Below are 57,671 nucleotides of genomic sequence, written 5' to 3' on the forward strand. Positions count from 1 at the left end.
ATAAGGGGAGCATATCACTTCACTTATGGCTTCTTTAAGTTTTCTTTCTTTGCCCTTCATTTCTTGAATTTCATTGGCATGATCCTTTAATGAATCATATCGTGTACCACTTAATTCAGTCCTGTGAAACATATTTTCAGCTGCTAAACGCCAATGATTAGCCTCTGACTCAGCAATTTTCATGCGTCTTCTCATGTCAGCCAATCCAATATCCAAACAATTGAAATTAAATTCATTATATTTATTAATCCAATAATCTAATTTTTTATTTTCAAGTATCAAATTATTCTCTACGTCCCTAAGTTCCTCAAGCATTCTTTCTACCTCTATTTGCACCTTGACCTTAAATTCGTGCATCTCTTTTAATACCGTTACATCCGAATTGAACTCTCTTACGTTAGTGGCCCAGGATTTTTTCACAAGCGCCGACTCACTCTCCATGTTTATTCGACTACCTCTCTATACTATGATTGAATACTTACACGCTTGTTCACCCTTAAAAAAAGAATTATGTATTGTAATTACCCAGTCTCCACCCGCAATTTATCAGGGACGGGCGCTTTATTCTTCTTTGCTATTTTCAAATATAAAGATAATTCACGGCAAAGCTGTAATATCGAAGACCTAATCTCAAATTCCTCTCTTGTCGTTGGAAGATCCATTTCTTTGAAATCTTGTTCCAACGCTTCCAGTAGAACCTCGGTACGACCTGTGTACATTTCTTCTGTTACATCATGGCTAAGCTGTTCGAATAGTTCCGCTACCAAGTCCGCTTGGGGTAGCTTCTGAAATACATCAGCAATCCGCTGCATCATGACTAGAATGAAATCCAATTGTTCCTTACGCATATAGAAATAAATATTCCACGCCTGATCCGGATGAACCATTTGGTTCTCCATCGCTCGGTTTGCCGCAAGGGACCCTTCTTTAATCGCTTTACCAGCTTCAATGATTTCGCTCCCGTCCCATACATAACTTGGATCTCGAAGCGTCAGAGCAACGCGATTAAATATCACAGCGAATAGCCCGTCCACTTTGTGGCGAATCTCAATCATCTGTTCTCCACCTTTAGGCATATAGATCATATTAACTACCATTGCTGATCCTAGTCCAATAACAAGCAATTCAACTTGAGTTAATATCGTATGTAGGGATATAACCCCGCCTCCAAAGACACGGAAGACAACAACTGAACTGGTGACAATCCCCTCTTTGAAGCTTGTCTTAACGATTAAAGGAAAGCCGAATAGGACGAATAAAGCGAGTACCCAATAATGAAAGCCAAATAGAGCGAATAATCCACATGCAAAAAGAAGCCCCACAATGGAGGCAAAGAAGCGCGCTGAAATCGTTCTAAGACTCCTTTTACGTGTAACTTCCACGCCTAGAATAGCCAATAGACCCGCAGACTGAGGACTGGGTAGACCTACTATATAAGCAATCTGAATGGAAATGAGTGTAGCAATCGCTGTTTTTACAACTCGAAACCCCATGAGAACGCCTCTCTTTTCTATCAATATCATAATAATCTCATGGTACTTTATTTCACAACTCTACACAATACGACATTTACCGCATAACCACATTCACGCGATCCATTGTAGATAGGTTGGTTTCTTTGTATTATTTATGGGTTAACAGCTTACGCTCCATATACAATACGAGTTGATACATGACCGTTGCGACCACTGCAATGATAAACAAACTGGACATCACTAGTGTAAAATTAAATACTTGAAAACCATAAATAATTAAATAACCTAGACCCATTTGTGCCACGAGAAACTCTCCAACAATAACACCTACCCAAGCTAGACCAACATTGACTTTCAATGTTGAAATAATCGCAGGAAATGTTGCAGGAAAGATCACTTTACGAAAAATTTGTGATCGTGATCCCCCAAAGGTTCGCACGACTTTAACTAGATTGGAATCCACTTCAGAGAAACTATTGTAAACCACGAGTGTGGTAATAATAACAATAACGGATAATGTAGTGACTACAATAGCTGTAAACCCCGCCCCAAAGACAACGATGAATAAAGGACCAAGCGCCACCTTTGGCATACTATTAAATACAACCATGTATGGATCTAAGACTTTCGATAAGAAAGGTGACCACCAGATCAAGATGGCAAGACTCGTTCCAAGCACCGTTCCTAGAACAAATCCAACGATGGTCTCACCAACGGTTATACCTAAGTGACCCCATATTTCTCCACTTATGATTTCTTGTATAATATAATTTAATATCTTACTGGGATAGCTAAACAACAGTACATCAATCCATTTCAATCTTCCAGCCAGCTCCCAAAAGGTTAACAATAACAGGAGTATTCCAAGCTGAACGGATAATACATGCCATGCTTGTTTTCTTTGATGCGCTAGGTGCTCTTGATATAGTTCAGTCAGCTCACTTTGTCTCGTATCAGAAGATTCATTTCCAGTTAGATTTCGCTTTATCATGCTGTAGTCTCACCTCCTCACTCCTGATCACTACGTATTTCCATAGCACTCCAAATCTCGTGAAAGAGATCTTGAAATCCCTTCTGATCACGAGCATGAAAAGGCAACACGTCTCGGATATTAAGCGGTACATCGAACGTTCGGCGGATTCTTCCCGGATTGCTACCCAGCAATATGATCCGGTCACTCATCGCTATCGCTTCAGAGAGATCATGGGTAACTAACACTGCTGTCTTGTTACGTTCACGCAAGGTCCGGGATATTAAATCTTCCAGTTGTAACTTTGTTTGATAATCGAGTGCTGAGAAAGGTTCATCCAACAACAGTAGTCCTGGATCTGTCGCCAACGTCCGCACGAGTGCAACCCGTTGGCGCATCCCACCTGAAAGCTGTTGAGGGTATATATTCTCTTTACCATGTAGTCCCATCTCTTCAAGTAGCCTCGAGGTGATTGCTATACTCTCAGGCGTAATTCTTCCCGTCAGTTCCAAACCTAGTAGTGCATTATTCAGAATCGTCCGCCAAGGAAACAAATAATCTTGCTGCAACATATATCCTACTTCTGGTGTTGGTCCTTCAAGCTTATGACCATTGACAAGTACCTCGCCATGGCTTGGTGTAAGAAGACCCGCGATGATCGACAAGATGGTTGTCTTGCCACATCCACTGGGGCCTACAAGACTTACAAATTCCCCAGCGGATACTGTCAATTGAAGACGATCCACAGCCAGAGAGGCTTCGCGATCGGTGATATAGACATGTGCGACATCGTTCAACTCAACAACAGGTACCATGTGCACTCTCCTTTTGGCAGGAATATAAGTTCTTTATTTCACCGTATCCTTCGCTTTCTGAGCAAACGTATTATCCACAATGGCATTATGTGCCACGCGTTCTTTCAATTCCCCTGCGCTGTCCATCACGTCAAGTAGATTGTTCCATTCTGTATCATCTAATATTGGATCCGTTGCATAGGTGCCTTGTTCTTGATAACGTTTCACACTAGATACAATAATGGCACGATCAGCATCTTTAAAATAAGGGAGGATCGTATCCGCTATCTCTTCTGGGGTATGACTTGCTACCCATGCTTGAGCTTTCTGAACGGCATTCGTGAACTTCTGAACGGTTGCAGCATTTTTCTTAATATAGCTTTGTTTACTCATGAACACGGTATATGGAAGGTGTCCACTTTCTACACCAAATGAAGCAACAACATGACCTTTGCCTTCTTTTTCAAAGATGGACGCTTGTGGTTCGAATAGCTGAACATATTGTCCTGTTCCCGAAGCAAAAGCTGCTGCTATATTCGCGAACTCAATATTCTGAATCAATTCCAGATCTGCGTGTGGATCAATACCTTGCTTCTTGAGGGTGAACTCTCCGGCCATTTGTGGCATTCCGCCTTTACGTTGACCTAAGAATGTCTTATCTTTCAACTGATCCCAGCTAAATGTGCCGCTATTATCTCTTGCAACTAGAAATGTTCCGTCCGTCTGAGTTAATTGAGCGAAATTGATCACTGGATCTTCAGAGCCTTGTTGAGCAACGTAAATGGACGTTTCCGATCCAACTAATGCTACATCAACAGCGTTCGATAACAATGCGGTCATCGTCTTGTCTCCACCAAAGGTTGTCGTAAGTTCAACATCCAGCCCTTCATCCTTAAAGAATCCTTTTTCAATGGCGACATATTCTGGTGCGTAAAATACGGAGCGAGTTACTTCCCCAATCTTCACTTTCGTCGGAGTATCTTTTCCTCCACACCCGGCTACAGCCGAAGCACAGAGAAGAAGAATACCTGCTACTGCAGTCAATTTTTTTGTCGCTTTCCACATATGGGTATCCCTCCAATATTTTCGAATAAATCATAATGCATCATATGCATTCACCCAAAAAAGGTTATTCCTTCTTTGCAAAACCCTGTTCCCAAATGTAAAAAAGCCGTGATTCTCTACAAGACGTAGATTCATCACGACCTTATTCCTAACTTACAGAAGATTAATAGAAAGCCATTACCTTGGTCTATAACTTGTAAATCTCTTTATATTTCTCTTCCAAATAATCTGCCAAGTAATCTGGATTCAGTTCTTCTCCTGTCACGTTAACGATGATTTCAGAAGGAGTAAGACGTTTACCATACTTATAAATCTTGTCGGAGAGCCATTCCTTAATTGGAAGTAAGTTCCCAGTAGCAATCCATTCATCATATTGAGGTAGCTCTTTGCGAATGGTATGTAAGAATTGTGCCGCATACATATTTCCTAGTGAATAGGATGCAAAGTAACCAAAATCTCCACCAGACCAATGCACATCTTGAAGGACACCGAGTCCATCATTTGGAGGGGTAATGCCGAGATACTCATTATATTTCGCATTCCATACTTCCGGTAGATCCTTCACAGACAACCCTTCATTAAACAACATCTTCTCAATCTCGTAGCGAATAATAATATGAAGGTTATACGTCAATTCATCTGCTTCTATTCGAATGAGTGAATTCTCAACGCGGTTAATCGCACGGTAGAAGTCTTCAACGGAGACATCCTTAAGTTGTGGTCCGAAATGCTGTTGCAAATCACCGTAATACCTTTCCCAGAAGGGACGGCTACGTCCAATCATATTCTCCCACAAGCGAGACTGTGATTCATGGATTCCCATAGAGGTTCCTTCAGCTAAAGGCGTTCCTACAAGGCTCGCATCAATATTTTGTTCATACAGGGCATGCCCCCCTTCGTGAAGAGAGCTGAATACCGCACTGGTGACATCATCTTGTAAATAATGAGTTGTAATTCGCACATCACCTATGTTAAGACCCGTAGCAAAAGGATGCACACTCTCATCTTGACGTCCAGCTTCAAAGTCATAGCCCATTTGTTCAAGAATGAAGAGGCCAAATTTCTCTTGTTGATCAATTTCAAATATCTGCTTAAGGAAATCATTCTCTGGTTGATTCGATGATTCTCGAATCGTTTCTACGAGCGGAACTAAACGACTGCGCAGTTTACTGAATATTTGATCTAATTTCTCTACCGTCATATCGGGTTCATACATATCAATAAGTGTATCGTACCTTGTTCCCTTGACTCCCCATATATGGATAAACTCTTTCTTCATTTCAACAATTTTACTTAAATAAGGTTCGAATCCAGCAAAATCACTTGTCTCCTTAGCATCTTCCCATAAGGTCTGAGCATGTGCTGTTAAGACAGAATACTCTTGGAACTTCTCTGCTGGAATTAGCTTGTTCTGGTCATATTCCTTTTTGCATTCCTTTACGATTTGTAGATCCAGGTCATCCAATTGATCTGCAATATTTGATCTTGTAAAATATTCCAGATATTCTCGCATCTCATCTGAGATTATTAATTTAAACCCTTCTGTACTTAAGATACCAATGGTCTCTGATCGATATTCAGCACCTTTGCGGGGAGCACCCGTGCGCAAATCCCAATGCATTAAACCTACAGCCTCATAATAACCTCTTATTTTACGCACTAATTCTCGAAATTGTCCTAATTTTATTTTTACTTGATTTTCCATTTAAAGGCTCACCTCACATTAGAAATTTATAGTTTCCTCTTGATGATACTTTTTGTAAAAAGTATAATCAACTTCTAGAACAGAAATGATCTAAATTAAAGGAGGAAGAGGTCCCCCATGAATCATATTACTGAAGTGCTAGAATATAACCGTCAATTTGTTGAGAACAAAGAGTACGAAGCATTTCGTACCAGTAAATTTCCTGAGAAAAGAATCGTAGTAATCTCTTGTATGGATACTCGCCTTACAGAATTACTTCCAAAAGCCATGAATTTCAAAAACGGGGACGTCAAACTCATTAAAAATGCTGGCGCAATTATCTCCCAACCTTTCGGGAGTGTTATGCGGAGCGTATTGGTAGCTATCTATGAACTTAAAGCAGACGAAGTATTCGTAGTGGGTCACTTGGATTGTGGTATGGCTGCACTGAATGCAGATCATATGATTGGATTAATTAAGGAACGCGGCGTCTCAGATGTTGTATTAAGTACCTTAGAGAATTCAGGCATTAAACTATCGAAATGGTTGCGAGGATTTGATAATGTCCATGATGGCGTGATCCATACTGTCGATGTCATCAAGAAACATCCGTTGCTTCCTCCAAATATACCTGTACACGGCATGATTATCGATCCTAATAATGGTGCATTAGAGCTTATTGCTGACGGGTATAATTGAACGGAATAATTAAACACGATTTGCTATAAATGAAGTGCGGATGATAATCATCCGTATCTTTTTTTTGTTTACAATGACTGTTTGGTTGCCAAACCATACAGTTTAAGTGTACACTTTTCTCATTGTAAAATTCATGATTAGGAGATGTACACTTATGAATACACTTTCCTATGCACTCCTTGCCTTTCTAGCAAGGGAACAGTCTTCCGGTTATAATCTGATGCTCAGACTCCAACCTTTTTGGCCTGCAAAGCATAGTCAAATTTACCCACTACTCTCACATATGGAATCCGAAGAATTGTTAACTTCATGCTGGGTTGTCCAATGTGAGAAACCAGACAAAAAACTATACTCCATCACCGAGAAAGGAATACGTAAGCTAAAAGAATGGTTGTATGTACCATTAGCGGATCCGATCACACGCGATGAGTTATCTATGAAAACATTTTGCATGTGGCTAACCGATTTAGATAATGCCATTGATATTATAGAAAGTCGAAGAGTACATTTGGTCAAGAAGCTAGAGCACCTCCATCTTAAGATCAGCGATAAAGTCCGAGAGGATCTTGAGTTCGGTACACCTGAATTCTTTGATTATATGTTATACCAAAAAGCAATCTACACTACTACATCAGGGTTAGATTGGACAAATATGATGTTGGATATACTAAAAGAGCAAAGAACGAAGCAAAATCTAAAATAATTAATTTGATTAATTATGAAACTTTTAATTTTTTACTACGTAAACTAGTAGATATATAGTTTGAACTAAGGTCGAAACCCCATGTGGTGAGCGCAAACTTTAGTTCTATACTAGAACAAAATATACTAATACTTTTAGGGGGATTTATTTCAGATGAAAAAATGGCTTATGGTTGTTATGATGTTCACTCTAATATTTGCTACAGTTGCTCCGGCGACTAGTGTTGATGCAAAACGTGGTGGCGGTGGATTTAAATCCGGTACGAAGTCTTTCACGAACACGCCTAAGAAATCTACAACGAATAGTAATGTTTCTAAAACAACAACGAATAACAAAACAAATGCTGCGGGAACACCGGCAAAACGTGGATTCTTCAGCGGTGGCGGATTGATGAAAGGTCTTATGATCGGTGGATTGGCTGGTATGTTATTCGGAGGCATGTTCGGTGGTATGGGCATGTTGGGTAATATTCTTGGATTAATGATTAACGTGTTAGCTGTTGTCGTTCTAATCTCTCTTGCTATGGCAGGATACAGAGCTTACAAGAACCGTCGTAAACCAGATCAACGTGACGGAAGGTACTAATTGATATGGTACTTACAATGGACGAAATTATAAATGCGATTTGCCTACACATGGCTGAACGCAAAGCTGTACGTCCAACAGATGTACAGGTCGAACTAAGTTGGGACGAAGAAGATGGTTATTCTGCAGAAGTATGGGTTCAGGGTCGCAGCCAGTTCTTGGTTGAGTCCAACATGATTGAAGCGATTCTTCGCTACTTACAAAGCGAATACGATATTCGTGCCTATCGTGAACAGATCACACTAGATGTGGATGAAGAAATTACAGCACATGTAAACACAAATTAAGACTCAGGATACAGGGGTTGTCCCAGAAGCCATTTACGGCTTGGGACAACCCCTTTATGTTTAAGTTAAAATACAACATTTAATTTGCGTAATCAAAGCTTGAATCATTTATTCACATACACCTAATAACATCGGGAACAAGACATTCATTTCAGCTGCGTCTGGTCTCCTGCTATAATCAGCAATTTCGAACGGCTCTGCATAGCGAACTTTAGCCGCATGATCTTGACCGAATTGCTTATTGAGTGTTGGAAGCATTTCATTGGATACACTTAGGAACGGATCCCAATACCTCAGAATAAATTCCCGCTTATGTCCCCATGAATCACAATTACATTTAGAATTCTTGACATTTTGTATATTCCTCCAGTTCATTATCTATCGTTCTGATTTAGATTAATGAGTTACTTCAGCCTTAAAAATGTATGTAACTCCCAATTAATTGTTAAACTCATGTTCATATAATATCTTGCTAATATTCTTCATTTAAATCTTCTAGATGACTCTCCTTGTTTAGCATATCAACGTTTAATTTTACCATATATAGCAAATGAATCAATTAGAATTCTTATTGATTAATTTGCTATAAATAGATAGCGTTTTTTCTTAGAATCTATCTGGAAGTTCCCATCAGAAAGTTATCACTAGTACTTAGTCCTATTATCAAAAAAAGACTGCCATATTTAAAAGGCAGTTACGTTCGTCACTTAAGCTATGACCAGCTCCGACCATCCAATAAACCCCAATTGATCTGTCCAAATACATCTGCTAATCTCTTAGACCACGTATGCTGATTCAGGCAACGAAGCCTTGCTGCTGCAGCGATGTGATCTGCTTCTTCTGGATGGCTCAAATAATATCGTAATTTAGTGATTAAATCATCTTCATCTAAATAACCAATAATTTCTCGATCATATTCAAAGTAACGCTTCATTTCTTCAAAATATTCCGTAAACAATAATCGGCCCGTAGCTGCCGCTTCAAATACGCCCACTTTCACGTTCGTGTGCCCAGCGCCTGTTCTAGGGAAATTAATTAAGCACTTTGTAGAATAAGCAGCATGAAACCAATCCTCTCCTCGCACGACTCCATTCGAATGTGAAGGCCAGTTGTTTCCGTGGAGCATAACATCAAACTCTGAGATCAACTTATTAGCTAAAGACAATCGATCAGGTCGCATATGACCAATGACAGCAACATCACATGCAAACTTAGGGTGAGATTCTTTAGGTTCAAAATATTGTAAATCAGCGGCAAATGGCATAAACAGTGTATTGTGTATCCCCTTTTCTTCATACTTCTGTAGTGCAAGTAAGGAATTAGTCGTATGGTAATCAAAGTCTGCCGCATATTTCGCAACCGTTGGTAATACATCAGGGTCACTTAGTGTCATGCCAATAACGAGACAATGTTTCTTGAGTCGTTCCATCTCTTGCGGTAGTAACATTAGCCCACCACCACAGAAAATAACCACATGAGGTTGAAACGCTTCTATCTCATGAAATAAACGTTCCACTCTTACATAAACAGGTCCATTTCCCCCTAGATGACGCTGGGGATTGAACAGGAGATGAATTTTACCTGTGAGGTTAAGCTCCTGCACAGTAGCTCCGAGTTCTTCAAGCCCATTGCAAATACTTTTGAGTATCTCACTTACACCCGGAACATATCTACAAATATACGTAATACGTAGTTGCTCTAAATTGTTCATCCATTTGTATCCTTTCGCATAATCCGTACTAGTTGATCTCTTAATATTCCATCATGAAGATCATCTCGCTGTTGTAAGGAAACCAAATTCTCTTTAATACGGCTACGCCAGTCACTTCTACTTAATAGAACCAGTTCCGCTGTAGCGAGTAGACTCTCAGGCGTTACTTGCTCAATGGTATGGCAAAGTTCTGGTAGTCCTATCTCTTCGAAAAATTGAATAACCTTCGGGTCATACGATAATCCGATCGCAGGTGTTCCTGCAGACATCGCTAGAATCGAAGCGTGTAATCGTTCTGCTATCACGAGATCCATTTCTCCGAGGAAAAACTTCACATCAACAGGTGAACTCCCCTCATAAGGAATAATCTCGACAGAACCTTGAGGAAGAAGACTAACAAATTCTTCTGCTTGCGACACTTCTACTTTACTTCTGTTAAAAGGGAGAATATATAGCAATGCATCATACTTTGAGATAAGTTGCTTCGCTACGAATACCATAGCCTCATAAGCTCTGACACTCTCCACTTTCCCATATACCCATTTTCGTAAGTTAAATGCTATTTTTAGATGGGAATGATTCGTCGTGTGAGATATTAATTCTTTGGGTTCTACAACGCTAGTATGCAAAGATCCTAGTCTTACCGCTGGATCAGCAGCAAGAACCGTACGATGGACGCCTAATCGTTGAAGAATCGTAAGTGAGGCTTGATCACGCACAGTAATCGCATCTGCGAGTCCAGCTATCCATCCAGCCGCTCGCTTCGCTTCCTCACTTTGAAATGGTCCGATACCCAGTGCATATAAGAAAACGGGCTTCCCTAAAGTTTTGGCAAGGAAGATGGGTGCGCTATAGTAATTGATTGCCCCTTGCTGACGTAGTGCGGATGGTGCACCTTGAAATAATTGTAGTGCACTAAACCCTGCATAATCTTGAAATAATCCCCCTCCACCGACGATCACCATATCACTTTTTAACACCGCATGATGGAGTAGATTCAGATCGAAACCACTTACCTTCGTTATATCATACGGACCATAATATGGAATGATTATCTGACTCCTGACCGTAACTGTTACCTTAAACTCTGGACATATGGAAGCAATACGATCAATGATGGCATGTAAGATTGCATCATCACCTGTATTTCCAGCACCATAGAAACCGTGTATTAAGAATCTCATTAATTTCAACCTCTCCTTTCAAACCTAAATCTCTTAACCATAGTATGAGAGAATGACTTCGAACGGACTGCATCACTAACCTATATTCAAACAAACTTAGTCAACTGTACCTGACCATATGTGAGTAATTAGAGTAGGATAACATGAATGAAATAATGGGAGGTGTCTTTCCTTTGGCAAAAATAAGTGCTTTTACAACAAACAAGAATGAGAGATTAGAATTAGAGATATCCGAATCTTCTTCTAGTATTGCAACATGTTCAGATTCAAAGCCAGATATTGTCGTATTACGGGCTAAGAATCACTATTTCCGAAGAAAGACTACAGTATTTATCATTAGCCAAGCCGGAGAAGCTCCTGCTATTCCAACAGGAATGGAGCTAGCCGCCGCACTACAAATTTTAATTAATGCAGGTTTCATTATTAAGAATGCAGATGCTGATTCTTGTGGATTCTACTACACACTAATCAGAGTTAGCTCATCGTCTGGTCCTATCGATTTCTTTAAAGATCGTCTTGGGCAAACCTTAACCATCGAGAGTCCTGCAGGAGCTGTTTCAGGGGTGTTGATCTATGTTGGAACAGACTTCATTCAATTGGAGGAATCCACGGGGGATCTTGTTCTCATTCCTCTAGCAAGTATTATTTCGGTTTCTTAATTAAATGAGGGGAGGTTTTCCTTTGAATTTCGAGGAGATGTTATTAGATTATGTCGGGCGTTCTGTTGAAGTATTTTTTGCAAATTCATTCAATACGGGGATACTGATTTCGGTTGGATCGGGTATATTTACGATTCTAACAACAGACTCAACTTATCAATCCCCAGATGAGGAATTAACTATTTTCACACAGCAAGTAAGCTTTATCCGAATATTAGTCTAAACCTGAATGGGGTTCATCGATGCTATACGTATCCATGGCCCATTCAATCCACTTCATATACTCCTTATTGTGGGTCCGAGTGATACTCGATAACCGAATACGTCTGTGATAAAGACTTTCTGGGAGATAAGTATACTTATACTTACGCATTAATCGAATAATCAAGTGCATATCTTCATATAATCTCCCTTCGGTAAGATCTGTTATCGGCCAGCCACCTAGCGTAACAAGAGCTTCTTTACGATAAAATCTAGGAGCTAAAGGTAGTCCTTCTATCAGAATCTGCTTGATGCCTCTATGTTCTGGAAATTGACGTATGCCTTTATAAATCAATTGTTTATTGGTTCTCTCTTGCCATTCATAATAGCTACTACACCAAAGAGCATTCTCAAGTTCTCCAGATTCAGCAGACGCCATTAACAATTCCATACAACGAGGTGCCAACCAATCATCGCCATCGAGTTCCATGACCCATGTTCCTTTTGCCCAAGTTAATGCTTTGTTAAGACTCGCAGCCTTTCCTCGATTATTATCATTTACAATGATTCGAATACGTTCTGTTATTAGAAGTCGATCTAGCTTATTGCGCGTATCATCGTGTGAACCATCATCGACTAGGATAAGCTCCCAATCTTTGAATGTCTGATTCAGAACACTTCGAACAGCCCATAGGAAACGGTCCGATTCATTATAAAGAGACATAATCACAGAAACTTTAGGATTATCATCGAATGGCTTTATCACCTGATCATTCAATAATGGAGCAATCACGTTCCATTCTTCTTCTCTTCTCATCCATTGGGGAGTAACTCTCCTTGGAGCAATCCAATCCTCTATCATTAATTTCATTCCTAGACCCTTGGATGCCAATTCTTTCATTTTTACAATTTCCATATAGTGGTCAAACGGTAGCTCATCTCGTTCAGGAAAAAAGGAGAATTCATCAGATAGATTCTTCCAAAGTGTAGGTCCACTTCCTTTGAATTCTTCGATGGATGTGAAATCCAAACCTGAGTGTGAGTCTGGGCGTGGTATTTCTGAGACTAATTGAGAGGAAAACCCTTGTGGTTTAGCTGTACTAAACTCAATAAATCCGATTGGTTCTATCATCATTCGCTGTACCCATATCGATACATGATCCTGAAACGATTCTAAAACTATCGTACCTGCGCGAATTGTCATACAGATTGAAGTCTGCGACTCTCTCAGCATACGATTCATAAGCCTGACTTGAGAAATGCCTATCGGAAATACAGGTACATTTGGGAATACGTTTCTAACCGACCTTACAGTCAAACGTTCGTCCCTCCCCCCATCACATGCGGTAATAAATATAATCATATGGCAGCCCCCCGAATATCTATATCATATGGGAATGACGTATACCTGGTTACCTTCGTAACAGTAGAACATGATGTGAAATACAAAGACAAAGAAATGAAGGCAATGGCTATTATTGTATTTCCGCCTTTCATGGACTGGTCATGGATGAAGCAACGTCCTCAACATTTAATGACTCAATTCGCCCGCGCTGGTCATTCCGTATATTACTGTAACAAAACTTCAATTAAACAAGCGCCGGAGCCACTTGAACCTAATTTGGTTCTTGTACATCATCATGAACGCTGGCTATATGAGGAGTTTCCTAAGATTCGACAATGTCGCAAGGATAAGGAACCCATCATCCTTTGGTGTATGTTACCTACCATATACCCGTTTGTTCATCATTACAGTCCCGATCTAATTATATATGATTGTGTTGATGATATGCCTGAATGGACTCCTTTTGAGAGTCAAATGGTTGCAACAAGTCACGCAGTCATCTGTACCTCTGAACGACTGAAGCAACGATTATGCAAGCAATATCCTCACAAACGAGTTCAACTTGTTCGAAATGGATATAATCCCGACATGCAGCTGCATCATTCGACCAAAGGTGTATCCCATCGTCCAAGTGACTTACCTTCAGGACAACTTATCGGTTTTGTGGGGGCTTGGGCCACATGGATAGATACCCTTCTCATCCAGAGGGTTGCCAAGGCGCTCGCGAATGAAGCATCCGTGGTCCTCATTGGTCCAGAATTTGGTCGCAGAAACATGGGGAGATCTGAATCTAATCTACATCTGCTGGGACACAAGCCCCACCATCTACTTCCTAGTTACATTAGACAATTCTCCGTATGCTTGATTCCTTTCCGCAGAATACCCATTGCTCTCGCCGCTAATCCTGTTAAAGCCTATGAGTATCTAGCCTCCGGTGCTCCCGTCATCTCAACTTCATTGCCTGAGTGCATTCTCATGCATCCCCACGTAGTGATTGCTCATACACCCGAACAATTTATCAACAAAGTGAGACAGTATTTGTATGATCGCGGGGACCCTGAACCTAGAATTCAGTATGCTTTAAGTAATACTTGGGAGCAGCGTTATCAAGATATTCATAAATTAATTGTGGAATTACTTGATCCGTTTAATGACTAATAGGAAGCAGACGCTTTTTCATTTGAAGTTATAATACAATGAGATAGCCAAAATTATTGCAATCACATCGTGTAATATTTTTGGTTTAAGATTTCCATAGCGGATATGAAATTGCCTCTCTGAGCAGAAATTATTCCACCCATTGTCTTTTCAGATGGGTCATGTAACCTGTAGCCAAATGCAGCCATAACAGAAACACCAAAATGTTCGGGGTCTATAATCCCCTCCGCTACTAATAATTCGTTGATTTGCTCTCTGTTAAAACCTTCAATTGGGCAAGAATCAATTCCAATCTGAGCCGCAGCAGTCATCATGTTACCCAATGCAATATATGTTTGCCTGCATGCCCATTCGAACATCACTCTGGGATCATCTTCAATTGCAAAACCTGTTTTCAAAAAATGATCATATGTATTACGCTTCCCCTGTGTAACTTCGGTTGACAGCTTCTGTACATTCTCCATCATTCCATTAATATAATCAGAACTTGCAACCATATCTTTAGGTAATCTCGCCAGAATAATCATAAAATGACTCGCTGTCGGTAACTGCTTTCTTGCACCCGATGCATATTCGGCAAGTTTGGTACGGATATGCTGATTTTGAACAATCACAAATTTCCATGGTTCAAAGCCATACGAACTTGGTGATAACCGACCTGTTTCTAGTATGTAATGAAAGTCATCATCACTTATTTTCTTATTAGGATCAAATTCTTTCGTTGCATGTCGAAAGCGAAATGACGATAGAATTTCATTTTTCTTAACTTCTAGATCACTCATTTAATAATCTCCTTCATTCTTTGTAGTTATGGCATAACTTCTCTTTACAGAGTTGAACGATAGCTTAGATCTTAAAGTTTACTTACAAATCTTCGCATCATACCAGTATATCATGTCCATAATTTATCAGCATAGGCTATCCCACAATAGAAATCTCACCTCATACACATCACGGACTCAAGATAATCTGAGACAATGGTATTAGGTTGAACTGACAATTCCCATTTATCTTGAAGACTTACATGGATACATAAAAAAAAGCCCTATCTCTAGGGCAAATAGTAGCTCATATCTTTCATCTTTCTTCTTGTATACTTGACAACAAACCAGTAAATTAAAAAACCAATATAATAAGCAACTAGATCTAAAGGATCTGAAGTGGATTTCTTATACCAAGGGGTTACATACTCCCAGAAAACGCCAATCAGCACAATAAGAATGCTGCATAATAAAAAGTGCTCTATTTGTCTTTTAGCAAAAATTACAATCAATAAGCTAGAATAAGATAAAAGAATAATTGAAGCTAATACATCGTTATAGTACCCAACAAAGAACCAATGCAGCTGTACATCTAAACTTTTGAATATATATTCGTTTAAACCATACATAATAAAACATAATACAAATATAAACGCATCTCTTATTATTACCTTCTTCATATGTACTCCCCGGATTATTAACAGATTGACAGAATCACTACTGCTAACACAATGCCCAATGCAATGCTAATGATCAACTTCAATAAATCACCTTCTTCTAAGTAAATATAACCAGTGATATTTAACCGTTCAACTTATATATATCATTACTATTTAACAAAAAGACCTTATTAGTCTTCATCGTAAAATCAATCAACAAATAAAAACAAGCCGGAGCGCAAATCTATATTACGCCTCGGCTTGTTTTTATTTAGTTAAATTCACTCGTCAAACGCTATTTATTATATCCTCAATCTAATCGTATGAGTTACAACGAACCACTTACAAGACGACCTTCATAACTTACAACTTGACACTTCGGTCTTCGCGCTACCGCTTCCGCCGAACAGCTTGCAGGCACTAATACGAAGTTAGCCTTGTCTCCTGCCTTTGGCCACACTTGCTCACCATCATGATTGAGAGGCGTTATTCCGCCAGTAATAAACCCTAGGGACTGAGACAAGGATTGTTCATCATTATACCCATACAATTCTGCGAAACGCCCTGCCTTCTCCAATTGATCACCATTTCCAAAAGGAGACCAGTGATCTGTTAGACTATCTGTTGCTAGCTTCACTTTTACACCCTTTTTATGAAGCATAGGAAGAGGCATCATTGTTCTGCCAATCGGGACAGTTGATGCAATAGACATCCCAAGTGATGCCATACGTTCAGCTAATTCTTCTGACTCTTGTTGCTCTGCATATGCAAACCAGAAAGCATGACTCACGGTCACTTTCCCATGCAGCCCCGCTTCTTCAGTCAGGCTAGCTAGTCTAGTCAGTGTTTGCTTTCCTACATCTCCGCTATCATGTAAGTGAATATCAATGCCAGCTTTATTCATAACCGCCAGTTCTACCATTGTCTGTAGTGACTTTTCTATATCTCCATCCACTGTATAAGGATCAACGCCTCCTACATGGGTTGCACCCTCTGCCAAAGATTGCTTCACGAGTTGGATCGAGTCCGAACGAAGCAGCCCATGCTGTGGAAAAGCAACAATTTCATAAGAAATTTTACCAGAGAATGTATCCAGAGCTAGTTTTGTTGCTTCCAATCGGTGTAACCCACTAACAGGCTCGATATTACAATGGCTACGAACATGTGTAGAGCCGAATGATTGTATAAGCGTTAAGATGCTTTCGGCTTGTTGTCTCGCCATCGGTAAGAGTCTTGGAAGTAATATCTTCTCTTCCTCAATTCGTTCGAAGATGCTGGATATAGGCTTCACAGCTTTCCAAGGTCCATCGAAATATGTTTTATCTAAATGAATATGTGCCTCTTCAAAAGAAGGTAACATCAATAACTCTTTACAGTCGTATTTTGGAAGATGACTCCGTAGTTCACCTAACGTATTAGTTATTTCAGCAATTGAGCCGTCATCGATACGAATATGACAAATCTCTGTTTGAGTGCTAGCAACCTGACCTTCTTCCATAACGTAACTTTTCTCTAAACGTACATTCGTTAGCCAATATGAAGTGTTCAATATTTTCATCCCTTCCTTTTCTATCAATAAACGACATTTACAAAAATTGAACTAAAGGTTGCACTCACAAGTTCAATGATATCTAGATAAGAATCATGAATATGTAGGTTCATCTTTAGTTCAATCTAGTTACTTACCGCCCTTATTCGTTAACATATCTATCATTTCTTGATAACCACTTCTTCTAGCATGTTGTATAGGACTAATCCCTTCAGAATCTGCAAGATTAACATCTGCACCATGTTCAATTAGGAGTTGAACAATGGCCTGATGATCCTTTCCTCCATCACCCAAGATGATAGCTTCAAGTAGTGCTGTCCAGCCAAGATTGTTGACATGATTAACATTGACGTCTGAGGTTGTAAGAAGTTCTTTCACAATGTCCACATGACCACGGTCTGACGCCGGAATCAGAGCAACTCCCCCAAATCTGTTCACGATTGTTGTATCCGCTCCTGCAGCAACAGCCACCTTCACAAAATCAAGTAGCCCTTCTGCTCCAGCATATAAAAGTGGATTGTCCATACGGTTATCGCGAATATTGATGTTGGCACCCTTTTCAATCAATAATTTGAATATATCCAGTTGTTTCGTATGCACAGCGAGCATAGCAGATGTTCTACCTGTGTCGTCTGTAGCATCGACATCTGCACCCTCTACTAGAAGATTTGACACAAGCTCCTGATCTCCTTGTTTAACAGCATCAAAAAGTTCTAGATTTAACTTGTCCATCCCATCATTCACCGCCTGAGTTGATACCTGCTCTTCATTGTTTAATAGCTTACCATAGTCTATCTGACATCCTGAAATAATGAGGATCAATGACAACATGAACAAGCGCATCGTAACACACACCTTTTCAAAAAATAGCCTTATTCAGTCGTTAATGTCACTTGGGAGGCATTCGCCCATGCACCCACAGGCGTTACCGTATACACTGTCCCTGCTGCCAATTTACCGTTATTGGTAATGTCAAAAATACCTATAGCTTCTTTACGACTTGAGAATTTATACGTTGCAACCAACTTGTCTCCGTTCGGAGCTAACAATTCTACACTGCGCCCTGAGAATAACTCATCGCCAGGATCTTGATCCAAAGTTACATTAATCGAGATTTCACTGATAGCTGCTGCACCGGAAAGTTGCAAAGACGCGATTTCTTTGGCAACAAACGTTGGATTCGCTATATTTGCCCAATCAGATGTCACAGTATATTTCACACCCGGTTTCAATACTTGTCCTTCAGGAAGTCGGAATTTCGGCTCTATCTTACCATCTGTCGATTGTGTAAAGGGTACATATTTGGCAACGATTGATTCCCCACCTTCTGGTGTTATCGTTACTTGTCTAGCTTGCATGGAAGAAATGATTTGATACGATGTACCATTTGCTCTATTGTTCTCATCCAATACAAAGGCGTTCGAGCCACGACCACCACTATAAGCAGAAATGACATAACCATAGTCAATGACGCCATTGGCTTTCAGTGCTTCAATCTCAAAAGTGTCGTTCGTAACCTGACTTGTTGTCGTCATATCCAGCAACGTTACGTTCCCTTCAAATGAGCCAGCTTTCTTACCCTTGTATGTTAAGTTATACGTCGTTCCAGCTTGTTGTACTGAAGTAGGGACGATATACGTCGCAATGGAACCCGATTTCAGACGTGGCATATTCGTCAACGTTAGACCATCGTTAAACACGAAATCTTCCTTCGCTTTAGCAAACACTTCATTCTCAGCTGTCAATGGAGCATCCAATGTTACGATTAAGGTCATTGCGTTGATCGATTGTACACTTGTAATTTGGGCTTTGTCAGATGGCATAGCTTTTCGTGCTGTATTCAATAAGCTAGCTACTTCTCCACGTGAAGAGGATTCATTGGCTGAATAGAATTTATTAGCCCAATAGTTGACTGATAACACATCACGCTTCAAAGCTTTCGATACCACTTGAACAAGTTCTGCATCCGTTACCGTTTCATTGGGATTGAACTTACCGTCCTTCGCTTCCATGATCCCTAGACCTACAAGCTCCGATGCATATTTATAATACCATACGTTCGAATTCACATCGGTGAATTGCGTTGAATTCTCTGAAGTACCTTTTATTTTAAAGGTCAATGCAACCATTTTCGCTAGTTCTGCACGACTGATCTGATTGTTTACTCCCATCGAGTGATCTACATAACCCTGTAACACACCAAGACCCGTAAGTACCTTAACCGCTTCTTGCACTTCTATATCTGATAACTTAGACGTTGGTGCATTTATACCTATATTGCTTGATGCTGCGTGTACATTTAACACCGCGAATGGTAAAGATGTTAGACCAAGTGTTGCTGCCACCATTATTGTCGCTACTTTTTTAGAACCTATCTTCATTGTATTTCCTCCTCAGATCATTAAGTTAATTGTTGCTTATGTCTATAACTAATAATAGAGGTAAGAAATGAACTCCCACGAAACGAATTATTAACAATTTATTAACTAGGCATTACAATTATCGAAATTCCACTAGACTAACGCCATTACACTGTAAATCTGTATCCCGCACCCCAGACCGTCTCAATATACTGTGGATTTGAGGGATCTGATTCTAATTTCTCTCTTATTCTACGAATATGAACCGTAACCGTTGAAATGTCTCCGCTCGAATCCATTCCCCAGATCCGTTCGAATAGATCATCTTTACTAAACACCCGATTGGGATTACTCGCTAAGAATACAAGTAAATCGAACTCCCTTGTTGTAAATAAGACCTCATTATTACGTACAGATACCCTTCGAGAATCCTTATCGATATGGAGTCCTCGAATCTCGATCTCATGCTTCACCAAAGGTTCTAGCTTACTCAGCATACGTTCATATCTTGACAGATGAGCCTTCGCTCTTGCCACTAATTCACTCGGACTAAATGGTTTCGTAATATAGTCATCTGCTCCAAGATTAAATGCTCGAAGTTTATCGATCTCTTCTTTCTTCGCTGATACGATAAAGATCGGTACTTCCTTCGCCTCCCGAATACGACGACACAATTCAAAACCATCAATAATAGGTAGTAGCAAATCTACGATAATGAGATTGTAGTCCCCTTGGAGTGCACGTTGTAGACCCTCAGAACCTGTATGACATAAGTCAACTTCAAATCCGTTCAGTTCAAAATAATCCTTTTCCAATTGTGCAATCGTCGTCTCATCTTCAATAATCAGAATCCGCGTCATGTGAGTTATTCCCTCCTTCATTCACCGTTCGCTTTAAAGTAAAGAATAGGCTTGAACCCACACCTTGCTCGCTTTCCATCCATATCGCTCCACCATGCCCCTCAATAATCTGACGTGCAATCGCAAGTCCAAGTCCGCTACCACCTGTCGATAAATTGCGTGAAGGTTCCGCTCGATAAAATCGTTCAAAGATATGTGGAAGAGCTTCAGCCTCAATACCCATACCATTGTCCTTCACTTCTACAGTCACCTCTAGTTGATCAGTTTGCAGAGAAAAACTGATCATTGGATGCGGTTTATCCATATACTTGAGCGCATTTCCAATGACGTTCAACACCATGCGTTTTAACTTGTCCAAATCTGCTTGGACCTCAATCCGTTCTGAAATCTGGTGGTCCCATTGAAATGTAACACTAATATTTTCCATATTGTATTGCATCTCTTCGATACAATCGTCGAGGAACTTAACAATATCAACAGGTTCGAACGAAAATGGGACTTGATTCAAATCTAGCTTGGAATATAAGAATAGTTCATCTACCAATTTATCCATCCCAACGGCTTTGTTATAAATAATGTCGACGTACATGTCCATCTTCTCTGGCGTATTGGCGACACCATCTCGTATGCCTTCAATATAACCTTTTATATTCGTAATCGGCGTACGTAAATCATGCGATATATTTGAGATTAACTCTTTCCGATTCTCCTCATATTGCAGACGAAGGCTAACGGATTCTTGAAGTCGTAGCCTCATCATCTCGAACGCTTCATTTAACTGTCCAATCTCATCTTTGGATTGAAGGTTAAGTTCAAATTGAAGATTACCTTCTTGAATTCTTTCTGCGGAGTCTCTCAACATGTTCAGAGGCTTAATGACACTTCGCGTAATCCAGCGATACAATAATACATTCGCTATCACAAGAACACCAATTAATATCAATGAAAGAATGGGTAACAGCCTACGTGTGATTGCCGCCAATGGGCTATGTTCTTTGATAACGAATACGCTACCTTTTGCACCATCTGAATATTTAAAATCAAACTTGGCATACCCATAAAACCTTTCATTTATATTAAAAGTGTTGCGAATCTGATAGTTATTAAGATCATAGGGAGGTAATGCTTCCTGTAATTCTGGTTGATTGAAAGTGTGTGATTCAAAAATAGCATTACTCGCACGTCTTACAAATAGCCCTGCTTTTTCTGTTTTTAGCTTAAAATCATATTCCAATAACAATTCCTTATTCTGCAATTCATCTGGGTCTTTCTTAGCTAAATACTTTAGTTCTAAAAAGATAGACTCTTCTTGCTCCGATAACGGATTTAGCTGGTAGTGTACTTTATAAAAGTCCCGAAGACTGTGAACATCGCCTGTTGAAGCAATTGTAAACAACGCTGCAGTCATGACTAACATAAGTAAACTAACAACAAGCATTCCCGTATAAGATAGTAGTAGTTTTATACGAATGGACACGACTTCTCTCCTCTCACTAGCCTTGTATTCGATATCTTTGGATTCCATCGATTCATTTTAGTGAAATACTATCATATGAAGGAAAGGTTTGCTAACAATAGACAAATAAACTTCTGTTCACCACCTGCAGAAGATACTAAATCGATTGCTTCAATCGAAAAATCATTACATTGAAGCATATTGTCTGTTTTGTTTTATCGACAAGCACCGATCTCTTGCTCTTATCATAAACAAGATAAGAAGGGCGGGATGAAGGTGATAGACATTATTGGTTTTGAAGAACGAGCTATCTTTCTAGCTGCAATTTGCGGACAGACCTACGCACAATTTATAAATACCGATGGTTCGTTCGTCGTTCCATTAAACTATACGGTCAACCACACGATTCAAGCGAAATCCTTTAGCAATGTATGGGAACGCTTTGGGTTTATTCTGGAATCTTCGGAAGAGATAATTATTGCCTTTCGGGGAACCATGTCGACGACCAATTGGATATCTAATATCATCGCCTCACAGAGGAATTTCAAATATATAAAAGAAGACTGTCTTACACATCGCGGCTTCACAGACATCTACTCTTCAACTCGTCTTGAGATTATCTCGGCTTTGACTAAATTATCACCCGACAAGACCTTATACATTACCGGTCACAGCCTCGGTGCAGCACTCGCGACATTATGTGCTATTGATATTGCAGCCAACACCCATTACCTCTCACCTAAGCTGTTTACGTACGCGTCCCCACGTGTAGGTGATCCTGACTTCACGAGCGCTTTTACAAAATATGTTCAAACCAGTTACCGTATTGCCAATCCTTTTGATGTCGTTACACATGCTCCACCCTTTATTTACAAGTTGCCTAAACGCGAAAAAAAATACTATTACAGTCATGTACAAACCCATTCATCGTTGACTTTCCAGAATGGCTCCGTGGCTGATAATCACATGATCGGAAGCTATTTCGCAGCGCTCTCCAAGCTCCATCCCCAATTTACCGAACAGTTATGTATAACGAACCCTGGACTCTGTCCAGTCCATGCAACGAAATCACCAGAGAAACTAATTATCGCGAGAGCTTTGCCAAGTAAACCGTGGTAAATGGAAATCAAAATAAAAAAAGCCCTATCTCTAGGGCTCATATCTTTTAACCTTGCTCGTGTTTAATTACTTTCAATAAGCAAGAAATCGTATTTGTATGCATGGTTTCATGAATCGTTGTAAAGCTAAATAATTCACCAAATCTTTCGAACTTCATAGGACCAAGTTGTGTTGGAGGTTCCATTAAATTATCTAAAATAGTTGGAGAAATCTCAGATAAAGCTTGAAGTTGTTCATTCAGATATTTTAAAAGCTCTTCCTTGGAAGGCGGAGTGATAGTCCACTCAGAAGGCTTACTTCCAGTGAGGAACAAAACTTTATAACTCTCTGGAAGATTGATATCTAATGTAAATCCACCACGAGAAAGCAATCCGTTTAGTGCACTAATGATGTGTCCAATGTTCCAGCGGATCGTATTGTTGAATGCTTTTGGTTGAATATCATATAAATCTTCTGGTATTGCCTCTACTTGTCTAATAACCATTTGACGAACTAATATTGATGTATTAATAATCATTTGAGACATTGTGACAGCTCCTTGTAGTGTATAATGATCTCTCAGTGTACCTTTGTTTATCAAAGGAATCAAACTACTTTTATGATGAATACATATGAAGTAATGATGATTTTTATTTTACGATTAATTAATTCCTACCATTCTTGAACAAAATAGTCTGCTTCAATTTATTCAAGAATAGTCAGTAAAAAAGATTCCACTAATTCAGTTTCCTCCGCTAAAAAACCTATACGTATGAAGATATCTAAAGGAGCATGATGAGAATGGTTCATGACACAAACGGATCGTATTATGCAGTCATATTTTCAAGTCAACGTACTGCGGGGGATAATAGTTATAGTATTATGGCAGAAACATTGGAGCAACTACAACTTTATTTATTTAGATAACCTTCCCCATGTGGCGGTTTTTTTATAATTACCATTCCCAAATAGAGGCTACCAAAATGATATGTAGACCTACAGACAAAAAAACGACACCCACTTTCATGTGGAAATGTCGTTCACTTTATAAGAAATATATTCCTTAATCATTACTTTTGGGGGTAGTAACCTGTGTGATTTGGGAATTGCGCGCTCATGTTATTCTGATTATTCTGGAAACATCCAATGGGAGGTCCCAAAATGACGGATTCTCGGATAGGTGCTACCGCTTTGGCATAATCCTGCTCGCTAATACAGTAAGCTTGCTGCATAACTTCCTTCGGTGTGCACCGTAAGAAATCCGAGCCATACACGATGTCAGGGATAGGCTGATCGAAGATCGTCAAGATATGAGCGTGTTCGGACTCCGCAATAATCCAGTGGAACCAGCCAAGAGGCAACAGCGATACTTGCCCCGCCCTTAAGCAATAGGTCATCAGCCTTTGTGTACATGGGTTAAACACTGACGTAATGACTTCTCCACTAATTACAAAAACCGTCTCATTTACATTGGTATGCCAATGCGGTTGGACGATAATCCCTTTGGTCAAGTGGACGTTAAATAAACCGGTCTTGATCGCAGGAAGCTGCTCCCCGAATAACTGGGTAATATAATTGTGTGGATCACGTCTATAATTAAGTACTTCATTGGAATCTGCCGCCAATCGTAAATGGGGTGATTGCAGAACTGCATCCGTCATATCGTGTGACCTCCTTCATGGGTAAACTTCTACTGTACTATATGCCCAGAAGGAGATAAGCGGTACTATCATAAATCTGCATTGAGTATGGCTTGACAGATGTGCCATCAATGGCTCGCAACTAATTCATCGTTCATTACGTATTCCTATTTCACTGGAAAATAAATAGGTTGCGTTCCTTCATTCCTTTTACATAATTATCATTTGATGTTATTTATAGGAAGTATCCTGTTTGGCGTTTCGATTGTTACACCTTCAAGCTGTACATTAATACTTGTATGGATCGTTATTTCAACGCCTTGTGATGTCTTTGACACATTCTTCAGCATTATTTTCTTACCCTCACGTGTTAACGGCTCTTTAGCAAGGGGGGCTATGCTAACTTGTTCTTCTAGCAATTGATATCCCGCACACACAACTATGTTTACTACATTCTGAATAATAATATAGTGTCTCAATACAAAAAGTACGAATAGAAGAACGATGATGAATTGATATACGATATTACCGGTCCAGTTCTGGTACATAATAAATAGCAAACTCAAACTAATTTCTGGAGTATTATACCATAATATAAAGCTAGATCTTGCTATTCCAGACTTCTGAAAGCAGTTCGCCATTTATGCTCACACCTGCCACAGCTCCCAAAGAAGCAGCAATAACCACCAGATGCAGTTCCGATGCTACATCTCCGGCACTATAAATACCAGGCACGTTCGTTTTACCAAATTCATCGACGATGACAATTCCTGCATCTGTGGTCTGACACCCTAATGCTTGAGGTAAGTCTGATCCTGTTGCAAGCTTCGGTGCAAAGAAAATCCCTGTGCAGGGAATTACTGTACCATCCTCTAATAATACGCTATGTGCCACACCTTCGTTAGATTCGATACGTTGGATCACTGATTCAAATGTTAGAATGTTATGTTGCTTAATCTCTTCGCGTTGTTCATTCGTCCATTCATCAGGTCCATTGGTGCAGATTGTATATTGGTTTGTCCACCCAGCTAGACTTTTTGCTAAGTGAAATGCTTTTTCTCCATGGACAATTAAGACAAGTGACTGGTCTCTTAATTCCCATCCATCACAATAAGGGCAAATAAATGCGCTAATACCATATACATCTGTCAACCCATCAATATCCAAGGGGATGTCTTTCATCCCAACGGCAAAAAGCAACTTTTTGCTCCAAAAGGTCCTTGCCTGCGCCGTTGTAATTTGGAAATCGCCATCCGTTCCCGTTATCGTTACAGCCGTATCCTCCACAAATTGAACTGCGGGATATGACTTCATCTGCTCCATCGCAATTCTCCGTAATTCACTTGGACTTATACCATCTCTGGAAAGAAAACCGTGTGACTGACGAGTAACCTGATTACGTGGACGCCTTTCATCAATAACCACTACGCTTTTTCTTGCTCGGCCTAACACAAGCGCTGCATTCAACCCCCCAGGTCCGCCGCCAATAATCGCTACATCGATGTGTTTCTCCATAATAGCCATCCTCCAGGTCCTCACTGATCTTTATCCTTGCACTAAAAGTTTATTATAATCATATTTATTCATAATTATTTCAAGGTTACCCTTAACTCTTGTGCTAGCAGATATTTAGAAGTAAAGAAATAGATACTAACGAGAGGTTAGTGTCTTTCGTATCAAAGTAAACGGCTCAACAATCCATTGTTCTATACGGATGATTGTTACGCTCTTCTATGACCTGTAGCATTCCCTTCAATCACTGCTATTTATTTTTGCGAGTAGCCAGTATTGTTCATGTATTGTGAGTTCATATTATTCTGGTTATTCTGGAAACATCCAATGGTTCTTGATATGAAAAGGGTGGAAAAGTCTTTGGCATATACTAATTGTCCGAAACCAACTCATCCGCATCAGGCTCATCAAATTGTGGAGTCTTGGTTACATTGTCAATAAAATAGGAATCTCGATGATGTTATTATATGCTTTCATATCGTGCATATCTTCGATTATAACTATGATCGCACACACAAAAACGAGCCCTAGATTTGCATCTAAGGCTCGTTTTCCCATGTAGGGGTTCAAATTTAAACCCTCTAACGTCTTTGATATTCCATCAAATTCATTAGCTGATATTTACTTCTCCAGATACGTTAAAAATCTGTTAAACAAAACTGCTGCCTCAGCCCGGGTCAGATTACTTTTCGGATTGATTTTTTGATCAGGCGTTCCTTGCATCAGACCTAACTCAATGCAAATAGCCAATGCATTCTTAGACCAGCTTCCTGCCTGATCCATATCTTTATATTTAGAAAGTACCGATTCCGTAGTATTCGATACTACTGGCAACTTCCCTTTCAATTCAAGCGCCCTTACCATTATGACTGCCATTTCTTGACGGCTTAGAGGTTTCATAGGTTCAAACAAATTACCTGCGTACCCCTTAAATAAACCTGCATCCGTCGTAGCAATGACATCATCCTTAAACCACTTGTCTCCTGCTACGTCTTTAAATGATGTTGATCCACCTGCCTTAAGACCAAGAGCCCGTGTTAGCAAGGCTGCAATTTCAGAACGGTTTATGGTCAGATCTGGACCAAATTTCTGTTCGGTTATGCCCATGATAATACCTCGGGCCGCAAGAGCTTCAATCTCCTTGATCGCCCAGTGACCGACTGTATCTACGAATGCCTTAGGCATGTTGGTACCCGTTCCCGGCTTGGTTACCGCTTCGTTATCCTTATCAGACCCATTGTTCGTTCCTGTGCTTGGATTTGGATTGATCTCCGGTTTCGTACCTATGTCTGGGTTTGATCCTGTTCCTGGATTCGTACCCGGATTGCTGCTATCCTTCGCCTTTACTTTTACAGTCGCAATCGCTTTAATGTCGGTCCCATTGACCGAGCCTTTCACCTTGAAAGTACCCGCCTCTGCATAACTAGAAGGATCAATCCCTCCCCATACAACTGAAGCCTTCTCTGTCGTATGATTACTGAAGGTCACGGTTACTTCTGCAGGCAGTATCGGCGCAGATCCAGCTTCCGTTTCAACATTTACATCCTTAATAGCTACTATGTTTACTACCGATATAAGACCTTCTATTGCATTTTCAAGTTCTACTCGTGTTTCATCTAATGAAATAACCGTAGCGCTAGGATCCTTGATGAGCTTCACTGCTTGATCCAGAGCTGTAGCAACATTTGCCCATGTTTCAGATGTATAATCCGAACTCTTCAATTTAAGAGCATCGTCAATCGTTTGCTGAAGAAGCTCTTTCGAAATGTCTAGATCATTTGCTTTAATGTAGAAATCATCCAGAATAAAGGCATAATCAGAAGTAGGATTACCTGAACCTTTAGTCACAAATTTAAATATGACTTGGTAATCGTCTTGATCACCCGTTGTAAATTTTTTCTGGAATCGGAGATAACCGCCATCTTCACCGGCTTTATTACCCGGATTAGGTGATGTATTAAGATTTTCTTTCAACACAATTGCTCCTGTGGAGCGTGATTGTACAGAAACCTCATAGCCGGCATACGCTTCTAATGTGTAAATAAAACCTAAATCATATTCTGTGTTTGGTTTTAATTTAACACTGGATTCATTCGTTTTTATTAATCTGCCAACATCTGTTTCATTCATCTTTAACGAATTCTCTCCATCCAGAACCCAGGTCATTACTGGACCGATTGTATTCTCGGATGGTTGAGCGATTGGATTATTGTCATGAGGATTGCTTTGGTCGGTTGCAATATGAATTTGTCTAGACCCGCCACCATACTCAAACGGCCCCCAACCTTCGTACACATTCTCAAAATCCTCATAGACAACATAGCCCTTGTTCGTAGGATCCTTCTCTACCGTCGTATGCTTCCAGATCCGAGCATCATCAAATAGTACAGTACCCGCTCCCTGATAAGCTACAAGCTTGACTGTTGCAGTAGTAGCCCCTGCAGGAACTTTGAATTCAACATTCATTCTTTGCCACTTTGTATCCACATACTTGAAAGACGATTTATGAATGCCATCCATCCCTGTCACATCATTGGAATAGGTTTTACCGTTAACCGTAACCTGAAGTGAGGATTTTCTTCCCTTCTCGCTCTGAGTCCACACCCCAACTGAGTAGTCCTGATTAGGCTGTAATCCGGTAATCTCCTGAGACAATACACCCGCTTTGCTACCAACTTCCGCATATTTATTCAAATTTGAATTTTTCATTTCCATGCTGATATCGTACTCAGCATCACCTTGCACGGTCTTGATTGCAATGTTAGTCGAATCATCAACTGTCCATGAACCTGGAACATTAAACTGCTCTGAATTGAAGGCAAAATCCTTGATCAGACTTCCTTCTCCCCAATTTCCTGCGTTAGGTGCCACAGTCAGTACATCAACTGATGCGGGATACAGTACATAAGGTGTATTTTTCTTTGTCTTGTTAATCGTAAGAGATCCATTCTGAGCACCAAGTGTATCGACAAGTACTTTACCTTGTTGAGTCAACTCGTACATTTTAAACTCATTCACATCTTTAAATTCATCCGTCAACTGCCATGTGGTCGCATTACCAGTAGTGTTCCAGTGGTACAGCTTCGCTCCTTCGTTAATGGCCATGGTTTTATTCGTTTTAACATCCCACACCCATGGAATTAAAGAGTTCGCCTCACCTGTATGACGCACTGATTCATCGGTAGTCGTTCCAGTATCTTTCCAAGAAGAGATCAGCTTTCCGTTCTTGGACAACTCAATCATACCGGTGACTCGATTCCTCTTAGAGATAACATCGTTATCAAAAGTAACTTTATCCTCTTCATATTTCAGAACACCAAAATGTTGCATAAACTTCGTCGGTAATACTTCATTAAAGAACACCGTTGTCCCTTGCTGTACATCCGGTTTAGAATCACCCCAAGTTGTCACACCAGGTATTTTTTGTCCTTTAAAAAGAGCGTTTCCAACAAAAATATCCAAATTGTTCTTCACCATTCTAGAAAGAATACTCTTATTCCCTTTATTAGGATATCCTAAATCCGGGCCCCAGTGAACAAAATTCACGCCCGGCTCTAGCGGACCAGCAAATTCTGTTCCTACTGTTACCCCAAGGTTATTGGCGTATTGTAACAGTTTATAGGCGTTGTAGTCGTTGCCGGTATAAACGTCTATATAGAAGAAATCCAAAGTAGGATCATTCGGGTTGGTAGAATCTTTAGTAAGATTAAATAGATTTTTGAACCGAGCCTCCAGATCACCGCTTAAGACATCCTTTGTCTGATCTACATAGTAAGCCGTATCGATCCAATCCCAACCTTTAGAGAGCTTATCCGTCTTCGGTCCATTTGCTGTAGCGCCATTTAAGTTGGAATAATTCAGCTCATTGGCATCAAGCACGTACTCTGTTGCATTGAGATGGACACCGATACTCAGGTTATACTTATCTCCTTCATCGATCAAATAGTTGAAATCTTCCAATCCACCTTGTCTTACGCCAATATTAGAGTAGGAAGGAATATCATCATCATGCCCTTCCGCCTGATAGCCCTTATGAAGGATCATCTGTCCAAAACCGTCTGTATAATTGTACATAACTTTACCCGTATCCAACGTATTCAAGAACGGATCATTTGCTTGTCCAGCAAAGTTGAAAGCAATGTACATCATATTGTTCTTCATATCCTGTGCGCCTAACGGCTCAACGTAAATTTCCTTCCGGTAAGCGACAGCCGCATCCTGCCAATCCGTTTTTCCGTCGTTATTCCGGTCTTCGGTCACGACAACTTCATACCATGGTAACTCTTCGGTCTCATTGCTTTGAATATGGCGATAAGTCCATGTGCCCGGTTTCACTGTCACTTTATTGACAAGTAATTTCTTTTCCGTGGTGACAATCACTTTATTACCACCGCTCATTACGTTGTCCTCTACAGATGCTCCCAAGCCATTTCCACTCACCATCGCCATCGTAGCTCCAACAGTACCGCTTTGCTTCATTTGGGACATATTATCAACAAGTTCTTCTGTAAGTCCATGCCACTCCCCACTAGATTTATTCCACGCATACGTTGTACCTTCCATCGAACTATTCACATGGATCAGGGAATTGTTCATTTGTATCGAACGGACTACAAAATCTGAGTTCTCCGTAATTTTATTGATTTCAAAACGAACCACATTATTCACCTTAGCCTCGATATATCCTTCAATAACAACGCCAATCTCATCAATCGTCATCGTATACAGATATTTATTAGCGTTCTCTTTTTTAGAGACCGTATTTGGTACATAATCCTTATTATTAATCTTCAAGCTATTCGTTTGCTCCGCGTCGGCCTGTAGCTTGTGGCCATCAACTTGATAATCTACAATGCCTGGAAAATATTTATATACCGTAACCTTCAGTTGATCTTTCTCAATGTTATCTGTCTCTTGCGCAAGCTTGAGCTTAGGTAACGTCTCCAGTTCCACCATTTTCAGCTTACTCACCGTTATCTGTTTGTCTCCATACCATGAACAAAGACCAAACCAACCCGGGACAACGGTCATCGATTCTTCAGATACCGAACCCATATCCGTAGCTACCCCATCAGGACCGGTAATCGTGAGATTAATCGTAGTTCCCACCAGACGAAGTTCAATATGATAGTTTGTATTTGCTTGCATCTGATAAGTATTCGGGAAGGACACCTCATTGCCGTTACTTGCTGTGACCTTCCACTTCCCATTAATATCATGAGCAACACTTACATATTTGTCAGCAGCCGAACCTCTTAATATAACACCATATCGACCACCTTCTACTCCAGCGGATACATTCGTGTTAAAATCAAAGGCTACTAGCTGATCAGCGAATTTAGGACTATCCTTATCCACTGCTAATGAAACCCCTGGCATGTTCAATTGGATTTGACCATTTCCATGAGCGAGCACTGATGGTTTACTGCTATCCAGGGCACCCCAATCCTGCTCCGAATAATCAGGCGCATACACTCGGATCTCTTCCGCAGTGATCGCGTCTATCTTAGCTTGAATCGAATAGGCCGCAGAATTATAAATGCCATATGATCCTGGTTCATATCCAGTTACAGTCACACTGCCAACCTTAATTCCATTCACATAAAGACCTAGTTCATTCTCAATCATTTCTACACGTAGTGTATAATATTTTTCAAATGAAAGTGCTGTAGCACTTCCAATGGCAATGGCATCGTTACTGCCATCCAGCTTGTATTTCCAAATCCCTGGACTTTCCTCATATATCGCGATATTTCCTAATTTAATCCCCGCGATTCCATCCGCCTGCATTTTCACTTGATATATACCGTTTGGTACTGGAGTTACACTCTTATTGACAGCAGTGCTTCCCGTATCAATTGTACCTTCCAAATATCCATTTGAAACTTGCGGCGTACCATTAAACCCTTCCCAATTCACGATTGAATCACCTTCATAATACTCTTCATAGCTCAGCTTGCCGATATGTGATGAAGACGTATTCATATCGAGGAATTCTTCTGTAAAGACAACATTATCGATATAAATGGATTCTTGGGAAATCACTCCAAAACGCCCTTCTCCGAATTGTTCTACTACCGCTAAGTTAGCTTGCAATGTAGCGCCGTTAATACTTAAGGTTACAGACTTGTCAGAATACTGAAGTCCAACTTTGTTCCAAATATAAAGTGAAGGGCTCGAGTCCATAGCATCAGTAACGTCAAAGTCAGTGCTGACCCCACCCTTATCCAACAATACCCATTTCGTACCATCATATTTAACAATAGCACCATCGCCGATAACAAATCCGATATTATTAGTTGAAGGTTTAACATCTAACGTATATGTCGCACTTTGTAAGGATGGTGCATCCATGTTCATTACGTTCCCTTTGATATTAGAAAGTTTTAATACCCGGTTACTACCTTCTGTAATAATAGTAGAATCAGCACCATTCCAGGTACCCTTAACGCCATCCTCGAAATCATTTCTGTATTGTGCAATTTGTTTGGGTTCAATGATCTGATTCGTATACTGTACATTGTCGATCTGTAGTTCTACAGTGCTTCTGATGCGAAGACCGAGGCGACCAACTACATCAGAGAATTTATCAAAAGTAATGTCACCAATCAGCTTTTTATTTAAATATACCGTTATTTTCTTCCCATTAAAATTAAACATGAGATTGTTCCAGCGCCCTTGAATCGGATAAGGAATCTCTTGCTTATCTCCCCAACCCGTATTGGACTCTGGGATCCAGCTACTAGGATCAACCCCGAGTTCATTGAAGATGCTCGCTGAATCATTCATTCTGAAGCCAAAAGCAAACCCTTGTCCGCTACCCAGTTTGTCTGGATTAACCAGTTTGAAATCTAATGAAAGCGTACCCTGTTGGATCTGTGGCGAATCCAAATCCACGCCTCGTTCGCTAGACCCTTTTTTAAGAGAGAGAACTCTATTACCCGTAGTAAGATCAGTCACGACCGTTGCGTTTAACCCTGACCAATGAGGGACATAACTCAGATCTTCATAATCTTGAGTATAATCAATAACGTTTGATGGCTTATCCTTAGTACCTACGCCTGCAATACGTAACTCCTTGATCATGACATTTCCCGTTGCAAAACGTTTATATAGACCTACCTGACCGATTCCAGTCGACTGACTCATTAAATCAGTATCCTGATTGTAGTAAGTCACGCCGTCTACATTGACCATAAGTTTAGTGCCATTAAAACCGATCTGAATCCGATAATCCGTATCCATTTCTAGTTCTGGTCCGTCGAATACCACCCATTTACCTGTACCATCCGGACTCTGAATGACCCAGTCCGTGCCGGCATCATAGCGGACAGACAACCCTTGTTTATTATCAGCAGATCCTAGAACAAAACCAATATTACCTTGGCTTGTACTTGTATAACGCATCGTTGTATCAATTACTCCTGCGGAAAGCCAAGGAGCCTTATCCCACGTTGCTATCGCTCCACTACCTCCCAAATTGCTGATCGCTACTGTCAAGCCGTTATTTACAGAAGCTGTTCCGCTTCCTTTGACGAAAGTCATTGCTTCCGGTTCCATAGACTGATAGTTGTTCGTATACGTTACAACTTCTTGACCATCCGGGACGTTTTTCTTTACGTCAGCTAGAAAGCTTTCTATGTCTACATTTTCGGTTGTTGCCTTGCTCTTTTCAAGAACTGTAATTGTAGCTTCAGCTTTAACACTCGTGCCTTCTCCACTTCCTTCTACGTTAAAAGTCCCCACCTTCGCATATTCAGAAGGTTCGATCGAATCCCAATTCACCTTAACTTCCGTGGTGGTGCTATCGTTGTATACTGCTTGTACTACCGAAGGGAGTACTGGCTGCTCACCAACGTATGTATCAATCTTGACCAGAGGGATACTGTCGATTGTTCTTTCTTGTGCCACAATCGGCAAATCACCAATTTCTCCTGCTGTTGCATAAGCAGTGCTTCCTGTGAGTACCATCATCTGACTTGAAGCAACCAACAAAACCATCATCCAAATAAATAATCTGGATATCATTTTATTACTTTTTTTCTGCATGAAATCATTCCTCCTACTGCCATTAGGCTGTTCTTTTAATTCACCTCACATAATAGGTAAGCGTTTACATTTAAGTTTGTAATGAACTTGATTCATTGTGGATTTAACGGTATTGAACTCCTTTCTTAATTGTTATGCTCCCACTATAATAGAGCAATTTTGCATGTCCCCTCCACATCATATTTCAATTTTGATTTTATCAGCTTCTGTCTATTATTAGCTTTCAAAAAATAACCTAAAATGGATAAAATGTTTGAAATACGGAACAAAAATTTAAAATTTGTCAGCGATTTCAAGCCAAATTCTAACAGCGCATAACAATTAATTTTTGGCACTTCCTGACTACTGAGATTTTTTATCTGTCTACTTGACAAGGATATAACCACCCTGCAAAATAAATAAGAAACAAACAGTAATCATGATCAGCTATAGAATACTCTACCGGGGGTGATTACTTTAAAAAGGGAAGTTGAACTCTTATTTCATGGGCTACAACAAAACATGATCTATAATGCATTACAACGCACGCTGAAACCGGGATATTTTTTTGGACCTCATTGCCATAAAAATGTGGAGATCTGTTTAATGAAAGAAGGAGAATGCGACATCATTGTAAACGGCGAAGCGATTACCGTTCACAAGGGTGAGCTTATCGTCATCTTCTCTCATATGATTCACTCTTTTCATGTAAAGTCGGATCAAGAAGCAGTCTTTTTACAAGTTCACTTTTGTCCGGAGAGCTTTATAAATGCAGACCTAAAAGTCAATGGAAACATAAAGTTCCTTCATTATTTGACAGATGCACGTAGCGCTTATACTTTTCAATCATTTACGAATCAACTTCTTTCATGTGTTGAGCGAATTTGTGAAGAAACAAATAATGAAACAGGTGTGCATCACGTACCACTGGCCAATATTTACATTTACGAAATGCTGTTTCTACTCTCTCGCGAGATTGAACAGAGTGTTCGCAAGGTGTTTAGTGTTGATAATCCCATCGCAATTCGAGCTATCCATTTTATTAATCAAAATATGGAAAATAATATCTCACTAGATGATGTAGCACAGAACTGTAACGTAACTGCGAGGTACATATCAAAAATTTTTAAAAAATACGTAAATATATCGGTAAACGATTACATTTGTATTGCTAAAGTAGATAGAGCCATGAATTTTATTTGTAATACAGAATTCTCAATCACAGAAATATCATCCAAACTCGGATTTTCAAGCGCACAATATTTCTCAACGGTATTTAAGAAATACAGTGGCGTCACGCCAAAAGAATTTAAAACTCTCCGTACTAAGGATATTTAGCGTGTCGAATATGCAAAAAGAAGGAGCTAGCCCAAGAGTAGATTTTTCTACTTCTAGGAAAGCTCCTTTTTCTATGTTAGACTTCGCAGCGAGTATTCGATTATCATTGGCTTCACGAAACGTTGGATGCAATATGTACCACATTAAATTGTAAGCCTCATGACCTGTGGATTCACACTCCATTTTCACAAGTATAGGAGGCTTCGCATTGGACTGCAAAACCATTCTACCTTTAACAATCATTGAGTTGTTGTAGTAGTTGTTGCATTTTTTTTATGCCTTCGCATTGAGAGGCTATAATTGCATAAAGAATGGGTTTAAGAGATGGGCAGATATTGAAATGAAGTACGTTGTTTGACATTCGTACAGCACCCTCATGATGAGGAATCATCTCTCTCACAAAATTCGCATTTATACCATTTGTAACAGGAGCTGAACCCATTTGATTAAACATCATTTCAGTTATTTTCTTAAATCTATTCATATATTGAAATCGTTCATAATCTGCATTTACAAGTAGGCTACACTTATACTGTATGGCTTCCATATTCGAGATACTTTTTGTCTGTTCTGAAATAATATTCGAAGCGATTGTTTGTAGTTCAAGGTTTGTTGTAAACCGAAGTAGATTCCTAGACATTTCAATTGCTGCTAGGTGGTGTGGGATCATTTGATTAATAAAGTTGTCTGAAATGCTATTGGTGAGGGGTACACTTGTCATATCTCTAATCATGGTATTGAGAATCTTGTAGTAAGAATCAAGATAAGCTTTCGTCACATTACTTAGTTTGAATTTACGCTCCATAGGCTCAACACTCCTTTTTGGATAGTGTATGTGCAGCGGTAGTGTGCTGTGTCTTTGAAGTTATTGACTATATTGATCTTTTCGTTCTGCTTCACTTTCTTTTTAATTTCTAAATCATTCAAAATAGGGACAGTATCATCTTAAGTTTATTCTCCTGAGTTCATTTCTTCTGCAGATCCTGCTTCATCCAGAGCTTTACAACCATCTCAACGAATTCTGCCCGACTTATTTTGACGGTTGGATCAAATTGTGAATGATTGGTAACTGTACGAAAGAAATCAAAAAAAGCCACTGACCATATCGTCAGTGACTAGTTATTTTTATGATTTGCAGTCCATTCTACTAAGATCTCAGGTCGGACTGCTGCTTGTTCAAACACTAAGTTCGATCAAACAGTTACTTGATTGGACTCAATTAGCAACTTTTTCCTACGAATTAACATAACAACCAAGTAACATCCATAAATCAAATAAATAATATTCAATATAGAAACAGCCATTATTTCTTTGTCTTCAATAACACTGCTCGTCATTTGAGCAAGCGCATCAAACAAAAAATGAAATGCGATCAAAGGAATAATATTGTTTGTCATTTCTATTAGTAAAGCAAGAATAAAACCGATCAAAAGCGCATTGATAACTTGTAATGACGTAGATACAAGATCCTTTCCACTAAGCGCGTTAGCCATATGTAGAATACCAAAGAAAAATGAAGAAAAAACGATATAAAAAACAGGTCCTTTAAACTGAAGTCTTTCTCTAATGATTCCCCTAAAAATCGTTTCCTCCGTATAACCGACAAGTAAAGAAAAAACAATTATTAGTACAATCTTAGTTACAGTTAGTTCTAAGTTGAAACCACCCATGATCGGTTGAACAAGCGCAATGATAAGTAACGGAATATAATAGAGCGCTACCTTTTCTTTGCGGATATGCAGCTTATTGAAACCAAATATGCTCAACGAACGATCCCTTTTTCTCATGTACAACGTAACAATCCCTGCCATTACCAAAAATGCACAAGCTTGGGCTGTCATGATGCCTGTGTCCTCAAATTTCGCTATTGATGCGACAGTCGATGCCACTGCAACCAATAAAGTTAGCACAATCCCCAGCATAATTGAAAATAATATTGGATGTCCTTTGGCTACATTTTCTTTCATCCATTTCTCTCCTCTAATAAACTGCACATTTTGTTTTCTTGAGATATTCTACCTAAAGATTGGAAATTTCTCAACCTATTTTGAATAGGTATTATTCACTTGACAAGTTTCAAACCAATTGCCTCACCTAATACCATTTCTAATATCGCGCCACCAGATTCACCTATTCCTGTCCAGATTTGTAACTTAATTTCAAACCTATGACACCTGCTAATAGAAGTAAAATCAAAAGATTTCAGGAAGAATCGTTCCGACTGTACCCGTGCCTACTAACACTGCATTATACAGTGCCCACCACCGGAAGCTTTCGTCCAGCCCTAATCATTAAATAGAAGCTGATAATGATACAGAATACCGTCCCTATCCACGTCCAAATATCACTTGCATGTTTTTATCCAATCACACAAAAAACTTCAAAAATATCCTTCCTATACGATCTCGATCTTTGACGACTATTAATGTCATCGACAATGATACACCTAATACCTTCGTGAGAGTCACTCTGTATTGAAATAATACCTTCACATTACTTTTTATCCCAAGTGGCATACTAACCCTCAGATGAATTTAAAATCACACCACAGGAGGATAATAATGAGGAAACAAGAATGGCTTATTCCCGCATCTCAGGGACTTGGCTTCAAGTTGAACAAAGGTCAGATTGTCCGTGTAACCGATGTCGAAGGTGAGCAGGTAGCCGATTTCGCTGCCTATAGCGCAAGCAACCCGAATGAGCGAATTGACCCTAGCGTAACGATGGACGCTTTGCATAAGATGAATGTAATGCCTGGAGATATTCTCTATTCTAATCAATATAATCCGCTACTTACCCTTGTTACAGATACTGTAGGACGGCATGATTTCATTAATTCGGCCTGCCGCCCAGAGATGTATGAGTTCCTGTATAACAAAAAGGATCATGCAAGTTGCTATAACAACCTAAATGAGGCACTTGCGGTATTCGGTCTATCTGCACCTGACCAACATTATCCTTTCAACCTATTTATGAATACGGTTATCGACCCATCTGGAAATATTAGCGTGGAAAGACCGCTCTCTAAAGCTGGTGATTATGTTGAACTACGTGCAGAAATAGATCTGATCATCGCCATATCCGCTTGCCCTTGTTCAGAAAGTGTCTGCAACGGTGACAAATGTACACCAATCGCTGTGAGAATAATGTAACCTCTTCTATTAAACACTCTCCTTGAATACATTGACTTGTACAACATTTATTCTATGTTTAAGGAGCGTTGTCCAATGAATGCTTTCTTCACCTATATGGTACTTGGTATTTCGTTATCAGCACCCATTGGTCCAATCAATGCGGCCCAACTAGATCGAGGGGCACGAATGGGCTTTACTCATGCATGGCTCCTGGGTCTTGGCGCTATGTGCGCAGATTTCATTTACATGTTGCTTATCTACTTCGGTCTAGCGCACTTCCTAAATACGCCATTTATGAAAACCTTCCTGTGGACATTTGGTAGCTTTATTCTTCTCTATATTGGAATAGAAACACTGAAAAATATTAATGCCACACCCGAAATTTCCACACGTAGTAGCCAAACCGGAATGAACTCATTTCGCTCCGGTTTTCTAATGGCACTGATGAATCCACTTAATATTCTATTCTGGCTTGGTATTTATGGTTCAATCCTTGCGAATAGTGTTCAGAATCAGGGTCTCTCCCTTGTCCTATGGCATAGCATGGGTATCTTTGCTGGCATACTACTTTGGGATGTAGTCATGGCATTGATGGCAAGCTCATTTCACCGTTTCGCAGGTCCTTCCACTCTGCGTATCATTTCAGTCGTTTCTGGACTTTCCTTACTAGGTTTTGGCCTTTATTTTGGTTATCATGCATTTGTGCAATTGTTTGGATAATAGACGCATACGGAATCAGAATTTACGTGTCTTTATACAATACATTGGATATACTCTCGTCTAGGCATTCACCCATCCTTTTACCCTCGCATAGTATGTTTTGTACTTAACGAGGAGGGTTTAATTGAGATGGCCCATTTGAATACTAAAGTATGGCTGGAAGCACATACGGTTGAACTACCCGATTGGCAGCAGGATGCGTTTAGCCAGTTCACGTCTATGATTGCTGAACCTAGTGGTTCGTACCCCTGTATCCCCGGACGTCAGGGATTTCTGTCTAATCATCTACGATTCGGTTTCGCAGCAGATCCGAGAAGTGATCAAGCGATTACGGAAGTTGCCCAATTACTTCAGGAATATGGTAATTGCTCACGAGATACAGGTAAATACGCTTCGCTTGTTATTTTCTTTGAGTCCCCCAAGGACCTATCCGAAGACTTCTCTATTGAAGAATATGAACAAATATTCTGGTCCGTCTTAACTAGAGTAACCGCAGCCGATACGACGCCCTGGCCAGATCAAATACCCACTGACCCTTCTCACCATTCATGGGAATTCTGTTTCGATGGGCATCCTTATTTCGCGTTCTGCGCAACCCCAGCACATGTGCTTCGGAGAAGCCGTCACACACCCTATTTTGTCATCGCATTTCAGCCTCGCTGGGTATTTGATGAAATCAATGATTCAACAGTAATGGGCCGGAATATGAAGAAGCTGATACGCAACAAGTTGGTCGAATACGATAATATCCCAGCACATCCATCTTTGAAATGGTATGGGCAAGAAGACAATCTGGAGTGGAGACAGTATTTTCTACGAGATGATGAGAGTGTTCCATCCAAATGCCCGTATACGTATATGAAGAACAAAGCCAAGTCACTAAAGCTGATATTTCACAAGTAAAACTAGAGGCATCTTTTACACACTCTATTTGTGTGTGAGATGCCTCATTCGTATACAGTATACATTTCAACAGGATAGCATGATGATTTCTAACCACATGTGGACGTGATAAAACATACCTAATTTGACTTGTATACAAAACAAGTAAGTGATAGTACCTATATTCATAGGCGCCCGTTTATAGCTAACTAACTAGGATTTATTTGTCTATATTGATTCCAACTTGCCACAAGGTGTCCAATCGAGAACAACACCGCGGGTATAAGGAATATCAACGATTCAAGCCACACTCCCATCATGATAAAATACAATGCAGGAAATACCGCCATGGGAACCGGGATAAATCCTAGTGGCTTAAACAATTGATCATACGCTCTGCCTTTTATATAGAAGCGAATCCAACAGCTATAGTAAAGTACAATGCATACACCCAATAGAACAACTATAAAGTTCATATTTTGTTCTGCAATTGTGATACCAAATACTATAGGAAGAGTTAAGCAGGTGAAACGCCCTACCTGTTCTAATACCGTTATGAATATATGTGTATTTCGTAAATTCGATGGAACATGCTTTGGCGGAAGAAATGCAAATATGATGTTGGGTAGTAAAATTAGTACTATCGCAAATATTCCTACTATATGAACTCCCATCTACATTGCAACTCCTCATCCTACCAGCGTATTATTGACATCCCATGTTACTTGTTCAACCGCCTTTACTACTTTTATAATAATAAATCGTAGCATCTAATTCACCACTTGCAGATTTCGCATAGTTGGGAATCCGTCCGGCTTGAGTATACCCTACTGAGGTGTATAGGAGATTGGAAGGATCGCCTTCTCTAGTATCGAGAACTAATAATGATCTCCCCTCTAGCTTGGCTCTTTCATCAACCGTTTGCATAAGTGCACGACCGATGCCATTACGTCGATAATTAGGATGTGTCATTAATTTTGCAATTTCGGCTCTATGACTACCGTTTCTCTTCGTACACAATTGCAGTTGTACAGTGCCCACGATGACTTTGTTAATTGTTGCAACAAAAAGTATGACTCCAGGTTCTAATACATTTCCCCAATAGTGTTCAGCTTCCTCACGATTTACCGGGGGTAAGAACCCTATCGATGCACCATCTTCTACGACTTTCATTAATATTTCCGATAGCTCATCCATATGATTACCAAGGGTATGTAATTCTTCTATTTCCACTTGATTAGCCATAATTATCCCTCCCTAGAGAATGCTATTTCTTTTCAAAATCTATCAACTTGCTCTTGTTCATTGAGTTTAAACATTCTTTGTTTAATTTTAATTCGATTTCACCTAACTCCATAGCTAAACTTAGGTCTACTCTAATTCCATAGTCTATATACAGTTAAACATTTACTATGATGGAAGCTACCGTGTTGGCACAACCATGAAGTACCCAACTTGAGATCATAGAACCCTCAGATTGTTTGTCATTAATCCAACCCATTAACCAACCCCAATCCCAAATAAAAGGGATCATCAAGAATAGGATTAGCTCATATGTATTTATATACCATATACTATGTTATATGAATGGTAATAAAAGTACAGTGACTTTTCATATCTATCTCTCTAAACTATATCGCTTCATATCCATGTAGATTGAATGCCAGTGTATGGCCGAACACAACCATTTTCTCTGAGTTAGTTGCATATGTCATCCACTACACGCAAAAAAAAAGGCGAAAAAGCTGTAAATATCGCTCCTCCGCATACTTCAGATAACAACATAACATTAAACTATTTTCTCTTGTTACGGGTCATAACATTGAAAATAACCACGCCAACTACCACGAATCATATATTTGTAGGGAATTCCGATAGAAAGCTACGCCATGACAATAGCCCCGATAACGATAATAGAACCCAGCACAGCACCTACACCACCAACATAAGCAACAAAGGATCCGTAACCTTATTTACTTCAGTATATCTTCAATCTGAGTAATAATATCTTCTCTTAACTCAATACCAGAAGCATTAGCATTCTCTGTTACTTGCTCTGGGCGACTTGCACCGACTAGTGCGCTGGCTACATTGGAGTTACGTAGAATCCATGCGAGTGCGAGGTTTCCTACAGAGATCCCAAAGTCTCCAGCAATGACCTCTAGCTGCTTCACCTGGTTAATTCTCTCTGCCGTGATGCCTTTACGTACCCATTCGATTTTGGCAGCACGGCTGTCAGTCGGAATATCGAAAGCGGATGTATACTTTCCTGTCAAAAGACCCTGTGCAAGCGGAGAGAATACGACCTGCCCGATGCCTGATCGTTCGCTGAGCGGCATAATTTCCTTCTCAATGTAACGATCAAACATATTGTATTTAGGCTGATTCACTACGATGCGGTCAAGCAAGTAACGGTCGGCAACACCCAATGCTTCTGCAATTTGGGAAGCCTGCCATTCACTCACGCCGACATATAACACTTTGCCTTGACGGATAAGGTCATCTATAGCGCGTAGCGTTTCATGTATGGGGGTCTCTGGATCATGTCGGTGACAGTAGAAAATATCTACATACTCATGGCCAAGCCGCATTAAGCTCGCATTCACCTGCTCTATCACATGCTTGCGTGATAATCCACGGTCGTTCGGACCTTCTCCCATCGGCCAGAACGCTTTGGTAGCCAATACGTAAGACTCGCGTGGATATGCCTTCAGTGCCTTTCCTACCAGTTCCTCAGCTGCGCCCTTCTCATATACATTCGCTGTATCAAAGAAGTTAATCCCCAGATCATATGCCGTCTTAATGGCGTTCACAGCATGCTCACGTTCAACATACCCACCATATGTAAGCCAGCTTCCTAGACTGATTTCGCTAACCTTAAGCCCACTCCCACCTAATCTCCGGTACTTCATTTCATATTCCTCCTTGAGTTATAGAGTTTATAAATATGTCGATCTACCATGTGCATAAAGGAAAGTGCACCTCAATGGTACACCATGATTATCCGTCTGAATAGCCTTGTTTCACCAATGTTTCACGACACTCCGTGCAAGGAAATCGCGCCGATATGGTGCAAAATCCCCATGAGAAGATATCATATAATATTTGCTCAAACATCACATGCCAAATAGCCTATACGTAAACAAGAACAGATCGTAAAAATGGCATTGGTATCCATCGTTTACTCTCCTACTCTCATTGATATACATAAATTTGGTTTGCATTTACCATAAGTCCCACTCTTTTTTCAACATGATCTGACCATTGGGTTCGTGCATTCCTGTATCTCAACACTACATAATGCGAGTATATATCTCAAAATACATAGGCTTACTAGAATTTTCTATCTATTCTTCTAATATTTCTATCGATATGACAACTAATTTATAGAATTGATTCCTTAGTCTCTCATAAAAGTTATCCAAGTGTCGTACAATCTTCATTAACGCCATTAACAATATTCACCATAACTATGATAGGAGACGATACGCGAACCCACGTATTTACTCTTTAGACAAGAGCTTTAAGTTGCTAAACGCTCAGATCTGAACGAGTCCTATATCGCTAAATCAAAGGAGACCTAATATGATGACATCTTTTCGTTTAACGCAGCCGTCTGGATCCAAAATAATTACCTTTTGCAGTATTCTATTGATTGTTACCGGCATTCTACTTCTATTACCTAATACAGCATTTGGCCACGGTTACATCGAAGGCCCTGCTAGCCGTGCTGCGCTATGTAAATCTGGTCTGAATAAGGATTGTGGATCCATTATCTACGAACCACAAAGCCTTGAAGCATCGAAGGGATTCCCTGAAAAGGGGCCTGTCGACGGTAAAATCGCAAGCGCAAACGGAGCATTCTCTAAACTTGATGAGCAATCTGCTACCCGTTGGTCCAAGGTTAACTTATCCCCCGGAAGAAATACATTTACTTGGAAGATTTCCGCGGCACACGCTACGTCAAGTTGGAAATACTATATTACGAAACCTAACTGGAATCCTAATGCACCCCTGACAAGGGATTCCTTCGATCTCTCTCCATTCTGTTCAGTAAATTATAATGGGGTTCAACCGCCCTTTTCCTACACCGATACTTGCTATGTTCCCGAACGAAGCGGATACCATGTCATCTTGGCTGTATGGGAAATTGCTGATACTGCAAATGCTTTCTATAACGTGATTGATGTGAATTTTAGCGGAAGCAACCCTGTAGATACACAAGCACCTACTGCACCATCGACATTGACTTCTACGTCTATAACTACGAACAGTGTGTCATTGAACTGGAAGGCAGCTTCCGATAATGTTGGCGTAACTAACTATCAAATTTTTAATGGAACTTCTTTCGTTACTAACGTATCTGGAACAGCACACAGTACCACCTTAACTGGATTAACTCCGAATACCGCGTACACTTTTAATATTAAAGCGATTGACGCGGCTGGAAATATCTCTGTTGCTAGTAATTCTGTGAGTGTAACCACAGATGCTCCACCAACTATCGATACACAAGCACCAACAGCACCCGGTGGTTTGCACATCATGGGAGTACCCACTTCATCTAGCTTACAGTTAATGTGGAACAAATCGACAGATGATGTCGGCGTCATTGGTTACCGTATATACAATGGAAAGACATTGTTAACGACTATTTCAGGGGCCGTCACGGATTATACTGTAACAGGACTAAGTGCCAATACAAATTATATATTCAGTGTTAATGCCCTTGATGCAGCTGGCAATCAATCCATTGCAAGTACAGTAAATGCTACAACCGCACCTGCTCCTACAACACCTACAGAATCTGAGTGGAAAGCAAACACTCATTACGCAGTAGGCGCGCTAGTTACCTATAACGGATCTACCTATGCTTGTCGTCAAGCTCATACCACACTTACTGGGTGGGAGCCTCCTATCGTTCCTGCTCTGTGGTTATTAAAGTGAATTTAGATTATTAAAATAAGCATGATGTCTCCTCTAGAAGGTAACATCATGCTTATTCAATATTGTTACAACATAATAGTTGTGTTCTGATGTTATTGAGCGTATACGATTTCCTTCAGATCCTTATTCGTATGTAATTCCCAATAACGTTCTGCGATGAGATCCGGATCAAAGAATGTACCAGGAGATACATTTCCAGTTATTGTAACTGTACCCACATGTACCCCATTAGGATTCAACTCTTCAGCTAAAGCGAATGCCAATGCCCGAATGCCTGCTTTACCAATCGATAAGGAAGTATATTTAGACGAAGGTGCCACTGCAAGTCCCCCGCCCGTAAATATGATCGTACCCTTATTCTGTTCTATGAACGCCGGAATCACTTGCTGAGCACTCGTAAGTGCACCTGACACATTCACTTTAAAATCTTCTTGTAATTCTGTCTCAGTCAATGTCTGTGGATCACTTTTACTTATTGCGGCTGCATTATATACTAACACTTCTGGCGTCCCGAATTTCTGTATAATTTGATGAAAAGCATTCGTTAACGAATGACCATCTGATGCATCAGCGGTTATACTATAAGCCTCCACATCCTGTTCAGCCAGTTCACTTGTATATTGATCTAGAGAATGCTGATTTCTTGCTACAAGTACGACTCGAAATCCGTTTGCACCAAATTTCCTTGCAACGCCCGCGCTCACGCCAGATCCTGCTCCAACAATAACCAATAAGGGTTTACTCATCGTTTATTAGCTCCTCTACTATTTAATATTCCCTAAATTTACTATGTAGTATCCTATTATTCCAATAGAAATGATTGTATTTATATTCAAAATTTCAATACGAGCTTAAAAATACAAGAAGCTAAATAAATACAACAGCATTTGTACTATCAAGTAGAAACTTCACTGAGGTCAAACAATTAGTTTTTTCGTTTATATATGTAATCAAAGTGCCTGAATGTTCATTTCTCTCTAGTTTCCTAAGATCATTTCAAACGAAATTTAATCTTGTGGATACCAGTCCATGCTACTTCTAGCCAACCCACATAATATGATAGATCTTGGTAGGAGGTGTAGGTGTATATCTTGAGATCTCATCATTATCATAATAAAAGTAAAAGCTTATGTCGTTCAAAGAAAGAAAAGAAATGTCAGGATATTATCATTTGTAAAAAGAAAGTCGTTCAAGTAACATGTCCTCCACAAAATATTATAGTTAAAGTACTTAAAGGTCCTACCGGGGCTAACGGCGTTGCCGGCGTTGCTGGAGCTACGGGGGCCACGGGGTCAACACCTACTACATTTACAAAAGCTATTCTATTTGGAGGCGCCAATACGGGTTTTCAACGAGTATCAGGTTCACCAGGAGCCTTGTCGCAGACAATTCCATTTGTCGATGCAGCAAATGGGAATATTGTTGGATTTTCAGGATCAATAAATACAAATAATTTACCCGTTGGAAGTTATCTTTATCAGATATGCTTTGATGTTATTAATAATGCTGTAACACCTTTAGTAAATAACATCATATCTACTATAACGCTAATGACAACAGCAGTTATTACTGGTACTATCATTTTTTCGATTAGACCATCAGATATTGGATCTCAGCCTGTACGTGTATCAAATAATGCACCATATGTGCTAGCGCCTGCTACAGTAACTTGGACCAGTAATATAGTAGGTGACCCTGTCATAAGAAATGATGCCATTTCTCTATTTTTAAATATGAATGTTACACAAAGCGCTGTATATTCAGTCTTTATAAGCTCAGATATTTAGTCATAAGAATGAATTATAATCGAAGTACTCGACCCTCTTACAAACATAAAAAAGGTGAAGCAGGAAATACAACCTGCTTCACCTTTTTATTGTCATCTTTCGTTAAAAAGGTTTCATGCCTAATGTGTCTATTTTCTCACCCGTGATATCTACACCCATCCTACTTGTGATATCGCGATAGTGCCCCGCACGACGTTTAACAGAACTGCCTTCCGTCTCACCCAGATTCGTCTCCAAGCCATTAAGAACCATAATAGTTATCCCAAACCCCGGTTGGCTCAAGCCTTTCGCAATATCCTCTTTCGCAGGCTTCCACTTATTAATAATAACATCGTGAGCTGAAGGCTTAGGTGCTTGCGGTGTCATCCAGAACAGAATAGCAGTCATGAACCCAACTTTTCCGTCTGCTGAGATGATTTCCGGCTTACTAAGCAGCACGTTTTTGTCCCCATAAATGATAGAACTAAATAATCCATAGTTGAAGTTCCAGCTCATCATGATGGGTCCCCGTCCATAGTAACGCTTATCTTTCACGCCTGGATAAAGTTCACTAGTTGCTGGATCGACGAAGGCATCCTTATTCACGCCTGTCCGACCTGCAATATTCTCATTCCAGAACAGTCCCCATTTCAATTCCCCACCTGGTGCGGTTGCCCAACCTCCTCCTGTCTCATGTGCTAGGTTTGCTAGAAATGCAGCAAGTTCACGCTTACGATCCTTCTTGAACCCTTCCTTTAGGAATGTTCCAAAATCGACGATAACCGTATCGATTTCCTTCTTCAGGTTATCCGATGAGTTGAAGTCAGATGAACGGGATATCAGTGTCTCAATTCTCGCTTCCTTGTCCAATCTTTGAATCTCCTGAGCGCTAGTACTTCCTTTACGGGTACTAATCTTTAATTTAATATTTGAGACCTCTGTTACGGCCGCAATCAAATTGTCATAAGAGAAATAGTCCACTTGATCCTCTTTATAATACTCTTTACCTTTGGCAGCTTTATACCACTCAGGTGAACCTAATCGATAAGGGAACAAACTCTCGTATTCCTTTTGTGGTAACACCTCTTTAACCGCTGTTATGGCTTGATCTGGCTTATAGTCAGGATCGATGCCACCCCATTTGTTCTCAATCTCCTTGAGCGTTAGGAAATGGTTCTCGCCAACGGCAAGTGCGCTACCCTTGAAACCGTTTACACTAATTGAGGAAGTAATAGTTACCTTATTCTCACTAACGACCTTGCTACTGATTTCTGCAGCTGAAACACTCAACGGGGAAGCTAGTAGAACAGCGCCTAGAGATAAACATAGGGTCCGATGAATCAGACGGTTAGATACTTGATAATTCCTTTTAGACACATTCATTCTCCTTTTTTTACTTATATTGTAAATCATTACTATATTATAGGAAATGTAAATTTATTGTAAATAGTTCCAATTACCTGCATGCAAATAGTCAATACAACTTTTTCATTCGACAAGAACATGTGTGTATTTCGACACGTCCAAAATCTTGTCACATGATTGTCGGCAATTAGGAACTTACATCAACGTGTCCCCTTATATTTACAAATTAATCGCATTAATTTGTGATCAGCAAGTAAATTGGGTAAATTAAACATTTTTTATATTCTTTTACCATAATTATGTAATAAAAATAGCCTTAAGTTATATGAATTATTATCAAGTACAAATCAAGTACAGAATACAGTCACTTTCCAGTGAATGTATATAAATTCGTTTCAACAACAAAAAGGAGGTGTAATTTGAAATATATATTTAAGGTTTAACTGGAATCAGTCGTTGTTAAGTGGGTCCCCAATTTAAAGGAGGAGTAATTAAATGTCATCTTTGCGTCTTTTTAATTTTTCTATGGCAAAATTTTTAGTGTACAGTTGTATCGTCTTGTTAGCATCGGTAAGTACTTTGTTATTCGCTGGAAATTCTTATGCACACGGATATATCGATGGACCTGCAAGCCGCGCAGCACTATGTAAATCTGGGCAGAACACGAATTGCGGATCAATCATTTATGAACCACAGAGTCTGGAAGCACCTAAAGGATTCCCTGCTGCTGGACCTGCTGATGGGAAGATCGCAAGTGCCAATGGCGCTTTTCCAAATCTTGATGAACAAACTGCAACTCGGTGGTCTAAAGTAAACATAACGGCCGGTACTAATACCTTTAACTGGAAGATATCGGCTGCTCATGCAACAACAAGTTGGAAGTATTATATTACAAAGGCCAACTGGAATCCTAACGCCGTTCTTACTCGGGATTCATTCGACTTGACTCCCTTCTGCTCAGTGAATTATGGGGGTAAACAACCGCCATTCACATATTCAGACACATGCAACGTGCCTGCTCGCAGTGGTTACCAAGTAATCTTGGCTGTGTGGGAAATCTCTGATACTGCTAATGCCTTCTATAATGTCATAGATGTCAACTTTAGCGGTAGCAATCCTGTCGATACCCTAGCACCTTCAGCACCATCAGCTCTTACATCAACTGGTAAAACATCCACCAGCGTTTCGTTAGCTTGGAATGCATCAACAGATAATGTAGGTGTAACTGGCTATCAAATATTTAAAGGATCAACCTTAGCTGCTACTGTATCTGGCACAACATTAAATTACTCCGCAACCGGACTTACCGCGAATACCGCCTATACCTTTAGCGCCAAGGCGATAGACGCTGCTGGTAACGTCTCAATTGGAAGTAATGTTGTAAGCGTGACTACAAATGCACCTGACCCTATGGACACCCAAGCTCCAACAGCACCTGGGGGCTTACATGTAATGGGAACCCCTACGTCCTCAACCATTCAGTTAATGTGGAATGCATCACTTGACAATGTTAGCGTTACTGGTTATCGCATTTTTAATGGAACGCAACTCGTTGCATCTGTACCTGGAACAACTACGGATTATACTGTAACAGGGCTTAACCCAGCCACTGTATATACTTTCAATGTGTATGCGGTCGATGCCGCGGCCAATCAATCAACAGCCAGTACCGTAAATGGCACCACTGCAGTTGCGCCAACAACAGCGGCTTGGGCAGCGAACACAGCTTACACATTAGGAACGTTAGTATCCTACAATGGTTCAGTGTACTCATGTCGTCAACCCCATACATCATTAGCTGGTTGGGAACCTTCAAATGTACCTGCATTATGGTTACTGCAGTAAATAAAATGATCATATAATCCCCATCCTAAACATGCATATTACATTCTGTGTGAATGTTCATGATCTACTTACAATATGACATTCACATGCAACAAAAAAACCACGAAGTACAGAATACTGTACTTCGTGGTTTTGTTATTTGAACGTATATCATCGTTACGAATGCTTTTTACTCTTCTTTGTTAAATTCTTGTGTGCTTCGTACGGTATCAATCGGACGTACTAATTTTTCAATCTGTTCACGTTTAGGTTCTAGGAATGGAGGTAAAGATAATTTCTCTCCAAGTGTTTCATAAGGTTCATCTCCCATAAATCCTGGACCATCGGTTGCGAACTCAAATAGAATCTGTGGTGCAACTCTTGCGTAAAGTGACTCGAAAAAGTGGCGATCCACATAGCCCGACGATTGAAGACCAAATTGTTGTAAACGTTCAATCCAATGTTCTAACACTGAACGATCCTCAACACGGAATGCCGCATGATGGACAGTACCGTATCCTTGTCTTGCTTGTGGAAGAATCACATTATGCTCTACAATAATTTGTGCACCATTCCCACCTTCACCCACTTCGAATAAATGGACTGAACCTGCCTTATCTATTTCTTTAAATAATAGAACTTTTTCCAATATCTCTTTAAAGTGATCGAAATGAGCCACTCGAACATGTATTGGGCCTAAACCTGTGATGGCATATTCTAAGGGAACCGGTCCCTTTTGCCATGGTGTACCTGCGGCAACACCTTCATTATTCTCATCTGAAATCAATTGATATTGTTGATCATCAAAGTCAACAAAAGAAAGATTCTTTTTACCAAATTGTTCTTTAATGCCTGTATGTTTCACTTCTAGTCGATCCAAACGTTTCACCCAGTAATCTAACGCTGCATCACTTGGTACACGGAAAGATGTTTTAGAAATTTCATTTGTACCGTGTACACCTTTGGCAATGCCAGGGAAATCGAAGAACGTCATATCTGTACCCGCACTACCTGCGTCATCTGCAAAAAATAAGTGATACGTCTGAATGTCATCTTGGTTCACTGTTTTCTTTACTAGACGCATACCTAACACATGCGTGAAGAACTCATAGTTCTTTTCTGCACTACTTGTAATGGCTGTTACATGGTGTATTCCTTTTAAATCATTCAATTTTAATTCATTCATTATTAATTCCTCCGCATCTATTTTTTATGTCATGTTATTTAGGTTCAACATTTACCTTTAATCATTAAATCTTAACTTAAAGATATTATATCACGGATAACATACAATGTCACTCTCCTTATCTTATTATTGTATATTCACTCTTTGTACATACCTCAAAAATACGAATTCGTGGAAATAGTTGTACCTTAAGTACTTCTGATAACAAGCTATCATATGAATCACTGTCAAAGACTGCCCATTATTTCTCCATTAATCCACCCACATACAGTTTCAAAAAAACTAAAATATGTTTTTACTTAAGAACATAGGTGCTGTAGAATAATGTGGAAATATGACGAACAGATATTAGTAAAACATCTCGAGTCAAATTACATTTTATAATTGAAATCTCCTTAGTTAATAAGACTATTCTTTGTCCCTACTTAAATAATACGACTAATAAGGAAGTGAGTTCATTGGACAAATGCCCTTTTTCCGGATTAGCAAAAAAGTTTAGTTCCTCTACTCCTAAATCCGAGTGGTTAGAAAAGGCAACTAGCCAGCACGTAAATATAGACATTGATTCAAATAGTGATACTGCACGGCAAATGATCATGATTAATTTACAAGAAGAAGATGTTAAGTTATTAAAAGCAATTCAACCGTTAATAACACAACATATAGATGAAATAACGGCATCTTTTTATCAGACGGTGCTTGACGTTAAAGTTCTCGAACAAATCATAAAGAATAATAGTACAGTTGAAAGACTAAAACTGACGCTCCGAAATCATTTAATTGAAATGTTTAGTGGTAATATTGATTCTGAATTTATCGAAAAACGACTAAAGATTGCAAAAGTTCATCAAGCCATAGGTTTAGAACCCAAATGGTACATGGGTGCATTTCAGAATCTACAAAATGCTCTTTTTGATGTCGTTGACCGAAATATAAACAACCATAAAGAAAGCCTTCGAATTAGTAAAGTCATAAGTAAATTACTTAATTTCGAACAGCAATTGGTGCTAGAAGCGTATGAGAAAGAAAATATGCTTCATAGAGAAGTCGTCTATTCTAATGTAAAAGATAACCTTAAGGGTAAAATAACTGCGGCTACAGAAGAACTAGCTTCCTTATCAGAGCAAACAAGTTCATCTGTGCTAGAATTAGTCGCTAGCAGTAATCAGGTTAATAGCTCTTTTATGCATTCTATTGAAAAGGTAAATGAAACACAATCTTTAGCAAGTGAAGGCAAAGACAAACTTCAGCAACTATCTGAAAGAATTATGTTAATAAGTGAAAGTACCAAAGTCATGAGAAATAATGTTATGAATTTTAACGATTCATTTGAACAAATAACCAATATCATCAATATCGTTCAAGATATTGCGAAACAAACGAAAATGTTATCTTTAAATGCTGCTATAGAATCGGCAAGAGCTGGGGAGCATGGAAGAGGATTTAGTGTTGTTGCTAAAGAAGTTCAGAAATTATCAGGGGATACAAGGGATAGTGTAAGTAGAATTACTGATCTCATCCAACAATCAAGAGAATATACGACTGAGGTTGTTAATTCTATTAAAGAAGTAAATATCCAAGTTGAAGCTGGTCAGAATGAATCTAATGAAACTAAAGCTGTATTTGATCATATTATTGAGTCTATGGAAAGTAATATGAATGAAATTAACAGTGTGGAGAATGAAATTAGATCCTTAGTCGGCGTAATTCAGGAGATTGGTTCCTCGACAGATAAAGTTGCAACTTCGGCAGAAACGTTATCTCACACGACTAAAAACATCTAAATAATGCTCATCAACAAAATACCCCACCGATTGAACTAGCCGTTAATATAACAGATAATTCAATCAGTGGGGTTCATTTGCATTTAATATGCTAATCAGCATCAGTTGGCGTGTACACCATACAATACTGCTCAAGTGAACTGTTTGGCAGAGCGATGACCTTCACCGTACGAAACTGATAATGCTCATATATAGGTAAATTACTTATTGTCTGCGTCTCTAGCGTACAGAATATATTCTTCTCACGACATTCGGAGAGTAGAGGTTTGATGACTTTCGAAACATAACCTTGTCCGCGATATTGTTCCTGTACAACAAGCATATCGAGGTGCATATATTGCTTATCACCTAATATCGATAACCATGAAGAGCTCATGCTAAGCAGGATCGATATTCCTCGTGCAAATCCACGTATTCCAATGATACGACTGATCGGTAATGAAGCAATGATAGCAAATGCAATTCGCTTCATATACTTGACTTTCGAACGTAATGTTCCCGCTTCACGTTGCGAATGAAACACCAACGCTACCGCCTCATAATTGTCTGACGTCGTCAGCAAATCACAATATGGATATAGCATTTCAACATACCGATGGAAAAATATCTTCATGACGCGTAGCCTTGTGGTCTCATCAGGTAAAATATGTTGATATAATGGATCATCTTTCGCGAACGCTTGCGCCAGTATACTTGCAGCTTTCGGTATGTCACGTCGATCAATTGTTAATAATGTGCTACAAATAGTTCCACCTCGTATCATTGATTACTTCCCTATAAGCATAGAGCAATATTACGTGCGCGGCAAACAATCCTTAGACACAAGAACATATATATACACAGGAAATGGCTACCCCTTGTTAGCGGTAGCCATTTTTTCACAGAAACTTTTATTTAATTAAGCCCTTCTCTTTCAGGAAATCTAGAGATACTGTCTCTTCTTTCAATCCCTCAGCATCGACTTTTGAATTCAATTCCTGCATTGTCGTTTCATCAAGAACATCTTGAAGTTTATTCAATGCCTCTGCAACTTCTGGATATTTCGTCAGTACATCCTGACGTACTAATGGACCTGCATCATATGGAGGGAAGAAGGATCTGTCATCTTCTAAGATAACTAAATTATTAACCTTAATCTGACCATCCGTTGCGAAAGCGTCAATCACATCCACATTTTTATCTACTACTGAACGATACATTATGCCGTGATCCATACCCTTGGCTTCTTTGAAGGTCATACCATATTCCTTACTCAATCCTGGATAACCATCAGGACGATCCAAGAATTCAAACTCACTTCCTAATACTAAGTCTTTAGATACCTTTGCTAGATCACTAAACGTAGCTAGCTTGTATTTCTCCGCTGTTTCTTGGGTAACCGCTAAAGTATACGTATTATTGAATCCCATTTCATTTGTAAAAACAAGTTCATCTTTCTTTAGCAACTCTTTCGTTCTAACTAATGTCTCTTCTGAAGTTCCCGTTTCTTCCTGATAGTAGTTAGTTACGATCGTTCCTGTGTAGTCTGGATATAACTGAATGTCATTGTTCAATAATGCCTTCCATGCTACATTCGATCCACCCAAATTCACTTTACGCACGACTTTCAAATCCGTATTATTCTCAATAATATCAGCCATCATATGCGCTAATAGTATATTCTCCGTGAAGTTCTTAGAGCCAACTGTAATGCTTTCCTTCTTATTATCTGAACCACATGCGACTAACGCCATAGACAAACATGCAACCAAACCGATAACGATCCATTTTTTGAAATTCATATAATTCCTCCATTAATATGTTATTGTTTCAAGCCTTTCGGTGTTGTCAACTTCTCCATACGTCCAAGTAAGAAATCAAGAATCAACGCAAGGATCGCTGCAGGTATAGCACCCATCAGAATCAAAGCATCAATATTACGTTGTATACCTAAGAAAATAAAGTCCCCTAGACCACCTGCACCTATAAAGGCCGCTAAAGTGGCTGTACCTACATTGATTACGGTAGCTGTCCGAATACCCGCCATAATGACAGATAAAGATAAAGGTATTTCTATTTTGAATAGAATCTGCATATTGGTCATACCCATTCCTCTAGCCGCTTCTATCATCGCTCGATCAACATCTTGAATACCCGCATATGTATTTCTAATGATCGGTAATAAAGAATATAGGAAAAGTGCAGCTATAGCAGTATTAAGGCCTATTCCAAATATCGGTATCATAAATCCTAACAACGCGAGACTTGGTATCGTTTGTAGAATCCCTGCTCCACCTAGAATTAATGTCTTCAGTATTGGAACCCTTGAGACAATAATACCTAATGGAATCCCCACAACGATCGCTATCGCCATTGATATTAGAACAAGCTGCATATGCTGGCCTATTGCAATCAGTAAATCTCCTCCACGCATGGATAGTTGTTTTATAAATTGTTCCCAAAGTGTGTCGTTCATTCAATCTCCCTCTTCCCCGCCCAATGATCTGCGAATGTAGTGAGTAAGGTAGATCTTGTTACTACGCCCACTACTTTCTCACCTTTTCCAATAATGGGAATAATTCCATACTTAGCATCTCCAATAGCAATAAGTGCGTCTTGAGCCGTTGCATTCTCATTTAAATAGGGAACAGCGGGTACGCTAATCTCTTGAATCGTCTGTATTTCTTCCAACTTCGATTGTAGATCATATATAGAAACGATACCGGTCAATTGACCCTTGTCATCACTTAAAATCAACGTATCTGTACGGCTTTTTCTCATAGAAGCTAAAGCGCGAACGGGGGAAATGCTTGGAAGGGCGATCGCAGGATTATCACGCATAATATCCTTAACCGATATAAAAGCAGGGTTCTGATAAATACGATTCTTCCCTATGAATTCTTCTACGAACCCATGTGAGGGTTCCTTCAGGAGTTTCTCGGGTGTATCTAACTGTAGTAATTCACCGTCTTTCAAGACTGCAATTCGATCTCCTAGTTTCAATGCTTCATCCATATCATGCGTTACGAATATAATCGTCTTTTTCACTGTTTTTTGAAGTCTAAGTAATTCGTCTTGTAATTGCTCTCTTGTGATTGGATCCAATGCGCCGAAGGGTTCATCCATCAACACGATTTCAGGGTCTGCTGCTAATGCACGAGCAACACCTACTCTTTGCTGTTGTCCACCTGATAGTTGTCGAGGATACCGAGAAGCGTACTCGATTGGATCAAGTCCGACCATCTCTAGCAATTCATATACACGGGCTTTGATCTTAGCTTTATCCCAACGCTTAAGATGAGGAATAAGTGCAATATTCTGTTCAATCGTATAGTGAGGAAATAATCCTACCTGTTGGATGACATAACCAATATTACGTCTTAATCCAACAGGATCTTCTTTCGTAATGTCTTTACCACGAATGGTGATCTTACCTTCAGTGTGAGGCATTAAGCGGTTAATCATCTTCATTGTAGTCGTTTTACCACAACCACTTGGACCAATAAGTACGATAAATTCTCCTTCTTCAATTTCAAAGCTAACGTTCTTTACAGCTTGGTAACCATTTGGATAAGTCTTGCTAACATTCTCGAATTTAAGCATAGTAGCCCCCCAATTTCATTGATATTCATGCTGCGAGTCGTGCTATTAATTGCTTTAACACTTTTCTCCGCGTAAGAAGTAGACCCAAACATTTATCATGTCTGAGCCACATGAGTACAGAACTAAACTTCAAAGCGTGTTCTGCTATTTTCCCATTGGTTATTACTTACGTCCGGACCAAATTTTTCATATGGTATATCTAACTATAGCAAATGAAACACCAACTGACAACCTATCTTTAAAAACGAGGTTGTCAGTTGGTTGGTTCTTCGTACAAATAAATAGTTACAATCATACCAAAAAACCGTCCTAGAAATGGACGGTCTCATTGTCATAAAAATTCACTTTTTCGTTGAAATTAATCGTTGGATTCACTATTTACGAAATCCACGGTTCTTTGAAATACTTGTCCATCACCAACCACTACGATAACATCATTCTCTTGAAGAATTACGTGAGGCCCTGGAGAAATCGTGACTTGCGTCCCCCTCCTTAGTGCAACAATGGTTCCACCTGTCCTCTGCCAAAATTGAAGTTTAGAGATACTCTGACCTACAGCATGAGAACTTCCACTCACCTTTATCTCAACTGGATGGTACACCTTCAAATTCTGCAATCTGTCGGAGAAATCAATAATTTCCTTAAGGACAACATCGAATTTATGATCAATAGACTTCTTCTCTTGAAGTAGCAATTCTAG

General features: G+C 39.7%; 53 protein-coding genes and 2 pseudogenes (1 of these 55 running past the window's edge). 18 read left to right on the plus strand and 37 right to left on the minus strand.

Features of this window, described 5'->3' with window-relative positions; genetic code table 11:
- The 6 genes from PBAT_RS08585 to PBAT_RS08610 all read right to left on the minus strand — a co-directional run.
- Window positions 1-420, minus strand: a 420-nt coding sequence (locus tag PBAT_RS08585; RefSeq protein WP_157091306.1) for a hypothetical protein, incomplete at its 3' end; no start/stop codon positions are given.
- A gap of 101 nt (window positions 421-521) precedes the next feature.
- Window positions 522-1,493, minus strand: a complete 972-nt coding sequence (locus tag PBAT_RS08590) for an aromatic acid exporter family protein (RefSeq protein ID WP_068648552.1) — start codon at window positions 1,491-1,493, stop codon at window positions 522-524.
- 130 nt (window positions 1,494-1,623) lie between these two features.
- Window positions 1,624-2,466 carry an ABC transporter permease gene (locus PBAT_RS08595; RefSeq protein WP_068648553.1) on the minus strand — a complete coding sequence of 281 codons (843 nt, stop codon included), beginning with the start codon at window positions 2,464-2,466 and terminating at the stop codon, window positions 1,624-1,626.
- A 17-nt stretch (window positions 2,467-2,483) separates the two neighbouring features.
- The gene (locus tag PBAT_RS25215; protein WP_068648554.1) at window positions 2,484-3,260 is read right to left on the minus strand and encodes an ABC transporter ATP-binding protein; all 777 of its coding nucleotides are present in this window, start codon (window positions 3,258-3,260) and stop codon (window positions 2,484-2,486) included.
- A 33-nt stretch (window positions 3,261-3,293) separates the two neighbouring features.
- A complete protein-coding gene (locus tag PBAT_RS25220) occupies window positions 3,294-4,304 on the minus strand; it encodes an ABC transporter substrate-binding protein (RefSeq protein ID WP_068648556.1) in 1,011 nt (336 codons plus the stop codon).
- 187 nt (window positions 4,305-4,491) lie between these two features.
- Complete coding sequence (locus PBAT_RS08610; RefSeq protein ID WP_068648558.1) at window positions 4,492-6,009, minus strand: carboxypeptidase M32; 1,518 nt, start codon at window positions 6,007-6,009, stop codon at window positions 4,492-4,494.
- Window positions 6,010-6,126: 117 nt separating this feature from the next.
- Here PBAT_RS08610 and PBAT_RS08615 point away from each other — a divergent pair, with 117 nt between their 5' ends.
- From PBAT_RS08615 to PBAT_RS08630, 4 genes are all read left to right on the plus strand, one after another.
- The gene (locus PBAT_RS08615; RefSeq protein ID WP_068648560.1) at window positions 6,127-6,687 is read left to right on the plus strand and encodes a beta-class carbonic anhydrase; all 561 of its coding nucleotides are present in this window, start codon (window positions 6,127-6,129) and stop codon (window positions 6,685-6,687) included.
- Window positions 6,688-6,841: 154 nt separating this feature from the next.
- Window positions 6,842-7,390 carry a PadR family transcriptional regulator gene (locus tag PBAT_RS08620; protein ID WP_068648561.1) on the plus strand — a complete coding sequence of 183 codons (549 nt, stop codon included), beginning with the start codon at window positions 6,842-6,844 and terminating at the stop codon, window positions 7,388-7,390.
- Between the two features lie 153 nt (window positions 7,391-7,543).
- Window positions 7,544-7,975, plus strand: a complete 432-nt coding sequence (locus PBAT_RS08625; RefSeq protein WP_068648562.1) for a hypothetical protein — start codon at window positions 7,544-7,546, stop codon at window positions 7,973-7,975.
- Window positions 7,976-7,980: 5 nt separating this feature from the next.
- On the plus strand, window positions 7,981-8,262 hold the full coding sequence (locus tag PBAT_RS08630) for a YxcD family protein (RefSeq protein WP_068648563.1): 282 nt from the start codon (window positions 7,981-7,983) through the stop codon (window positions 8,260-8,262).
- 108 nt (window positions 8,263-8,370) lie between these two features.
- Here the strand turns inward: PBAT_RS08630 and PBAT_RS25225 are convergent, their stop codons facing one another.
- The 3 genes from PBAT_RS25225 to PBAT_RS08640 form a co-directional block, all read right to left on the minus strand.
- The gene (locus tag PBAT_RS25225; protein WP_157091307.1) at window positions 8,371-8,520 is read right to left on the minus strand and encodes a hypothetical protein; all 150 of its coding nucleotides are present in this window, start codon (window positions 8,518-8,520) and stop codon (window positions 8,371-8,373) included.
- 454 nt (window positions 8,521-8,974) lie between these two features.
- On the minus strand, window positions 8,975-9,973 hold the full coding sequence (locus PBAT_RS08635; RefSeq protein ID WP_068648564.1) for a CgeB family protein: 999 nt from the start codon (window positions 9,971-9,973) through the stop codon (window positions 8,975-8,977).
- Complete coding sequence (locus tag PBAT_RS08640; RefSeq protein ID WP_068648566.1) at window positions 9,970-11,157, minus strand: polysaccharide pyruvyl transferase family protein; 1,188 nt, start codon at window positions 11,155-11,157, stop codon at window positions 9,970-9,972. Before PBAT_RS08640 ends, PBAT_RS08635 begins: the two co-directional genes overlap by 4 nt.
- 173 nt (window positions 11,158-11,330) lie before the next feature.
- On the opposite strand from PBAT_RS08640, the gene PBAT_RS08645 reads away from it, so the two are divergent.
- Both PBAT_RS08645 and PBAT_RS08650 read left to right on the plus strand, forming a co-directional pair.
- Window positions 11,331-11,816, plus strand: coding sequence for a DUF2642 domain-containing protein (locus PBAT_RS08645; protein WP_169810095.1), 486 nt, complete (start codon window positions 11,331-11,333; stop codon window positions 11,814-11,816).
- Window positions 11,817-11,838: 22 nt separating this feature from the next.
- Window positions 11,839-12,039: a hypothetical protein gene (locus tag PBAT_RS08650; RefSeq protein ID WP_068648570.1), complete on the plus strand. Its 201-nt coding sequence runs from the start codon at window positions 11,839-11,841 to the stop codon at window positions 12,037-12,039.
- Here the strand turns inward: PBAT_RS08650 and PBAT_RS08655 are convergent.
- Complete coding sequence (locus PBAT_RS08655; protein ID WP_068648572.1) at window positions 12,031-13,380, minus strand: glycosyltransferase family 2 protein; 1,350 nt, start codon at window positions 13,378-13,380, stop codon at window positions 12,031-12,033. The genes PBAT_RS08650 and PBAT_RS08655 overlap by 9 nt on opposite strands.
- Here PBAT_RS08655 and PBAT_RS08660 point away from each other — a divergent pair, their 5' ends adjacent.
- Entirely contained in the window at window positions 13,381-14,520 is a 1,140-nt protein-coding gene (locus PBAT_RS08660; protein WP_084402922.1) for a glycosyltransferase, read from the plus strand. It abuts the gene before it with no gap.
- Between the two features lie 62 nt (window positions 14,521-14,582).
- Here the strand turns inward: PBAT_RS08660 and PBAT_RS08665 are convergent, their stop codons facing one another.
- The 7 genes from PBAT_RS08665 to PBAT_RS08695 form a co-directional block, all read right to left on the minus strand.
- Entirely contained in the window at window positions 14,583-15,302 is a 720-nt protein-coding gene (locus tag PBAT_RS08665) for an NAD(P)H-dependent oxidoreductase (protein WP_068648574.1), read from the minus strand.
- Window positions 15,303-15,571: 269 nt separating this feature from the next.
- A complete protein-coding gene (locus PBAT_RS08670; RefSeq protein ID WP_068648576.1) occupies window positions 15,572-15,961 on the minus strand; it encodes a hypothetical protein in 390 nt (129 codons plus the stop codon).
- Window positions 15,962-16,268: 307 nt separating this feature from the next.
- Entirely contained in the window at window positions 16,269-17,498 is a 1,230-nt protein-coding gene (locus tag PBAT_RS08675) for an amidohydrolase (protein ID WP_068648578.1), read from the minus strand.
- A 120-nt stretch (window positions 17,499-17,618) separates the two neighbouring features.
- Window positions 17,619-18,320 carry an ankyrin repeat domain-containing protein gene (locus tag PBAT_RS08680; protein ID WP_248912421.1) on the minus strand — a complete coding sequence of 234 codons (702 nt, stop codon included), beginning with the start codon at window positions 18,318-18,320 and terminating at the stop codon, window positions 17,619-17,621.
- Window positions 18,321-18,361: 41 nt separating this feature from the next.
- Window positions 18,362-19,870 (minus strand): S-layer homology domain-containing protein, encoded by a 1,509-nt coding sequence (locus tag PBAT_RS08685; protein ID WP_068648580.1) that lies wholly within the window; start codon window positions 19,868-19,870, stop codon window positions 18,362-18,364.
- 146 nt (window positions 19,871-20,016) lie between these two features.
- Window positions 20,017-20,709, minus strand: a complete 693-nt coding sequence (locus PBAT_RS08690; RefSeq protein ID WP_068648582.1) for a response regulator transcription factor — start codon at window positions 20,707-20,709, stop codon at window positions 20,017-20,019.
- Window positions 20,687-22,186 (minus strand): sensor histidine kinase, encoded by a 1,500-nt coding sequence (locus tag PBAT_RS08695; protein ID WP_068648584.1) that lies wholly within the window; start codon window positions 22,184-22,186, stop codon window positions 20,687-20,689. The genes PBAT_RS08690 and PBAT_RS08695 overlap by 23 nt, the downstream gene beginning before the upstream one ends.
- Window positions 22,187-22,435: 249 nt before the next feature.
- Between PBAT_RS08695 and PBAT_RS08700 the strand changes: the two genes are divergently transcribed.
- On the plus strand, window positions 22,436-23,284 hold the full coding sequence (locus PBAT_RS08700; protein WP_068648586.1) for a lipase family protein: 849 nt from the start codon (window positions 22,436-22,438) through the stop codon (window positions 23,282-23,284).
- A gap of 46 nt (window positions 23,285-23,330) precedes the next feature.
- Here the strand turns inward: PBAT_RS08700 and PBAT_RS08705 are convergent, their stop codons facing one another.
- Window positions 23,331-23,810, minus strand: coding sequence for a DinB family protein (locus PBAT_RS08705; RefSeq protein WP_068648588.1), 480 nt, complete (start codon window positions 23,808-23,810; stop codon window positions 23,331-23,333).
- Window positions 23,811-24,064: 254 nt separating this feature from the next.
- Between PBAT_RS08705 and PBAT_RS26220 the strand changes: the two genes are divergently transcribed.
- Entirely contained in the window at window positions 24,065-24,190 is a 126-nt protein-coding gene (locus tag PBAT_RS26220) for a hypothetical protein (protein ID WP_276326540.1), read from the plus strand.
- Window positions 24,191-24,333: 143 nt separating this feature from the next.
- On the opposite strand, the gene PBAT_RS08710 is transcribed toward PBAT_RS26220, so the two are convergent.
- The 4 genes from PBAT_RS08710 to PBAT_RS08725 form a co-directional block, all read right to left on the minus strand.
- Window positions 24,334-24,924, minus strand: coding sequence for a cupin domain-containing protein (locus tag PBAT_RS08710; RefSeq protein ID WP_068648590.1), 591 nt, complete (start codon window positions 24,922-24,924; stop codon window positions 24,334-24,336).
- A gap of 200 nt (window positions 24,925-25,124) precedes the next feature.
- Window positions 25,125-25,544 carry a hypothetical protein gene (locus PBAT_RS08715; RefSeq protein WP_068648592.1) on the minus strand — a complete coding sequence of 140 codons (420 nt, stop codon included), beginning with the start codon at window positions 25,542-25,544 and terminating at the stop codon, window positions 25,125-25,127.
- The gene (locus PBAT_RS08720) at window positions 25,504-26,418 is read right to left on the minus strand and encodes an NAD(P)/FAD-dependent oxidoreductase (protein WP_068648595.1); all 915 of its coding nucleotides are present in this window, start codon (window positions 26,416-26,418) and stop codon (window positions 25,504-25,506) included. The genes PBAT_RS08715 and PBAT_RS08720 overlap by 41 nt, the downstream gene beginning before the upstream one ends.
- A gap of 618 nt (window positions 26,419-27,036) precedes the next feature.
- Window positions 27,037-34,464 carry an endo-alpha-N-acetylgalactosaminidase family protein gene (locus PBAT_RS08725; protein WP_068648597.1) on the minus strand — a complete coding sequence of 2,476 codons (7,428 nt, stop codon included), beginning with the start codon at window positions 34,462-34,464 and terminating at the stop codon, window positions 27,037-27,039.
- Window positions 34,465-34,965: 501 nt separating this feature from the next.
- On the opposite strand from PBAT_RS08725, the gene PBAT_RS08735 reads away from it, so the two are divergent.
- Window positions 34,966-35,781: a helix-turn-helix transcriptional regulator gene (locus PBAT_RS08735; protein ID WP_084402923.1), complete on the plus strand. Its 816-nt coding sequence runs from the start codon at window positions 34,966-34,968 to the stop codon at window positions 35,779-35,781.
- A gap of 119 nt (window positions 35,782-35,900) precedes the next feature.
- A pseudogene (locus PBAT_RS24710) lies at window positions 35,901-35,978 on the plus strand (helix-turn-helix domain-containing protein); the annotation flags it as partial.
- Between the two features lie 35 nt (window positions 35,979-36,013).
- Here PBAT_RS24710 and PBAT_RS08740 read toward each other — a convergent pair.
- From PBAT_RS08740 to PBAT_RS26365, 3 genes and pseudogenes are all read right to left on the minus strand, one after another.
- Window positions 36,014-36,586: a DUF305 domain-containing protein gene (locus PBAT_RS08740; protein ID WP_068648604.1), complete on the minus strand. Its 573-nt coding sequence runs from the start codon at window positions 36,584-36,586 to the stop codon at window positions 36,014-36,016.
- 388 nt (window positions 36,587-36,974) lie between these two features.
- Complete coding sequence (locus PBAT_RS08745; RefSeq protein ID WP_068648606.1) at window positions 36,975-37,748, minus strand: CPBP family intramembrane glutamic endopeptidase; 774 nt, start codon at window positions 37,746-37,748, stop codon at window positions 36,975-36,977.
- Between the two features lie 95 nt (window positions 37,749-37,843).
- Window positions 37,844-37,927 (minus strand): annotated as a pseudogene (locus tag PBAT_RS26365) (QacE family quaternary ammonium compound efflux SMR transporter); the annotation flags it as partial.
- Between the two features lie 415 nt (window positions 37,928-38,342).
- On the opposite strand from PBAT_RS26365, the gene PBAT_RS08750 reads away from it, so the two are divergent.
- The 3 genes from PBAT_RS08750 to PBAT_RS08760 all read left to right on the plus strand — a co-directional run bounded on the left by PBAT_RS08750 (window position 38,343) and on the right by PBAT_RS08760 (window position 40,538).
- Window positions 38,343-38,933 (plus strand): DUF1989 domain-containing protein, encoded by a 591-nt coding sequence (locus PBAT_RS08750; RefSeq protein WP_068648608.1) that lies wholly within the window; start codon window positions 38,343-38,345, stop codon window positions 38,931-38,933.
- Between the two features lie 75 nt (window positions 38,934-39,008).
- A complete protein-coding gene (locus PBAT_RS08755; RefSeq protein ID WP_068648610.1) occupies window positions 39,009-39,635 on the plus strand; it encodes a LysE family transporter in 627 nt (208 codons plus the stop codon).
- 129 nt (window positions 39,636-39,764) lie between these two features.
- Window positions 39,765-40,538: a YqcI/YcgG family protein gene (locus tag PBAT_RS08760; protein ID WP_068648612.1), complete on the plus strand. Its 774-nt coding sequence runs from the start codon at window positions 39,765-39,767 to the stop codon at window positions 40,536-40,538.
- Window positions 40,539-40,726: 188 nt separating this feature from the next.
- Here the strand turns inward: PBAT_RS08760 and PBAT_RS08765 are convergent, their stop codons facing one another.
- The 4 genes from PBAT_RS08765 to PBAT_RS08775 all read right to left on the minus strand — a co-directional run bounded on the left by PBAT_RS08765 (window position 40,727) and on the right by PBAT_RS08775 (window position 43,429).
- Window positions 40,727-41,191, minus strand: a complete 465-nt coding sequence (locus PBAT_RS08765) for a hypothetical protein (protein WP_068648614.1) — start codon at window positions 41,189-41,191, stop codon at window positions 40,727-40,729.
- Window positions 41,192-41,246: 55 nt separating this feature from the next.
- Complete coding sequence (locus tag PBAT_RS08770; RefSeq protein ID WP_068648616.1) at window positions 41,247-41,762, minus strand: GNAT family N-acetyltransferase; 516 nt, start codon at window positions 41,760-41,762, stop codon at window positions 41,247-41,249.
- 154 nt (window positions 41,763-41,916) lie between these two features.
- On the minus strand, window positions 41,917-42,054 hold the full coding sequence (locus PBAT_RS25555; RefSeq protein ID WP_169810096.1) for a hypothetical protein: 138 nt from the start codon (window positions 42,052-42,054) through the stop codon (window positions 41,917-41,919).
- Between the two features lie 436 nt (window positions 42,055-42,490).
- Window positions 42,491-43,429 (minus strand): aldo/keto reductase family protein, encoded by a 939-nt coding sequence (locus tag PBAT_RS08775; RefSeq protein WP_068648618.1) that lies wholly within the window; start codon window positions 43,427-43,429, stop codon window positions 42,491-42,493.
- Between the two features lie 676 nt (window positions 43,430-44,105).
- On the opposite strand from PBAT_RS08775, the gene PBAT_RS08780 reads away from it, so the two are divergent.
- Window positions 44,106-45,464, plus strand: coding sequence for a lytic polysaccharide monooxygenase (locus PBAT_RS08780; protein WP_068649045.1), 1,359 nt, complete (start codon window positions 44,106-44,108; stop codon window positions 45,462-45,464).
- Between the two features lie 92 nt (window positions 45,465-45,556).
- Here the strand turns inward: PBAT_RS08780 and PBAT_RS08785 are convergent, their stop codons facing one another.
- Window positions 45,557-46,210 carry an SDR family NAD(P)-dependent oxidoreductase gene (locus PBAT_RS08785; protein ID WP_068648619.1) on the minus strand — a complete coding sequence of 218 codons (654 nt, stop codon included), beginning with the start codon at window positions 46,208-46,210 and terminating at the stop codon, window positions 45,557-45,559.
- A 345-nt stretch (window positions 46,211-46,555) separates the two neighbouring features.
- On the opposite strand from PBAT_RS08785, the gene PBAT_RS08790 reads away from it, so the two are divergent.
- Window positions 46,556-47,251: a hypothetical protein gene (locus PBAT_RS08790; RefSeq protein ID WP_149466357.1), complete on the plus strand. Its 696-nt coding sequence runs from the start codon at window positions 46,556-46,558 to the stop codon at window positions 47,249-47,251.
- Window positions 47,252-47,353: 102 nt separating this feature from the next.
- On the opposite strand, the gene PBAT_RS08795 is transcribed toward PBAT_RS08790, so the two are convergent.
- Window positions 47,354-48,613 carry a chitinase gene (locus tag PBAT_RS08795; protein ID WP_188016961.1) on the minus strand — a complete coding sequence of 420 codons (1,260 nt, stop codon included), beginning with the start codon at window positions 48,611-48,613 and terminating at the stop codon, window positions 47,354-47,356.
- A gap of 477 nt (window positions 48,614-49,090) precedes the next feature.
- Between PBAT_RS08795 and PBAT_RS08800 the strand changes: the two genes are divergently transcribed.
- Window positions 49,091-50,440, plus strand: coding sequence for a lytic polysaccharide monooxygenase (locus PBAT_RS08800; RefSeq protein ID WP_068648625.1), 1,350 nt, complete (start codon window positions 49,091-49,093; stop codon window positions 50,438-50,440).
- A 169-nt stretch (window positions 50,441-50,609) separates the two neighbouring features.
- Here PBAT_RS08800 and PBAT_RS08805 read toward each other — a convergent pair whose 3' ends face one another.
- Window positions 50,610-51,590 (minus strand): ring-cleaving dioxygenase, encoded by a 981-nt coding sequence (locus PBAT_RS08805; RefSeq protein WP_068649047.1) that lies wholly within the window; start codon window positions 51,588-51,590, stop codon window positions 50,610-50,612.
- Window positions 51,591-52,063: 473 nt separating this feature from the next.
- Between PBAT_RS08805 and PBAT_RS08810 the strand changes: the two genes are divergently transcribed.
- A complete protein-coding gene (locus PBAT_RS08810) occupies window positions 52,064-53,389 on the plus strand; it encodes a globin-coupled sensor protein (RefSeq protein ID WP_068648627.1) in 1,326 nt (441 codons plus the stop codon).
- 91 nt (window positions 53,390-53,480) lie between these two features.
- Here PBAT_RS08810 and PBAT_RS08815 read toward each other — a convergent pair whose 3' ends face one another.
- The 5 genes from PBAT_RS08815 to PBAT_RS08835 form a co-directional block, all read right to left on the minus strand.
- A complete protein-coding gene (locus PBAT_RS08815) occupies window positions 53,481-54,152 on the minus strand; it encodes a GNAT family N-acetyltransferase (protein WP_084402924.1) in 672 nt (223 codons plus the stop codon).
- Window positions 54,153-54,279: 127 nt separating this feature from the next.
- The gene (locus PBAT_RS08820) at window positions 54,280-55,170 is read right to left on the minus strand and encodes a glycine betaine ABC transporter substrate-binding protein (protein WP_068648629.1); all 891 of its coding nucleotides are present in this window, start codon (window positions 55,168-55,170) and stop codon (window positions 54,280-54,282) included.
- A 20-nt stretch (window positions 55,171-55,190) separates the two neighbouring features.
- Window positions 55,191-55,844, minus strand: a complete 654-nt coding sequence (locus tag PBAT_RS08825; RefSeq protein WP_068648631.1) for an ABC transporter permease — start codon at window positions 55,842-55,844, stop codon at window positions 55,191-55,193.
- Window positions 55,841-56,971: an ABC transporter ATP-binding protein gene (locus tag PBAT_RS08830; RefSeq protein ID WP_068648633.1), complete on the minus strand. Its 1,131-nt coding sequence runs from the start codon at window positions 56,969-56,971 to the stop codon at window positions 55,841-55,843. The genes PBAT_RS08825 and PBAT_RS08830 overlap by 4 nt, the downstream gene beginning before the upstream one ends.
- Window positions 56,972-57,329: 358 nt before the next feature.
- Window positions 57,330-57,671, minus strand: the 3' portion of a protein-coding gene (locus PBAT_RS08835) for a GntR family transcriptional regulator (RefSeq protein WP_068648635.1). 282 nt of this gene lie beyond the right edge of the window; the window shows 342 of its 624 coding nt (coding positions 283-624); its start codon lies off the right edge, out of view; it ends in the stop codon at window positions 57,330-57,332.

This window comes from Paenibacillus antarcticus, from assembly GCF_001637225.1.
GTDB classification, from domain to species: domain Bacteria; phylum Bacillota; class Bacilli; order Paenibacillales; family Paenibacillaceae; genus Paenibacillus_AQ; species Paenibacillus_AQ antarcticus.

Coding starts and splice junctions, on each gene's coding strand:
- PBAT_RS08590 (WP_068648552.1), bottom strand. CDS start 1,493: ATGGGGTTTCGAGTTGTAAAAACAGCGATTGCTACACTCATTTCCATT.
- PBAT_RS08595 (WP_068648553.1), bottom strand. CDS start 2,466: ATGATAAAGCGAAATCTAACTGGAAATGAATCTTCTGATACGAGACAA.
- PBAT_RS25215 (WP_068648554.1), bottom strand. CDS start 3,260: ATGGTACCTGTTGTTGAGTTGAACGATGTCGCACATGTCTATATCACC.
- PBAT_RS25220 (WP_068648556.1), bottom strand. CDS start 4,304: ATGTGGAAAGCGACAAAAAAATTGACTGCAGTAGCAGGTATTCTTCTT.
- PBAT_RS08610 (WP_068648558.1), bottom strand. CDS start 6,009: ATGGAAAATCAAGTAAAAATAAAATTAGGACAATTTCGAGAATTAGTG.
- PBAT_RS08615 (WP_068648560.1), top strand. CDS start 6,127: ATGAATCATATTACTGAAGTGCTAGAATATAACCGTCAATTTGTTGAG.
- PBAT_RS08620 (WP_068648561.1), top strand. CDS start 6,842: ATGAATACACTTTCCTATGCACTCCTTGCCTTTCTAGCAAGGGAACAG.
- PBAT_RS08625 (WP_068648562.1), top strand. CDS start 7,544: ATGAAAAAATGGCTTATGGTTGTTATGATGTTCACTCTAATATTTGCT.
- PBAT_RS08630 (WP_068648563.1), top strand. CDS start 7,981: ATGGTACTTACAATGGACGAAATTATAAATGCGATTTGCCTACACATG.
- PBAT_RS25225 (WP_157091307.1), bottom strand. CDS start 8,520: ATGCTTCCAACACTCAATAAGCAATTCGGTCAAGATCATGCGGCTAAA.
- PBAT_RS08635 (WP_068648564.1), bottom strand. CDS start 9,973: ATGAACAATTTAGAGCAACTACGTATTACGTATATTTGTAGATATGTT.
- PBAT_RS08640 (WP_068648566.1), bottom strand. CDS start 11,157: ATGAGATTCTTAATACACGGTTTCTATGGTGCTGGAAATACAGGTGAT.
- PBAT_RS08655 (WP_068648572.1), bottom strand. CDS start 13,380: ATGATTATATTTATTACCGCATGTGATGGGGGGAGGGACGAACGTTTG.
- PBAT_RS08660 (WP_084402922.1), top strand. CDS start 13,381: ATGGCAGCCCCCCGAATATCTATATCATATGGGAATGACGTATACCTG.
- PBAT_RS08665 (WP_068648574.1), bottom strand. CDS start 15,302: ATGAGTGATCTAGAAGTTAAGAAAAATGAAATTCTATCGTCATTTCGC.
- PBAT_RS08670 (WP_068648576.1), bottom strand. CDS start 15,961: ATGAAGAAGGTAATAATAAGAGATGCGTTTATATTTGTATTATGTTTT.
- PBAT_RS08675 (WP_068648578.1), bottom strand. CDS start 17,498: ATGAAAATATTGAACACTTCATATTGGCTAACGAATGTACGTTTAGAG.
- PBAT_RS08680 (WP_248912421.1), bottom strand. CDS start 18,320: ATGTTGTCATTGATCCTCATTATTTCAGGATGTCAGATAGACTATGGT.
- PBAT_RS08685 (WP_068648580.1), bottom strand. CDS start 19,870: ATGAAGATAGGTTCTAAAAAAGTAGCGACAATAATGGTGGCAGCAACA.
- PBAT_RS08690 (WP_068648582.1), bottom strand. CDS start 20,709: ATGACGCGGATTCTGATTATTGAAGATGAGACGACGATTGCACAATTG.
- PBAT_RS08700 (WP_068648586.1), top strand. CDS start 22,436: ATGAAGGTGATAGACATTATTGGTTTTGAAGAACGAGCTATCTTTCTA.
- PBAT_RS08705 (WP_068648588.1), bottom strand. CDS start 23,810: ATGTCTCAAATGATTATTAATACATCAATATTAGTTCGTCAAATGGTT.
- PBAT_RS26220 (WP_276326540.1), top strand. CDS start 24,065: ATGGTTCATGACACAAACGGATCGTATTATGCAGTCATATTTTCAAGT.
- PBAT_RS08710 (WP_068648590.1), bottom strand. CDS start 24,924: ATGACGGATGCAGTTCTGCAATCACCCCATTTACGATTGGCGGCAGAT.
- PBAT_RS08715 (WP_068648592.1), bottom strand. CDS start 25,544: ATGGCGAACTGCTTTCAGAAGTCTGGAATAGCAAGATCTAGCTTTATA.
- PBAT_RS08720 (WP_068648595.1), bottom strand. CDS start 26,418: ATGGAGAAACACATCGATGTAGCGATTATTGGCGGCGGACCTGGGGGG.
- PBAT_RS08725 (WP_068648597.1), bottom strand. CDS start 34,464: ATGCAGAAAAAAAGTAATAAAATGATATCCAGATTATTTATTTGGATG.
- PBAT_RS08735 (WP_084402923.1), top strand. CDS start 34,966: ATGATCTATAATGCATTACAACGCACGCTGAAACCGGGATATTTTTTT.
- PBAT_RS08740 (WP_068648604.1), bottom strand. CDS start 36,586: ATGGAGCGTAAATTCAAACTAAGTAATGTGACGAAAGCTTATCTTGAT.
- PBAT_RS08745 (WP_068648606.1), bottom strand. CDS start 37,748: ATGAAAGAAAATGTAGCCAAAGGACATCCAATATTATTTTCAATTATG.
- PBAT_RS08750 (WP_068648608.1), top strand. CDS start 38,343: ATGAGGAAACAAGAATGGCTTATTCCCGCATCTCAGGGACTTGGCTTC.
- PBAT_RS08755 (WP_068648610.1), top strand. CDS start 39,009: ATGAATGCTTTCTTCACCTATATGGTACTTGGTATTTCGTTATCAGCA.
- PBAT_RS08760 (WP_068648612.1), top strand. CDS start 39,765: ATGGCCCATTTGAATACTAAAGTATGGCTGGAAGCACATACGGTTGAA.
- PBAT_RS08765 (WP_068648614.1), bottom strand. CDS start 41,191: ATGGGAGTTCATATAGTAGGAATATTTGCGATAGTACTAATTTTACTA.
- PBAT_RS08770 (WP_068648616.1), bottom strand. CDS start 41,762: ATGGCTAATCAAGTGGAAATAGAAGAATTACATACCCTTGGTAATCAT.
- PBAT_RS08775 (WP_068648618.1), bottom strand. CDS start 43,429: ATGAAGTACCGGAGATTAGGTGGGAGTGGGCTTAAGGTTAGCGAAATC.
- PBAT_RS08780 (WP_068649045.1), top strand. CDS start 44,106: ATGACATCTTTTCGTTTAACGCAGCCGTCTGGATCCAAAATAATTACC.
- PBAT_RS08785 (WP_068648619.1), bottom strand. CDS start 46,210: ATGAGTAAACCCTTATTGGTTATTGTTGGAGCAGGATCTGGCGTGAGC.
- PBAT_RS08795 (WP_188016961.1), bottom strand. CDS start 48,613: ATGAATGTGTCTAAAAGGAATTATCAAGTATCTAACCGTCTGATTCAT.
- PBAT_RS08800 (WP_068648625.1), top strand. CDS start 49,091: ATGTCATCTTTGCGTCTTTTTAATTTTTCTATGGCAAAATTTTTAGTG.
- PBAT_RS08815 (WP_084402924.1), bottom strand. CDS start 54,152: ATGATACGAGGTGGAACTATTTGTAGCACATTATTAACAATTGATCGA.
- PBAT_RS08820 (WP_068648629.1), bottom strand. CDS start 55,170: ATGAATTTCAAAAAATGGATCGTTATCGGTTTGGTTGCATGTTTGTCT.
- PBAT_RS08825 (WP_068648631.1), bottom strand. CDS start 55,844: ATGAACGACACACTTTGGGAACAATTTATAAAACAACTATCCATGCGT.
- PBAT_RS08830 (WP_068648633.1), bottom strand. CDS start 56,971: ATGCTTAAATTCGAGAATGTTAGCAAGACTTATCCAAATGGTTACCAA.